Annotated in this window: 50 protein-coding genes (1 of these 50 cut by a window edge); 40 read left to right on the top strand and 10 right to left on the bottom strand. The window is 67.0% G+C overall.

Features of this window, described 5'->3' with window-relative positions; all coding sequences use genetic code 11:
* Positions 1 to 51 precede the first annotated feature (51 nt).
* The 8 genes from infB (at position 52) to RIT73_RS04840 (ending at position 11,204) form a co-directional block, all read left to right on the top strand.
* On the top strand, positions 52 to 3,165 hold the full coding sequence (gene infB, locus RIT73_RS04875) for a translation initiation factor IF-2 (RefSeq protein ID WP_309130931.1): 3,114 nt from the start codon (positions 52 to 54) through the stop codon (positions 3,163 to 3,165).
* A gap of 90 nt (positions 3,166 to 3,255) precedes the next feature.
* Entirely contained in the window at positions 3,256 to 3,684 is a 429-nt protein-coding gene (rbfA, locus tag RIT73_RS04870; RefSeq protein WP_309130930.1) for a 30S ribosome-binding factor RbfA, read from the top strand.
* Between the two features lie 270 nt (positions 3,685 to 3,954).
* Positions 3,955 to 4,860 (top strand): ligand-binding protein SH3, encoded by a 906-nt coding sequence (locus tag RIT73_RS04865; protein WP_309130929.1) that lies wholly within the window; start codon positions 3,955 to 3,957, stop codon positions 4,858 to 4,860.
* 14 nt (positions 4,861 to 4,874) lie between these two features.
* Positions 4,875 to 5,786 carry a tRNA pseudouridine(55) synthase TruB gene (gene truB, locus RIT73_RS04860; protein WP_309130928.1) on the top strand — a complete coding sequence of 304 codons (912 nt, stop codon included), beginning with the start codon at positions 4,875 to 4,877 and terminating at the stop codon, positions 5,784 to 5,786.
* Between the two features lie 155 nt (positions 5,787 to 5,941).
* Entirely contained in the window at positions 5,942 to 6,880 is a 939-nt protein-coding gene (locus RIT73_RS04855) for a bifunctional riboflavin kinase/FAD synthetase (RefSeq protein ID WP_309130927.1), read from the top strand.
* A gap of 92 nt (positions 6,881 to 6,972) precedes the next feature.
* Complete coding sequence (gene rpsO / locus RIT73_RS04850; protein ID WP_309130926.1) at positions 6,973 to 7,242, top strand: 30S ribosomal protein S15; 270 nt, start codon at positions 6,973 to 6,975, stop codon at positions 7,240 to 7,242.
* Positions 7,243 to 7,671: 429 nt separating this feature from the next.
* Positions 7,672 to 9,882 carry a polyribonucleotide nucleotidyltransferase gene (locus tag RIT73_RS04845; RefSeq protein WP_309130925.1) on the top strand — a complete coding sequence of 737 codons (2,211 nt, stop codon included), beginning with the start codon at positions 7,672 to 7,674 and terminating at the stop codon, positions 9,880 to 9,882.
* Between the two features lie 83 nt (positions 9,883 to 9,965).
* Complete coding sequence (locus tag RIT73_RS04840) at positions 9,966 to 11,204, top strand: M16 family metallopeptidase (RefSeq protein WP_375294974.1); 1,239 nt, start codon at positions 9,966 to 9,968, stop codon at positions 11,202 to 11,204.
* 128 nt (positions 11,205 to 11,332) lie between these two features.
* On the opposite strand, the gene RIT73_RS04835 is transcribed toward RIT73_RS04840, so the two are convergent.
* From RIT73_RS04835 to RIT73_RS04825, 3 genes are read right to left on the bottom strand one after another with little or no spacing between them, the layout of a single operon-like run.
* Positions 11,333 to 12,076 (bottom strand): amino acid ABC transporter ATP-binding protein, encoded by a 744-nt coding sequence (locus RIT73_RS04835; RefSeq protein ID WP_309130923.1) that lies wholly within the window; start codon positions 12,074 to 12,076, stop codon positions 11,333 to 11,335.
* Positions 12,076 to 13,170, bottom strand: coding sequence for an amino acid ABC transporter permease (locus tag RIT73_RS04830; RefSeq protein ID WP_309130922.1), 1,095 nt, complete (start codon positions 13,168 to 13,170; stop codon positions 12,076 to 12,078). Before RIT73_RS04830 ends, RIT73_RS04835 begins: the two co-directional genes overlap by 1 nt.
* 11 nt (positions 13,171 to 13,181) lie before the next feature.
* Positions 13,182 to 14,042: an ABC transporter substrate-binding protein gene (locus RIT73_RS04825; protein WP_309130921.1), complete on the bottom strand. Its 861-nt coding sequence runs from the start codon at positions 14,040 to 14,042 to the stop codon at positions 13,182 to 13,184.
* 161 nt (positions 14,043 to 14,203) lie between these two features.
* On the opposite strand from RIT73_RS04825, the gene RIT73_RS04820 reads away from it, so the two are divergent.
* The 8 genes from RIT73_RS04820 to RIT73_RS04785 all read left to right on the top strand — a co-directional run bounded on the left by RIT73_RS04820 (position 14,204) and on the right by RIT73_RS04785 (position 23,324).
* Complete coding sequence (locus tag RIT73_RS04820; RefSeq protein ID WP_309130920.1) at positions 14,204 to 14,800, top strand: TetR family transcriptional regulator C-terminal domain-containing protein; 597 nt, start codon at positions 14,204 to 14,206, stop codon at positions 14,798 to 14,800.
* 124 nt (positions 14,801 to 14,924) lie between these two features.
* A complete protein-coding gene (locus tag RIT73_RS04815; RefSeq protein ID WP_309130919.1) occupies positions 14,925 to 16,226 on the top strand; it encodes a Glu/Leu/Phe/Val dehydrogenase dimerization domain-containing protein in 1,302 nt (433 codons plus the stop codon).
* 4 nt (positions 16,227 to 16,230) lie between these two features.
* Positions 16,231 to 18,285, top strand: a complete 2,055-nt coding sequence (locus RIT73_RS04810) for an acetate--CoA ligase family protein (protein WP_309130918.1) — start codon at positions 16,231 to 16,233, stop codon at positions 18,283 to 18,285.
* Between the two features lie 2 nt (positions 18,286 to 18,287).
* Positions 18,288 to 19,928, top strand: coding sequence for a thiamine pyrophosphate-binding protein (locus RIT73_RS04805; protein WP_309130917.1), 1,641 nt, complete (start codon positions 18,288 to 18,290; stop codon positions 19,926 to 19,928).
* Between the two features lie 103 nt (positions 19,929 to 20,031).
* On the top strand, positions 20,032 to 21,198 hold the full coding sequence (locus RIT73_RS04800; protein WP_309130916.1) for an acyl-CoA dehydrogenase family protein: 1,167 nt from the start codon (positions 20,032 to 20,034) through the stop codon (positions 21,196 to 21,198).
* A gap of 128 nt (positions 21,199 to 21,326) precedes the next feature.
* Positions 21,327 to 21,953 (top strand): superoxide dismutase, encoded by a 627-nt coding sequence (locus RIT73_RS04795; protein ID WP_309130915.1) that lies wholly within the window; start codon positions 21,327 to 21,329, stop codon positions 21,951 to 21,953.
* A 175-nt stretch (positions 21,954 to 22,128) separates the two neighbouring features.
* On the top strand, positions 22,129 to 22,878 hold the full coding sequence (gene dapB, locus RIT73_RS04790) for a 4-hydroxy-tetrahydrodipicolinate reductase (protein WP_309130914.1): 750 nt from the start codon (positions 22,129 to 22,131) through the stop codon (positions 22,876 to 22,878).
* Entirely contained in the window at positions 22,878 to 23,324 is a 447-nt protein-coding gene (locus RIT73_RS04785) for a tetratricopeptide repeat protein (protein ID WP_309130913.1), read from the top strand. The genes dapB and RIT73_RS04785 overlap by 1 nt, the downstream gene beginning before the upstream one ends.
* 23 nt (positions 23,325 to 23,347) lie before the next feature.
* Here the strand turns inward: RIT73_RS04785 and RIT73_RS04780 are convergent, their stop codons facing one another.
* Positions 23,348 to 24,598, bottom strand: coding sequence for a heparan-alpha-glucosaminide N-acetyltransferase domain-containing protein (locus tag RIT73_RS04780; protein ID WP_309130912.1), 1,251 nt, complete (start codon positions 24,596 to 24,598; stop codon positions 23,348 to 23,350).
* Positions 24,599 to 24,648: 50 nt separating this feature from the next.
* Here RIT73_RS04780 and RIT73_RS04775 point away from each other — a divergent pair, with 50 nt between their 5' ends.
* From RIT73_RS04775 to RIT73_RS04765, 3 genes are all read left to right on the top strand, one after another.
* The gene (locus RIT73_RS04775) at positions 24,649 to 25,527 is read left to right on the top strand and encodes a neutral zinc metallopeptidase (protein WP_309130911.1); all 879 of its coding nucleotides are present in this window, start codon (positions 24,649 to 24,651) and stop codon (positions 25,525 to 25,527) included.
* A 97-nt stretch (positions 25,528 to 25,624) separates the two neighbouring features.
* Positions 25,625 to 27,592 carry an FAD-dependent oxidoreductase gene (locus tag RIT73_RS04770; RefSeq protein WP_309130910.1) on the top strand — a complete coding sequence of 656 codons (1,968 nt, stop codon included), beginning with the start codon at positions 25,625 to 25,627 and terminating at the stop codon, positions 27,590 to 27,592.
* On the top strand, positions 27,589 to 28,245 hold the full coding sequence (locus RIT73_RS04765) for a TetR/AcrR family transcriptional regulator (RefSeq protein ID WP_309130908.1): 657 nt from the start codon (positions 27,589 to 27,591) through the stop codon (positions 28,243 to 28,245). Before RIT73_RS04770 ends, RIT73_RS04765 begins: the two co-directional genes overlap by 4 nt.
* A gap of 28 nt (positions 28,246 to 28,273) precedes the next feature.
* Here the strand turns inward: RIT73_RS04765 and RIT73_RS04760 are convergent, their stop codons facing one another.
* On the bottom strand, positions 28,274 to 29,578 hold the full coding sequence (locus tag RIT73_RS04760; protein ID WP_309130907.1) for an AAA family ATPase: 1,305 nt from the start codon (positions 29,576 to 29,578) through the stop codon (positions 28,274 to 28,276).
* A 287-nt stretch (positions 29,579 to 29,865) separates the two neighbouring features.
* On the opposite strand from RIT73_RS04760, the gene dapA reads away from it, so the two are divergent.
* From dapA to RIT73_RS04745, 3 genes are read left to right on the top strand one after another with little or no spacing between them, the layout of a single operon-like run.
* Positions 29,866 to 30,789, top strand: a complete 924-nt coding sequence (gene dapA / locus RIT73_RS04755; protein ID WP_309130906.1) for a 4-hydroxy-tetrahydrodipicolinate synthase — start codon at positions 29,866 to 29,868, stop codon at positions 30,787 to 30,789.
* A 34-nt stretch (positions 30,790 to 30,823) separates the two neighbouring features.
* Positions 30,824 to 32,470: a ribonuclease J gene (locus RIT73_RS04750; protein ID WP_309131036.1), complete on the top strand. Its 1,647-nt coding sequence runs from the start codon at positions 30,824 to 30,826 to the stop codon at positions 32,468 to 32,470.
* Positions 32,471 to 32,525: 55 nt separating this feature from the next.
* On the top strand, positions 32,526 to 33,407 hold the full coding sequence (locus RIT73_RS04745) for a class I SAM-dependent methyltransferase (protein ID WP_309130905.1): 882 nt from the start codon (positions 32,526 to 32,528) through the stop codon (positions 33,405 to 33,407).
* A gap of 77 nt (positions 33,408 to 33,484) precedes the next feature.
* On the opposite strand, the gene RIT73_RS04740 is transcribed toward RIT73_RS04745, so the two are convergent.
* The 3 genes from RIT73_RS04740 to RIT73_RS04730 all read right to left on the bottom strand — a co-directional run bounded on the left by RIT73_RS04740 (position 33,485) and on the right by RIT73_RS04730 (position 37,036).
* Positions 33,485 to 34,321: a hypothetical protein gene (locus tag RIT73_RS04740; RefSeq protein WP_309130904.1), complete on the bottom strand. Its 837-nt coding sequence runs from the start codon at positions 34,319 to 34,321 to the stop codon at positions 33,485 to 33,487.
* 1 nt (position 34,322) lies between these two features.
* Entirely contained in the window at positions 34,323 to 34,916 is a 594-nt protein-coding gene (locus RIT73_RS04735) for a papain-like cysteine protease family protein (RefSeq protein WP_309130903.1), read from the bottom strand.
* 284 nt (positions 34,917 to 35,200) lie between these two features.
* Positions 35,201 to 37,036, bottom strand: coding sequence for an L-lactate permease (locus RIT73_RS04730; RefSeq protein ID WP_309130902.1), 1,836 nt, complete (start codon positions 37,034 to 37,036; stop codon positions 35,201 to 35,203).
* Positions 37,037 to 37,346: 310 nt separating this feature from the next.
* On the opposite strand from RIT73_RS04730, the gene aceB reads away from it, so the two are divergent.
* The 12 genes from aceB (at position 37,347) to dapF (ending at position 49,830) form a co-directional block, all read left to right on the top strand.
* Positions 37,347 to 38,951, top strand: a complete 1,605-nt coding sequence (gene aceB / locus RIT73_RS04725; protein ID WP_309130901.1) for a malate synthase A — start codon at positions 37,347 to 37,349, stop codon at positions 38,949 to 38,951.
* Positions 38,952 to 39,176: 225 nt separating this feature from the next.
* Positions 39,177 to 41,909: a DNA translocase FtsK gene (locus tag RIT73_RS04720; protein WP_309130900.1), complete on the top strand. Its 2,733-nt coding sequence runs from the start codon at positions 39,177 to 39,179 to the stop codon at positions 41,907 to 41,909.
* A 26-nt stretch (positions 41,910 to 41,935) separates the two neighbouring features.
* The gene (gene pgsA, locus RIT73_RS04715; RefSeq protein ID WP_309130899.1) at positions 41,936 to 42,559 is read left to right on the top strand and encodes a CDP-diacylglycerol--glycerol-3-phosphate 3-phosphatidyltransferase; all 624 of its coding nucleotides are present in this window, start codon (positions 41,936 to 41,938) and stop codon (positions 42,557 to 42,559) included.
* Positions 42,560 to 42,563: 4 nt separating this feature from the next.
* Positions 42,564 to 43,082: a CinA family protein gene (locus RIT73_RS04710; RefSeq protein ID WP_309130898.1), complete on the top strand. Its 519-nt coding sequence runs from the start codon at positions 42,564 to 42,566 to the stop codon at positions 43,080 to 43,082.
* A gap of 180 nt (positions 43,083 to 43,262) precedes the next feature.
* Positions 43,263 to 43,592, top strand: coding sequence for a helix-turn-helix transcriptional regulator (locus tag RIT73_RS04705; protein ID WP_309130897.1), 330 nt, complete (start codon positions 43,263 to 43,265; stop codon positions 43,590 to 43,592).
* A complete protein-coding gene (locus RIT73_RS04700) occupies positions 43,592 to 43,819 on the top strand; it encodes a DUF3046 domain-containing protein (RefSeq protein ID WP_309130896.1) in 228 nt (75 codons plus the stop codon). Before RIT73_RS04705 ends, RIT73_RS04700 begins: the two co-directional genes overlap by 1 nt.
* Before the next feature lie 210 nt (positions 43,820 to 44,029).
* On the top strand, positions 44,030 to 45,121 hold the full coding sequence (gene recA, locus RIT73_RS04695; protein WP_309130895.1) for a recombinase RecA: 1,092 nt from the start codon (positions 44,030 to 44,032) through the stop codon (positions 45,119 to 45,121).
* The gene (locus tag RIT73_RS04690; protein WP_309130894.1) at positions 45,102 to 45,773 is read left to right on the top strand and encodes a regulatory protein RecX; all 672 of its coding nucleotides are present in this window, start codon (positions 45,102 to 45,104) and stop codon (positions 45,771 to 45,773) included. The genes recA and RIT73_RS04690 overlap by 20 nt, the downstream gene beginning before the upstream one ends.
* A 26-nt stretch (positions 45,774 to 45,799) precedes the next feature.
* Complete coding sequence (gene miaB / locus RIT73_RS04685) at positions 45,800 to 47,305, top strand: tRNA (N6-isopentenyl adenosine(37)-C2)-methylthiotransferase MiaB (protein WP_309130893.1); 1,506 nt, start codon at positions 45,800 to 45,802, stop codon at positions 47,303 to 47,305.
* A 1-nt stretch (position 47,306) separates the two neighbouring features.
* Positions 47,307 to 47,972 (top strand): hypothetical protein, encoded by a 666-nt coding sequence (locus RIT73_RS04680; protein ID WP_309130892.1) that lies wholly within the window; start codon positions 47,307 to 47,309, stop codon positions 47,970 to 47,972.
* A 1-nt stretch (position 47,973) separates the two neighbouring features.
* Complete coding sequence (miaA, locus tag RIT73_RS04675) at positions 47,974 to 48,888, top strand: tRNA (adenosine(37)-N6)-dimethylallyltransferase MiaA (protein ID WP_309130891.1); 915 nt, start codon at positions 47,974 to 47,976, stop codon at positions 48,886 to 48,888.
* A gap of 9 nt (positions 48,889 to 48,897) precedes the next feature.
* The gene (dapF, locus tag RIT73_RS04670) at positions 48,898 to 49,830 is read left to right on the top strand and encodes a diaminopimelate epimerase (protein ID WP_309130890.1); all 933 of its coding nucleotides are present in this window, start codon (positions 48,898 to 48,900) and stop codon (positions 49,828 to 49,830) included.
* Positions 49,831 to 49,892: 62 nt separating this feature from the next.
* On the opposite strand, the gene RIT73_RS04665 is transcribed toward dapF, so the two are convergent.
* On the bottom strand, positions 49,893 to 50,519 hold the full coding sequence (locus RIT73_RS04665) for a methyltransferase (RefSeq protein ID WP_309130889.1): 627 nt from the start codon (positions 50,517 to 50,519) through the stop codon (positions 49,893 to 49,895).
* 101 nt (positions 50,520 to 50,620) lie between these two features.
* Between RIT73_RS04665 and hflX the strand changes: the two genes are divergently transcribed.
* Together hflX and RIT73_RS04655 are read left to right on the top strand one after the other, a co-directional pair.
* Positions 50,621 to 52,096 carry a GTPase HflX gene (gene hflX / locus RIT73_RS04660; RefSeq protein ID WP_309130888.1) on the top strand — a complete coding sequence of 492 codons (1,476 nt, stop codon included), beginning with the start codon at positions 50,621 to 50,623 and terminating at the stop codon, positions 52,094 to 52,096.
* Positions 52,093 to 54,060, top strand: a complete 1,968-nt coding sequence (locus tag RIT73_RS04655; RefSeq protein WP_309130887.1) for an ATP-dependent DNA helicase — start codon at positions 52,093 to 52,095, stop codon at positions 54,058 to 54,060. Before hflX ends, RIT73_RS04655 begins: the two co-directional genes overlap by 4 nt.
* A gap of 6 nt (positions 54,061 to 54,066) precedes the next feature.
* On the opposite strand, the gene lexA is transcribed toward RIT73_RS04655, so the two are convergent.
* Positions 54,067 to 54,822, bottom strand: a complete 756-nt coding sequence (gene lexA / locus RIT73_RS04650) for a transcriptional repressor LexA (RefSeq protein WP_309130886.1) — start codon at positions 54,820 to 54,822, stop codon at positions 54,067 to 54,069.
* A gap of 232 nt (positions 54,823 to 55,054) precedes the next feature.
* Between lexA and RIT73_RS04645 the strand changes: the two genes are divergently transcribed.
* The 4 genes from RIT73_RS04645 to RIT73_RS04630 form a co-directional block, all read left to right on the top strand.
* Entirely contained in the window at positions 55,055 to 55,402 is a 348-nt protein-coding gene (locus RIT73_RS04645) for a LysM peptidoglycan-binding domain-containing protein (RefSeq protein ID WP_309130885.1), read from the top strand.
* Positions 55,403 to 55,411: 9 nt separating this feature from the next.
* Positions 55,412 to 56,575: a histidinol-phosphate transaminase gene (locus RIT73_RS04640; RefSeq protein ID WP_309130884.1), complete on the top strand. Its 1,164-nt coding sequence runs from the start codon at positions 55,412 to 55,414 to the stop codon at positions 56,573 to 56,575.
* Positions 56,576 to 56,647: 72 nt separating this feature from the next.
* A complete protein-coding gene (gene hisB / locus RIT73_RS04635) occupies positions 56,648 to 57,244 on the top strand; it encodes an imidazoleglycerol-phosphate dehydratase HisB (RefSeq protein ID WP_309130883.1) in 597 nt (198 codons plus the stop codon).
* Between the two features lie 42 nt (positions 57,245 to 57,286).
* Positions 57,287 to 57,671: the start of a formate/nitrite transporter family protein gene (locus RIT73_RS04630; RefSeq protein ID WP_309130882.1), read on the top strand. Its footprint extends 458 nt past the window's final position; only the first 385 of its 843 coding nucleotides appear in the window; its start codon is at positions 57,287 to 57,289; its stop codon lies beyond the right edge, outside the window.

Raw genomic sequence — 57,671 nt, 5'->3', positions numbered from 1 at the left:
TTCATTGATGAGGTTCTTTCCTGACCGGGAAGGAACCCGGACAGGAGAACTGTGGCAAAGCCCCGTGTCCATGAGCTCGCAAAAGAGCTCGGCACAACAAGTAAGATCGTCCTCGAGAAGCTCCAGGATATGGGCGAATTCGTTCGCTCCGCCTCCTCGACACTCGAAGCCCCCGTCGTTCGACGGGTGAAGGAAGCCTTCGCCGATTCGGCGAACTCGACAGGTCAGAAGACCGGTGCGAAGCCGGCCAAGCCGGGTGCGCAGAACGCTGCGAAGCCCGGTGCCCCCAAGCCCGGCGCGAAGAGCGCCGCCAAGCCCGGCAAGGCCGCTCCCGCAAAATCGGAGTCCACCGCCTCGAAGCCCGCCCCGGCCAAGCCGGCGGCGGCGGCGGACAAGCCTGCAGCCGAGAAGTCGGCCGCCGGCAAGCCCGGCGCCCCCCGACCCGCTGCCCCGGCCAAGCCCGGTGCAGCTCAGTCGGCCCCCGCCGAGCGGGCTCCCGCAGCCGAACAAGCCCCTGCGGCTGAAACGGCTCCCGCAGCCGAACAGGCCCCTGCGGCTGAGCAGACCCCTGCGGCTGAGCAGACCCCCGCGGCCGAGCAGGCTCCTGCTGCCGAGCAGGCTCCTGCGGCAGAACGCACGGAGTCCAAGCCTGCGCGCCCCGGTGCGCCCAAGCCCGGTGCCAAGCCGGCAGCTGCTGCGAAGCCTGCAGCCGCCAAGCCCGGCGCTGCCCCGAAGCCCGCAGGCGGAGCGAAGCCAGGTGCGCGTCAGCCCTCGGCTCGCCCCGGCAACAACCCCTTCGCTCCCTCCCAGGGGATGCCGAAGCCCGGTGGTCGCTCAGGCGGTCCGAAGCCCGGCTCCCGCTCCGGCGCTCCCGGTGGATCCGGTGGCCCGGGTGCACGCCCCGGCAACAACCCGTTCGCTCCCTCGCAGGGGATGCCGAAGCCGGGACAGAAGCCTCCTCGCCCCGCTGCAGGTGAAGGTGCAGGAGCAGGAGCAGCCGGACCACGTCCGGCACCCCGTCCGGGTGCTCCGCGCCCGAACCCGTCGATGATGAAGAACTCTGCCCTGAACAAGCCCGCTCCGGGCCGTGGCAAGGGCGGCGGTCGTGGCAGTGCTCCGGCCGCTGGACCAGGCGGCGCCCCCGGTGCTCCCGGCGCACCCGCCGGACGCCGTTCACCCGGCGGCGGCCCAGGTGGTCCGGCTCGCGGTTCCGGCCGTGGTCGCGGCAGCACCCAGGGTGCCTTCGGTCGTGGCGGCGGACCCCGTCAGAAGGGACGCAAGTCCAAGCGGGCCAAGCGCGCCGAGCTCGAGCAGATGCAGGCGCCGTCGATCGGTGGCGTCAGCGTTCCGCGCGGCGACGGCAACACCCCGCTGCGCCTGCGTCGCGGCTCGTCTCTGGCCGACTTCGCCGAGAAGATCAACACCGACCCGACGAACCTTGTCACGGTGCTCTTCCACCTCGGTGAGATGGCGACCATCACGCAGTCCCTCGACGAAGGCACCTTCCAGGTGCTCGGTGAAGAGCTCGGCTACAAGGTCGAGATCGTCTCGCCGGAGGACGAGGACCGTGAGCTGCTTGAGACCTTTGACATCGACCTCGACGCGGAAGCCGCCGAGGAGGACGACGAGGATCTCGCCGCCCGTCCGCCGGTCGTCACCGTCATGGGTCACGTCGACCACGGTAAGACCAAGCTGCTCGACGCGATCCGTTCGGCCAATGTGGCCGGCCGTGAGGCCGGTGGCATCACCCAGCACATCGGCGCCTACCAGGCCGAGGTCGATCACGAGGGCGAATCGCGCAGGATCACGTTCCTCGACACCCCGGGTCACGAGGCGTTCACCGCCATGCGTGCCCGTGGTGCGAAGTCGACCGACCTCGCGATCCTCGTGGTCGCCGCCGACGACGGTGTGATGCCGCAGACCATCGAAGCGCTCAACCACGCGCAGGCTGCCAACGTCCCCATCGTGGTCGCGGTCAACAAGATCGACAAGGAGGGTGCGAACCCTGCCAAGGTGATGCAGCAGCTGACCGAGTACAACCTCGTCGCCGAAGAGTACGGAGGCGACACGATGTTCGTGCCGATCTCCGCGCTCAAGCGCGAGGGCATCGAGGAGCTGCTCGAATCGGTGCTGCTGACGACCGATGCGGCACTGGATCTGCGGGCCAACCCGAACAAGGCCGCCCGCGGCATCGCGATCGAAGCGAAGCTGGACAAGGGCCGTGGCGCGGTTGCGACCGTGCTCGTCGAGTCAGGCACCCTGCGTGCCGGCGACGCTATCGTCTGCGGCACCGCCTTCGGCCGTGTCCGTGCGATGTTCGATGAGAACGGCAACAGCGTCACCGAGGCGGGCCCGTCCCGCCCCGTGCAGGTGCTGGGTCTGTCGACCGTCCCGCGTGCAGGTGACACGTTCATCTCCACCGGCGACGATCGCACGGCGCGCCAGATCGCGGAGAAGCGCGACGCCATCGAGCGCAATGCCGCTCAAGCTCGCGGTCGCAAGCGGATCAGCCTCGAGGACTTCACCAAGGCACTGGCCGAGGGCAAGGTCGACATGCTCAACCTCATCCTCAAGGGCGACGTGTCCGGTGCTGTCGAAGCGCTGGAGGACTCGCTGCTCAAGATCGATGTGGGCGACGAAGTCGATCTGCGCATCATCCACCGCGGCGTCGGTGCGATCACCGAGAACGACATCAACCTGGCGACCGTCGACAACGCGATCGTCATCGGCTTCAACGTCCGTCCGGAAGCGAAGGCTCGCGACCTGGCGGAGCGCGAAGGCGTGGATGTGCGCTACTACTCGGTCATCTACCAGGCGATCGACGACATCGAGAGCTCGCTCAAGGGCATGCTCAAGCCCGAGTTCGAAGAGGCTCAGACCGGCACCGCCGAGATCCGCGAGGTCTTCCGGTCCTCGAAGTTCGGCAACATCGCCGGTACGATCGTCCGCTCCGGCACCATCACCAGGAACTCGGCAGCCCGAGTCACCCGCGATGGAGTCGTCATCGGGGACAACCTCAAGATCGAGTCCCTGCGTCGCTTCAAGGATGACGCCACCGAGGTGCGCGAAGGGTTCGAGTGCGGTATCGGACTCGGCAGCTTCAACGACCTGCGGACAGGCGATATCATCGAGACCTTCGAGATGCGCGAGAAGCCTCGCGACTGATCGGATCCGATCGATGAGACTGCGGCCGGTGCATCTGCACCGGCCGCAGTCGGTACCACCAGACTTCAATTCCTCAGCAAAGGAAACACCATGGCAGATGCAACTCGGGCCCGGAAGATCGCCGACCAGATCAAGGTCATCGTCGCGTCCACGATCGAACGCAGGCTCAAGGACCCCCGGCTCGGATTCGTGACGGTCACCGACGTCCGCGTCACCGGCGACCTGCAGCATGCCTCGATCTTCTACACGGTCTACGGGGACGGCCAGGATCTCGAATCGACTGGGAAGGCATTGGAGTCCGCGAAGGGCTTCATCCGCTCCGAGGTCGGCAAGGGGCTGACCATCCGGTTGACCCCGAGCATCGAGTTCATCGCCGACTCCGTCCCCGAAGCCGCCGCCCACCTCGACGGGCTCCTGGCGAAGGCGGCGGCGGAGGACGCCCGGATCCGGGACCTGGCGAAGGACGCCCGTCCCGCCGGTGACGAGGATCCCTACCGGAAGCCCGAAGACGAGGACTGAGCCCTCTGATCGTTGCCCGGGCGTGCCCAGATCACGCCCGGGCAACGATCTCATTCACTCTGCGCGGCGCGGCTCGACCCGCCCGCAGGGGCCGCAATCCCGGGCAGTGGCCAAGGTCACTCGCCTCTGCGAAGCGCTCTCACCAGGCGCGTCATCACAGTCTCACGAGGACGTCAGAAAAATCTTCGTAACAGTTTTGTTATCTTTCCCGTGTGGTCTAGACTTTTCAAGGTAACGAAATGATCACGAGTCTGTTAAGGGATTTCTGCATTGGGTAAGCACTCCTCGCCAAAGCCTGGCTTTGCAAAGCAACTGGTCCAGGACCTCGCTTCGACGTCCAAGCGGGCCGCTTCCAAGCGTTCCGGCGGTCGGCACTCCGCCGATTCCCCCTCGACGGCCACCTCGGTGCTGGCGACGGTGAGGCAGCGCCCCGTCGTCGCCGCGATCGCAGTCCCGGCCGCCGCGACCGCCGCAGTCGTCGGATCGACCGTCGTCATGGGACCCCCCGACACGGGCAACGTCACCACCGAGGCCGCCTCCACCTCACAGCAGCAGCCGGAGACGACGCCGTCGTCCGTGAGTGAGGACGAGCTCAAGGCCGAGCGCGAGAAGGCGTCGAAGGAATACCTCGAGGACGTCAAGAACGACCCCAAGTACAAGAACAAGACCGAGAAGACGACGCTCAACGTCAAGACCCCCAAGCCCGAGCCGAAGACCGAGAAGGCCTCGACGAGCTCGTCCGACTCGAAGGACGCGTCCGGTTCGAAGGGCTCGAAGGACTCCTCGGAGGCCAAGGGCGGAAGCGACACTCCCTCGGGAGTGTCCAACGAGCCCTGCAGCGTATCCGCGTCGATCGAATCCGGTCTGCTGCCCAACGCCGTCAACGGCTACCGCGCCGTGTGCGCGAAGTTCCCCGAGGTCAAGTCCTACGGCGGACGCCGCCAGGGTTCGGGCACCTCGGACCACTACACCGGCGAAGCCGTCGACATCATGATCAGCGGATCGACCGGCGACGCCATCGCCGACTACCTGATCAAGAACCAGAAGACCCTCAACGTGAAGTACGTGATCTGGGAACAGCGCATCTGGATGCCGGGCAGCGGATGGAAGGGCATGTCCGACCGTGGATCGGCGACCGCCAACCACTTCGATCACGTCCACGTCTCCTTCAACTGATCCCAGACGTCCCCGTGAGCGACTCTTCCCCGCAGGGCATCCTCGTCTGCGACAAACCGCAGGGCATCACCTCCCACGGCGTCGTCTCTCGCATCCGGCGCTGGTTCGGCACCCGCAAGGTCGGCCACGCCGGCACGCTGGACCCGATGGCGACCGGTGTGCTGGTCCTCGGTCTCGGCCGGGGCACGAAGCTGCTCCCGTACATCACCGGCGTCTCGAAGACCTACCTCGCGACCATCCGGCTCGGCTCGGCCACTCCCACCGACGACGCCGACTCCACGCCTGACCTCTTCGCCGACCCCGCGGACCTGGCTGCGGTCACAGCCGAGCGCATCTGCGCCGGCATCGAGTCGCTGCGCGGCACCATCGACCAGGTGCCCAGCGCAGTCTCCGCGATCAAGGTCGACGGTGTCCGCTCCTACGCGCGCGTGCGCAAGGGCGAGGACGTCACGCTCAAGGCCCGCCAAGTCGAGGTCTCCCGCTTCGACGTCCATGACATCCGCTTCGCAGCCGAGGAGGGGCACATCGACGTCGACGTCGAAGTCGACTGCTCCTCCGGCACCTACGTCCGGGCACTGGCCCGCGACCTCGGGACCCACCTCGGCGTGCATGGGCATCTCACCGCGCTGCGGCGCACCCGTGTCGGCGCCTTCGGACTCGAGGAGGCGGTCCAGATCCCGACCGACCTCGACTCGCCTGCGCCTCGACTGATGACCCTCGCCGAGGCGGCCCGCACCCTGCTCCCGAGCGTCGACGTCGACGCCGGTCAGGCCAAGGCGCTCATGCAGGGGAAGACTGTGGCGGTGACAGATGCGCCCGCCGCGGGCGAGATCGCCGTTCTCTGCGGCGCTGAACTCGTCTCGATCGCCGAGGTGCGACCCGGGGGACTGAAGTCCCTGACCGCCTTCGCCATCGACCTCGCCTGAGCCCACAAACGTTTCTTCTGTATTTCGAGAATACAAACGTAACGGTTGTGTCCCTCGCGTGAGCGAACAGCCGTCACGGGTGGATCGAACCTGGTTCGCTCATGCGAACTTCTCTGAGATACCCTGAGTCGGTGCATGGAAGGAGCGAGCGTCGAGTGGAGATCTATCACGGACTGAAAGAGGTCCCGGCCGATGGTGTCGGCACCGTCGTCACCTTGGGCAACTTCGATGGAGTCCACCGGGGACATCAGACCGTGCTCACCGCTGTTGCCGCACTCGCGCACGAGCGAGGCCTGCGCTCGGTGGCCATGACCTTCGACCCGCATCCGCGTACGGTGCACCGTCCGTTGGAGCCGACGTTCCTCATCACGACGACCGAGCAGAAGGCCGCCTTGATCGCCCGGACCGGCATCGACGCCCTGCTCGTCCAGTCCTACGACCTCGAGTTCGCGGCTCAGTCCGCCGAGGAATTCGTGCGCCGGTACTTCGTCGAGGGGCTGCGAGCCCAGGTTGTCGTCGTCGGTGAGGACGTCCGCTTCGGCCGCGACAACGAAGGATCGCTGGAGACCCTGCGCCGCCTCGGCGAGAAGTACGGGTTCGACACGGTCACGATCGACGAGGTCGGCCGCGGGGGACGGTATTCGTCCTCGCGGATCCGGGAGCAGATCATCGCCGGAGACCTCGCCGAGGCAGCCGACCAGCTCGGTCGCTTCCACTTCGTGTCCGGCACGGTCGTCCACGGCGATGCCCGCGGCCGCGATCTGGGGTTCCCCACCGCGAATCTCAGCCAGGACGCGGCGGGGCTCGTGCCCGCCGACGGCGTCTACGCCGGCCGGGCGATCTTCGACGGCGAACCGGAATCGTACCCGGCGGCGATCTCGGTCGGCACGAACCCGACTTTCGACGGCAGCGTCCGCCGCGTCGAGGCCTACGTGCTCGACAAGGAGTTCGGTGAGTTCGACGTCTACGACCGGCACATGACATTGGAGTTCGTGTCCCGGATCAGGGGACAGGTCACCTTCACCGGGATGGACGAACTCATCGTGCAGATGCACGAGGATATCGCCGATGTGCGCGAGGTGCTCCACACCTGATAAACTGATCGTTGCCGTTTTCACCGGCCGCGGTTCGATAGGGCTGAGACAGACAGGTCCCGGCGCCGCGCAACGAACAAGAAGGAGAATCCATGGCTCTCGATACTGCCACGAAGCAAGAGATCATCAAGGAATACGGAACTCACGAGGGCGACACCGGTTCTCCCGAAGTTCAGGTTGCCCTGCTGACCCGCCGGATCGTCGATCTCACCGAGCACTTCAAGGACCACAAGCACGACCACCACTCGCGTCGTGGACTGCTGCTGCTCGTCGGTCAGCGCCGCCGGATGCTCAAGTACCTCGCGAAGGTCGACATCGAGCGTTACCGCTCGCTCATCAAGCGCCTCGGCCTGCGCCGCTGATCACCTGGGGAGTCGCCTCGGCGGTCCCCGCTGATCATCGCTCACGACTATGGTCGTGACCGGTCGGAACAACGAAGTGCCCCACGCCATGTGGGGCACTTCGTGCATTCATCGTCCCGCCTTCTCCAGCACGCCTCGCCCCGCCCCGCTTCGGCCCGCGTCGGTGAGGCTGATGCCCTTCGCGGCGTGTCTGGTGTCTCACCTTGGTCGCGGACCCATCTGCGGTAGACTGGGACGTGGACAGCCACGCCATGGACGCTTCGGTCCTCGGTAGTGGCCTCCGGAGGGACGCGCTCGGCGCAGCTTCCGTGGGCCCCGATCGATGACCGGCTTGGATCCATGGGTTGTCCAGGTCACCATCCACCGGCGGGACGCGGGTTTCGAACCCTTCACGGGTGCCCGGACGCCGGTTACGAACAAGGAGAATACGTGGGAATCAACCCAGAATCCGCCGTCGCGCATATTGACAATGGCCGCTTCGGCACACATACCATCCGCTTCGAAACGGGCCGTCTGGCCCAGCAGGCCGCCGGCTCCGCCGTGGCCTACCTCGACGACGAGACGATGCTGCTCTCGGCCACGACCGTGGGCAAGAACCCCCGCGAGGGCTTCGACTTCTTCCCCCTGACCGTCGACGTCGAAGAGCGCATGTACGCCGCCGGCCGCATCCCCGGCTCGTTCTTCCGCCGCGAGGGACGCCCGACCACCGATGCGATCCTCACCTGCCGACTCATCGACCGTCCGCTGCGCCCGTCCTTCACCAAGGGCATCCGCAACGAGGTCCAGGTCGTCGTCACCGTGATGTCGATCCACCCTGACCACATCTACGACGCGCTGGCCATCAACGCCGCCTCGATGTCGACCCAGCTCTCGGGTCTGCCCTTCTCCGGACCGATCGGTGGTGTGCGCATCGCACTCATCGACGGCCAGTGGGTGGCCTTCCCCAACTTCTCGCAGATGCCCGACGCCGTCTTCGACATGGTCGTCGCCGGCCGTGTCGTCGGTGACGATGTCGCCATCATGATGGTCGAGGCCGAAGCCACCGAGAACGCGATCGACCAGATCAAGTCCGGTGCCTCTGCTCCGACCGAGGAGATCGTGGCCGAAGGTCTGGAAGCGGCCAAGCCGTTCATCCGCGAACTCTGCCGCGCCCAGGCCGAGCTCGCAGAGTCCGCCGCGAAGCCCGTCGCTGAGATCCCGGTCTTCCGCGACTACCAGGACGACGTCTACGAGGCCGTGCGTGAGCTCGCCGAAGAGAAGCAGACGAAGAACTTCCAGATCGCTGACAAGCAGGAACGCGAAGCCGCAGGCGAAGCCCTGCTGGCGGAGCTCTTCGAGCAGCTGGGCGAGCGCTTCGCCGGCCGCGAGAAGGAGATCGCCTCGGCGCTCAACTCCCTGACCAAGCAGGTCGTGCGCAAGCGCATCCTCACCGACCAGGTCCGCATCGACGGTCGTGGACTCAAGGACATCCGTCCCCTCACGGCTGAGGTGGGCGTCGTCCCCCGGGCCCACGGTTCGGCCATCTTCGAGCGCGGAGAGACTCAGATCCTCGGCGTCACCACGCTGAACATGCTCAAGCTCGAGCAGCAGATCGACTCGCTCTCGCCGGTGACCTCGAAGCGCTACATCCACCACTACAACTTCCCGCCCTACTCGACCGGTGAGACCGGCCGTGTGGGCAGCCCGAAGCGCCGCGAGATCGGTCACGGCGCCCTGGCCGAACGTGCCCTGGTGCCGGTTCTGCCCTCCCGCGAGGACTTCCCGTACGCGATCCGTGAGGTCTCCGAGGCCCTCGGCTCGAACGGTTCGACCTCGATGGGCTCGGTCTGTGCCTCGACCCTGGCGATGTTCTCGGCCGGTGTGCCGCTGCGCGCCCCGGTTGCCGGCATCGCGATGGGACTCGTCTCCGACGTCATCGACACCGACCAGGGTCAGCAGACCGCCTACGCGGCGCTGACCGACATCCTCGGCGCCGAAGACGCCTTCGGTGACATGGACTTCAAGGTCGCCGGAACCCGTGACTTCATCACCGCGATCCAGCTCGACACCAAGCTCGACGGCATTCCCGCCTCGGTGCTGGCCGCCGCGCTCAAGCAGGCCCGCGAAGCCCGCATGGTCATCCTCGACGTCATCGAGGACGCCATCGACGCTCCGGCGGAGATGGCAGCGACTGCACCGCGCATCATCTCGGTCAACATCCCGGTCGACAAGATCGGTGAGGTCATCGGCCCCAAGGGCAAGATGATCAACCAGATCCAGGAGGACACCGGCGCCGACATCAGCATCGAGGATGACGGAACCGTCCTCATCGGTGCCACCGAAGGCTCCGCCGCCGAGGCTGCGCGCTCGATGATCAACGCGATCGCCAACCCGCAGGTCCCCGAGGTCGGCGAACGCTACCTCGGCACCGTGGTCAAGACGATGAGCTTCGGCGCATTCGTGTCGCTGACCCCGGGCAAGGACGGCCTCCTGCACATCTCCGAGCTGCGCAAGCTCAACGAGGGCAAGCGCGTCGAGGACGTCGAGGACGTCGTCGGAGTGGGCCAGAAGGTCCAGGTCGAGATCACCAAGATCGACGACCGCGGCAAGCTGTCCCTGGCTCCCGTCACCGAGGGTGACGACGAAGGGTCGGAGAACTGATTCCCACGCATTCGCACATCGGGGAGGACAGCCGCATCGCGCGGTCTGTCCTCCCCGGTGGTTTGACGGTCACCAGCGAACACATGCCCGGCCTGGCCTCCGAGACGATCGGGATCTGGGTCGCGGCGGGCTCCCGCGACGAGTCCGCGGACACCGCCGGCTCCACCCACTTCCTCGAGCACATGCTCTTCAAGGGCACCGCGACGAAGGATGCGAAGACGATCGCCGCCGCCTTCGACCGTACGGGCGGGGACTCCAACGCCATCACGGCCAAGGAACTCACCTGCTACTACTCAAGGTGCCTGGTCGCCGACCTGCCCTCGATCACGGCGCTGCTCATCGACATGGTCTCGAACTCGCTGCTCGATGAAGGCGAGTTCGAACGTGAGCGCGGAGTCATCATCGAAGAGCTCGCGATGTCGGCGGACGATCCCGGCGACGTCCTCTTCGACGACTTCGACGCCCTCGTCTTCGGCGATCATCCGCTGGCCCGTCCGGTCGGTGCGACCAAGGAGCAGATCCGCATCCTCGAGCACCGGACGCTGCTCGATCACTACTCCTCGACCTATGTGCCGCCCCGTCTGGTGGTCGCCGCCGCCGGTGGCGCCACTCACGACGAAGTGGTGCGGATGGTCGAGGATGCGCTGACCGGGGCATGGGCCGACCGTGAACTCGAGGATAAGCCCGCCGACGGTGCCGGCAGTTCCGTCGCTGCGCCGGAGTCCCAGCTGATCCGTGAGGTGCCGACGTTCCACCCGGGGCGTTCGCACACGGTCAAGGACATCGAACAGCTCGGCATCCTGCTCGGGACCGAAGGCCTCGAAGAGGGACATCCCGACCGGTTCGTCTACTCGGTCCTGCTCACGCTCCTCGGCGGGGGAATGTCCTCGCGGTTGTTCCAGAGCGTGCGCGAAGAACGCGGACTCGCCTACGCCGTCAACTGTGTGGCCAGCCAGTTCACTGACTTCGGGACCTTCGGCGTCTACGCCGGCTGCGCCCCGGAGAACGGTCAGGCGGTCGTCGACCTCATCCTGCAGCAGTGGGATCGACTGGCGCAGACTCCGCCCAACCGGTCCGAGCTCGACGAGATCGTGTCCCAGCTGTCCGGCTCGATGGTGCTCGGCCTCGAGTCCTCCGCGACTAGAATGAACCGTCTGGCACGGTCGGAGATCTTCGGGATTCCCCTCGAGGCACCCGCCGACCTCATCGAACGCATCCGCTCCGTCAGCGCCGAGCAGGTCAGCACCATGGCCGGCGAGCTGCTGGCCGGGCCGAAGGCGATCGCGCTCGTCGGTCCACCTGCGAGCGTCGACCTCCCCTGAGGCAGTCAGACAGAAGCCGCAGGCATTTGCCTGCGGCTTCTGTCATGCCCGCACCCGGCCTCAGAGTCAGCCGGGCTCCGGAGACAGCCCGGCTTCACAGGCGGCCCCGCGTCAGAGACGGCCCAGTCTCAGAGACGGCCTGAGGCCAGCACCCGGTGGAGGAACTGCTGGGTCCGCTCCTCCTGAGGATCGGTGAAGATCTGCTCAGCGGTGCCGCGCTCGAGGATCTGACCCTGATGGAGGAAGCAGACCTGGGAGGCGACCTCTCTGGCGAATCCCATCTCATGGGTGGCCAGCAGCATCGTCATCCCGTCCGCGGCCAGGTCGCGGACGATCTCCAGGACATCACCGACGAGTTCGGGGTCGAGTGCCGCGGTGATCTCATCGAGGAGGAGGGCCTGCGGCTTCATCGCCATTGCCCGGACGATGGCGACACGCTGTTGCTGGCCACCGGACAGGCTGTCCGGGTGGGCTGTGGCCTTCGCGTCCATTCCGACCTGCCCCAGCAGTTCGATCGCGTGCGCCTCGGCGGCCTCCTTCGCCACGCCGCCCACGAGGATCGGGGCCAGCGTGATGTTCTCCAGGACGGACATGTGCGGGAACAGGTTGTAGGACTGGAACACCATGCCGACGTTGCGTCGGAGACGATTGACGTCGACGCCGACCCCGGTGATCGGATCCCCGTCGAGGACGATCTCACCGGAGTCGATCGGCTCCAGCGCGTTGATGCATTTGAGCAGCGTCGACTTCCCCGAGCCGGACGCGCCGATCAGGCACACCACCTCGTGAGCCTCGACGTCGATGGTGATCCCCTTGAGGACCGGGTTCGTCCCGTATGACTTGTGGACATCATGGATCTCGAGGAACGGCATCAGAGCGCACCTGCTTTCATCTTGGCGGCGTCCTTGGCCATCAGCCTGTCGACGAACCGGGCCTGGGGGATCGTGGCGATGATGAAGACCACCGCGACGACCAGTACGGGCGAGAGATTGAACACCGAGGACGAGATGAGCCGCGCCTGCATGAACGAATCGACGACGCCCATGATGCTGATCAGGGCGGTGTCCTTCTGCAGCCCGATGAAGTCATTGAGCAGCGGCGGAACCATCCTGCGGGTGGCCTGCGGAACGATGACCTTGCGCAGGGTCTGCCCGTAGGACAGTCCCAGTGAACGGGCAGCCGACCACTGGGAGGGGTGGATGGACTCGAGGCCTGCGCGGTACACCTCGGCGACATAACCGGTGTATGTCAGGGCCAGGGCGATGATCGCGAGCATCGTCGGGCTCAGGTCGCTGACGATCGGCACTTTCGCGATCGTCAGCCCGAAGCCGACCAGGTAGAGGACGATGATCGAGGGAATGGCCCGGAACACGTCGACGTATGCGGTGGCGAGCCAGCGCAGCGGTCGGCCCGGGCGCCCCGGCAGCATCCGCATGATCGCGATGCCGAGCCCGGCGACGAGCACGATGATCTCGGCGCCGATCGCCACCTGGATGTTGATCCAGAAGCCCTCGGCGACCTTCGACCAGGATTGGGCGATGAAGTCGGCGCGCAGGAACGTCTTCGTCACGGCGGCGTCGTTGGTGGTGACGAAGTGGAGGAGTGCGGCGATGAGCAGGAAGCCGGTCGAGAAGCCCAAAGAGGTCAGTGCTTCATCGCGTCCGCTGGAGGCGCTGGCTCGTGCTCCGCGCAGATCGGAGGCCGCCAGTGCCCGGGTCCGGCGGGCATTGAGTCCCAGTGACCGTGCCCAGGGCAGCAGCGGGTAGAGCATCGTCAGTCCGATGATGCCGATGATGATCGGCATCATCGGCGTCTTGGCCTGATTGATGAGATAGACCTGGTAGAGCCCGGTCCAGAAGAAGAATGCGGTCAGCGCCCACACGCCGACGGCGACGACGCTGAGTCCGAAGACCCGCCGCGGCGGTGTCGGGGTGCCGGCCTTGGCCATGCGTGTCGAGATCGACATCCGAGCGCCTCTCAGAATTCGGGAATGGTGTTGGGATCGGTGCCGAACGCCTCGGCCAGCCACGCCGAGGAGAGCTGGTCGAAGGTGCCGTCGTCGTGCATCGCCGTGATCGCCTTGTCCATCTCCCCGATGTTGGCCGAGCCCTGCGGGTAGATCGCGCCGTACTCCTCACCCGAGTCGTACTGGCCCACGACCTTCAGCGCGCCGCCGGATTGCTGGGCGAAGCCGAGCACGATCGCGGTGTCCTGGAGCGCCGCGTCGATCTGCCCGGACTGGACCGCGGTGATCATGCCCTCGGTGTCCTGGAACGTGCGCGCATCCTTCTTCGGCGACACGTTCTTCGGCACGAAGTCGACGGCCGTGGTCCCGATCTGGACGCCGAGCTGCTTGTCGGTGATGTTCTCAGGCGTCAGTCCGCTGTCGGCCTGGGTGAGCACGCCGATCTTCGAGGAGTAGTAGGGCTCGGAGAAGTCGACGACCTTGTCCCGCTCTGCGGTGATCGAGACCTGGGCCAGGGCGATGTCGAAGTCCTTGACCTGTCCTGCGACCAGCCCGTCGAAGCTGACGTTCTTCACCGTGACGGACTTGAGACCGGCCCGGTGGGCGATGTTCGCGGCCATGCAGTACTCGTAGCCGCCGGTGATGTCCTCGGGGGAGAGGCCCTTCCACCAGGCGGGTGAGGGCAGGTTCGTGGCGACGGTGAGCGTGTCGGCGGCGACGGGCTCGAGCGTGATCGAACCAGCCTCTCCGGTGACTTCGCACTCGCCGAAGGCGGAATCGCCGGCCTCGGCTTCCGGTGAGCCGGAGGAGCAGGCGGAGAGGAAGAGGGCTGAGACGGCGGCGACGGCGATCATGGTGGTTGAGGTGCGCATGTGAACTCCATTGTTCGGAACGGTTTATTTTGAACGGCGGTTGAGTTAAGAGTAATTGATACACGTGATCCAGGCCACCGGTCAACCGATCTGGATAGAATCGTTATGCAACTACAGGCAGATGGCACCCGGCCTCTGCACCCCGGCGAGAAGGTGGAGACATGAGCAGGAAGCGAGCGTCGGTGCGGCGCGAGGAGATCCTGGCCGCCACGATCGAGGAGATCGAGTCCTCGGGCCTGCGGACCCTGCGGGTCGCCGACGTCGCCAGGCGACTGGGGCTGAGCCCGAGCCTCGTCATCTATCACTTCGTGACGAAGGAGGCCCTCGTCGCCGCGGCCTTCGCGCATGCCGGCGAGAACGACCTCTACCGGGCACGCAGGATCGCTGCGACCGGTCGGTCCGCCCGGGAGAAGCTCGACGAGGTGATCGCCTGGTACATGCCGACCGGATCGACGCGGAGCTGGAAGATCTGGATCGACGGGTGGTCCGCGGGCCTCTTCGATGCCGAGCTGAGGGCGACCTTCGCCGCACTCGACAAGGAGTGGAAGGCGATCCTCGCCAGCCTCATCGACGCCGGACGGGAGGCCGGTGAATTCACGCAGGGCGCCGACTCCGCCCAGACGATCGCCACCCGGATCCTGGCCTACCTCGACGGGCTCGCGATCCAGGCGATGTTCCACACTGATGCCGTCACCCGAGAACTGATGATCGAGTGGGTGAGCGCGTTCGTCGCCCACGAGCTCGAGCCGCCCTCCTGACGGCGTCCCCGTGGGCCCGCCCGGGAGGGAGAGGCGGTCGGCCTTGACTTGCCATGCAGTCGCGGTCCAGACTGGACCTCAACACCACTACTGAATCACGGTTCAGTTAAAACTTGGAGGCTCCATGTTCATGGACATCACTTGGCAGGACCCCGTGACCGGCACCCACGGGTTCGTCGTCATCGACACCCTCGTGCGCGGAACGGCGTCGGGGGGACTGCGCATGCGCGCCGGCTGCACGCTCGAAGAGGTGCGGGGGCTGGCCCAGGGCATGACCCGCAAAGAGGCGATCCACCTGCGTCCCGGGCGCCGTTACATTCCCGTCGGTGGAGCCAAGGGCGGAATCGACTTCGATCCGCGCGCTCCCGGAGCCGCCGAAGTCCTCGAGAGGTTCCTCGTCGCCGTCAATCCGATCATGCACTCGTACTGGGCGCTCGGGGAGGACCTCGGGGTCCGGCAGGACGTCATCGACGAGATCCTCGCACGGCGCAGCCTCGGCAGCGGACTGAGCGCCGTCGAGAAGCTCGTCGACGATCCGCTCGCCATGGAGGTCCGGGCGCAGACGGCGTTCGGCACCATCGTCGACGGCGTCTCCCAGGACGAACTCGTCGGCGGTCTCGGGGTGGCCACCTCGGTGTTCGCCGCCCTCGACGCCGATGGGCTCGACCGCGGTGCGGCGACCGCGGTGATCCAGGGCTTCGGCTCGATGGGCGGAGCCACGGCCCGCTTCCTCGCCGAGGCGGGGGTGAGGATCGTCGGCATCGCCGACGCCGACGGTTTCGTCTCGAACCCGGACGGGCTCGACATCGAAACGCTTCTGGCCACTCGCGATCCCTTCGGAGGCATCGACCGCTCCGCGCTGCGCCCGGCCGACAGGGTCAACGACCGTGACGACTGGCTCGCCGCCGACGTCGACGTGCTCGTCCCCGCTGCCGTCAGCTATGCCATCACTCCCGCCAACTGTGAGCTAATCACGGCCCGCTACATCGTCGAGGCCGCGAACATGCCCGTGCTGCCCGCGGCCGAAGCCGCACTCGCGGCCCGCGGGGTCACGGTGGTCCCGGACTTCCTCGCCAATTCCGCCACCAACGCCTGGTGGTGGTGGGTGACCTTCGGAGACGTCGACGGCACCTGGGAGCAGAGCCGCGCGCTCATCGACGGCACCCTCTACGAACTCACGAGTGAAGTCCTCACCGAGGCGCAGGCGCAGGGGATCAGCCCCCGCGCTGCGGCGCAGGCGAAGGTGGATGCGAACCTCGAGCAGCTCCGCTCGGCAGAGTCGTCTCAGACGGAGCCGGCACCCGCCGAAGCGCAGGCGGCCTCAGCCGAAGCGGAGCCGGCACCTGCCGAAGCGGAGGCGGCCTCAGCCGAACCCGGGCCGGCAGACGCCGCGCCCGAACTGTCCGCTGCGAGCGCGGAACGGTAACGACGTGGATCAGTTCTTCGACCCCGGCAGCGTCGCCGTCATCGGAGCGTCGAACGACCCCGCGAAGTGGGGCTTCTGGCTGGCCGCCGGGGCGCTGCGCGGGGCCTCGCGACGACAGGTCTTCCTCATCAACTCCCGGGCCGCCTCGATCCAGGGCGAGCCCACCTACTCCAGCCTCGGCGACCTGCCTGTCGTGCCCGAGCTGCTGGTGATCTCCATTCCCGGGCCCGCCGTCGGCGCCGTCGTCGACGAGGCGCTGGCCGCGGGAGTGCGGGCGTTCCTCATCATCTCCGCCCGGGTCCCGCACGCGGGCGACCTCGCCGCCCGGATCACTGCGGCAGGCGCCCGGCTGATCGGCCCGTCCTCGCTGGGACTCGTCGACTCGGGCAACGAGCTGCTGCTGGCCTGGGGCCATTTCACGCCGGGCTCGCTGGCCGTCGTGACCCAGAGCGGACAGCTGGGAACGGAGATCGCGACCCTGTCGGCGCGCAGTGGACTCGGGATCTCCCGCTTCGCCTCGATCGGCGGTCAGTCCGACGTGCGGGCCGCGGAGATCCTCGAGACCCTGGTCGACGACGCCGACACCGCGCAGGTCGTCCTCTATCTCGAATCCTTCACCGGCGGGCCCGCGCTCGTGCAGGCGATGAAGCGGCTGCGGGCGGCGGGCAAACCGGTGATGATCCTCACGACCGGGATGTCGAGCGCGGGGCAGCGACTGGCGAAGTCGCACACCGGGGCGCTCACCTCGGCGATCGACACCGTCGACGCGGCCTGCCGGGCGGCAGGGGCGCTGCGTCTGTCGACCCCGAGCGAAGTCGTCGAACTCGCCGGTTTCTTCGCCACCTCCTGGCTGCCGAAGGCCCGGAGCATCGCGATCATCTCCGATTCCGGGGGACAGGGCGCGATCGCGGCCGACATGGCCGAACAGCATGGGCTGCGGGTCGAGGTCCTCGATCCCGCCACCCGCACCCGGGTCGAGCACCACCTGCCCGATGCCGGGCACATCGACAATCCGATCGACCTCGACGGCGCCGGTGAGGCCGACCTGTCCGTCTACGCCTCGGTCGTCAAGGAGCTGCTCGCCGACTCTGGCGTAGACGCCGTCGTCCTCAGCGGCTACTTCGGCTGCTACGGCGAGGACGTCCCCGACCTCGTCGAGGCGGAGCTCGCCGAGGTGGAGGAGCTGGGGCGGGCGGTAGCCGCGCACCGCAAACCTCTCGTCGTCCACTCGATGAGCGCCGACTCGCGCGCGGTCGCAGCCCTGTGGGAGCAGTCCATCCCCAGCTACACCTCGATCGACGCGGCTATGCGGGTGCTCGCCCGGGCCGGCTTCTACGCCGCGCACTCCGGCCGCATCACCCCCAGCCTCGAGGACTCCGGTCCCGTCACCCCGTGGGGGACCGGTTACGCCGCGGCCCGCAGCACGATCATGGCCGCCGGGGTCCCCGTGCCCGACGCCGTCACCGTCACCCGCAGCGAAGACCTCGCCGAGGTGCTCGACACGTCCGGACTCACGCCTCCGTTCGTGCTCAAGGCCGGATGGCCGGCGCACAAGACCGAGGTCGGAGGCATCGCCCTCGGCCTGCCCGACCGTGCGGCGCTGGAAGCAGCGCACACGGACATGGTCACCCGCCTCGGCGAGGGGGAGTACATCGTCGAGGAGATGGACCGGCGCGAGCACGTCGTCGAGATCCTCGTCGGCGGGCGGCGGGATGAGAACTTCGGACCGATCGTCATGGTGGGCGTCGGCGGGACGGAGACCGAGCTCTACGGCGACACCTGGCTGGAACTGGCCCCCGTGTCGCAGGCCGAGGCGCTCGACATGCTCTCCCGGCTCAAGTGCTTCTCGCTGCTCACCGGGTGGCGGGGTCGGCCCGCGGCCGACGTCGAGGAGCTGGCCGACGTCGTCGTCGCCGTGTCCCGGCTGATCGCGGCCGGAAACGACATCGACGAGATCGAGATCAACCCCGTCCGGGTCTCCCCGGAGGGCGCAATGGCCGTCGACGCACTGGTCATCACCAGTGACAGGGCAGAGGCCGACAAGGACGACGAGGAGTGAACGTGGAACAGACAGAACTCACCGGGGGCGCACATCTCGCCCGCGCGCTGCAGGCCGAGGGCATCACGCGCGTGTTCGGCATCCCCGGCACCCACAATCTCGAGATCTTCGCGCAGCTGAGCGCACACGGCATCGAGATCGTCTCCCCGCGCCATGAGCAGGGAGCCGGCTTCATGGCCGACGGCGCGGCACGGGTCACCGGCGACGTCCAGGTCGTCGTCACCACCACCGGCCCGGCCGTGCTCAACGCGCTCACCGCGCTCCTGCAGTCCTACACCGATTCCGTGCCGGTGCTGCTCATCAGCCCGGGCATGCCGCTGCGCCATCCCGGCCGCGGCAACGGACTCCTCCACGAAGTGCGCAACCAGGCCCAGGCGATCGAGGCCGTGCTCGGCGACAGCCACCGGGTCACGACCGCCGGGGAGGTGTCGCTGGCCGTCGGGCAGGCTCTGTCCCTGATGCGCTCGGGCAGGTCCCGGCCAGCCCACATCGAGATCCCGCTCGACATCATCGAGGCCACCGGCCCCGGGACGCTCCACCCGTCCGTCACCCGTCCGGCCCCGGTGCCGGACCCGGCAGCGATCAGGTCCGCCGCCGAGGCGCTCACCGGCTCCCGGCGTCCGCTGCTCATCGTTGGCGCCGGGGCCCACGGCTGCGCGGAGGAGATCGAGGAACTGTCCGTGGCGCTCGGGGCGGGGATCATCGTGTCCTCCAACGCCAAGGGCGCGATCGATGAGAGCCACGAGAACAGCCTCGGCGCGATCGGGTTCCTGCCCGAGCTGCCCGAACTCCTCGCCGACGCCGATGCGATCGTCGCGATCGGCACCGAACTCGCCCCCAGCGACTTCTGGCCCGAACCGCTCGTCCTGCCCGAGACCGTCGTCCGCATCGACATCGACGAAGTCCAGATGCTCACCAACGCCCGTGCCAGCCACCCGATCCTCGCCGGCGCCGCGGATTCGGCGGCGGCGCTGGCGCTGCGGCTGCGTGAGACCCGGGAGGACAGCGATACGCAGCTGGCCGAGGACTGGGTGCGCGGGCGGCAGGAGTTCATCGCTGCCGCCACCGCCCGGGAAGGCGGGCCGTGGGCGGAGCTGAGTCAGGCGCTGAACACGTTCACCGGACAGGACCCGTCCCCGGTCGTCGTGGCCGCCGATTCCACGATGTGCTGCTACTACGGTGTCCAGACTGGGTGGAGGGCCCGCCGAGGCGACCGCTTCCTCTACCCGGCGGGCGCGGGAACGCTCGGCTACGGCCTGCCCGCCGGCATCGGCGCGAAGCTCGCGGCGCCCGACGCTCGGGTCGTGGCGATCGAAGGCGATGGGGGATCGATGTTCACGATCCCCGAACTCGCCGCCGCCGTCCAGGCACAGGTGAGCCTGTCGCTGATCATCGTCGACAACGGCGGGTACGGCGAGATCCGCAACGAGATGGCCGATCGCGGCGACACCCCCTCGGGGGTGGCTCTGACCGGACCGGACTTCCCGGCGCTGGCCCAGTCGTTGGGAGCCCGCGGGGTCCACGTCGAGAGCGCGGACGAACTGGTCACGGCGCTCACCGACGCCGAATCGCAACCCGGCCCGACGCTCATCCACATCACCGAGGACTCCCGCGCCGCCAAGGACATGCTCGCCGGTCGCTGAGCGCGTCCGGCCTCGCCCACAGCACCCACTCGCTCATCGCATACCCACTTGCTCAACCCACACCCACTCGCTCACCGCAGAGCGCAGAGAAGAAGGAACTCCTATGAGCTACACACCGTGGCCCCTCTCCGAGGAGCAGGCCGCCATCATCGACCTGTGCCGCACGTTCGCGACCGAGAAGGTCAGGCCCGCCGGTCGCCTCGTCGACGAAGCCGACACCGAATCGCCGGTCGACCTGTTCGCTCAGGCCGCGAAGGTCGGGATCACCGACTTCATGATCCCGGAGGAGTTCGGCGGCGGCGGGTTCACCGACGTCTTCACCCAGTGCCTGGTCCAGGAGCAGCTGTGCTGGGGCGATCCCGGCATCGGCAACTTCCTGTGCTCGAACGGCTTCTTCGCCGACCCGATCCTGGCGCTCGGCACCGACGAGCAGAAGGAGCAATGGCTGCGGCCCCTGACCGGCACCTCGCCGAAATTCACATCACTGGCGACCACGGAACCGGGATCGGGATCCGACTCCGCGTCGATCATCACCAGGGCCGACAAGGTCGAAGGCGGGTACCGGCTGGGCGGGCAGAAGGCCTGGATCTCGAACGCAGGCCTCGCCGACTTCTATGTCGTGTTCGCCAAGACCGACACCTCCCAGCGCTCGAAGGGGGTCAGCGCATTCCTGCTCGAGAAGGACACCCCGGGAATGGAGTTCGGGGCGCCGATGAAGAAGATGGGGCAGCGCGCCATCGTGTGCCGGGAGGTCTTCTTCTCCGATGCCTTCGTCCCCGCGGCCAACCTCCTCGGTGCCGAGGGGCAGGGCTTCTACGGGCTCATGCGCACCTTCGACATCTCGCGCGTCGTCCTCGGTGCGGCGGCACTGGGCACCGCTCGGGCCGCCTACGAGTACGCCCGTGACTATGCGAGGGAGCGGACCCAGTTCGGGAAGGCGATCATCGACCACCAGGCGGTCGCCTTCAGACTGGCCGACATGTCGGCCCGCATCGACGCCGCCTGGCTGCAGGTGCTGAATACGGCACGGATGATCGACGCAGGGGATGAGGTGCCGCGCGAACGGGTGACCGCCTCGGCGGCCATGGCAAAGCTCAACGCCTCGGAGACGGCGATGTTCTGCACGTGGGCGGCGGTCCAGACCCTCGGGGGCTGGGGCTACTCGCGCGAACATCCGGTGGAGCAGTGGATGCGCGATGCCAAGCTCGAGGAGATCGAGGAGGGCACCTCCGACATCATGCGCCTGCTCATCTCGCGGAATCTGCCCTGAGGCACCGTCATCTGCTGTCATCTGGAATAGGCCGGCGAGAGACCGTGTTGTCCGAGATGAGGCCCTGTTATAGGGTCGAAACGAAGCCACCGCAACGGTGGGGATCAATTCTCTTCAGGAGGAATCTCATGGCTGAGCAGTACACTCTGCCGGAACTGCCCTACGACTACTCCGCACTCGAGCCGCACATCTCGGCTCGCATCATGGAGCTGCACCACGACAAGCACCACGCAACCTACGTCAAGGGTGCCAACACCGCCATCGAGCAACTGGCGGAAGCCCGTGAAAGCGGAAACCTGGCCGTGGTGCCGAAGCTGACCCGGGACCTCGCGTTCAACCTGGGCGGACACGTCAACCACTCCATCTTCTGGAACAACATGTCCCCGGACGGTGGCGACAAGCCGGTCGGCGAGCTCGCCGCAGCGATCGACGATCAGTTCGGTTCGTTCGACAAGTTCCGTGAGCACTTCACGACTGCCGCCACGACGATCCAGGGCTCCGGTTGGGCCGTACTCGTCTACGACCAGCTCGGTGGAAACCTGTTCATCGAGCAGCTCAAGGACCAGCAGTCGGACATCCAGCTCGGCGGAACCCCGATCCTCCAGCTCGACATGTGGGAGCACGCCTTCTACCTCGACTACCAGAACGTCAAACCTGACTACGTCAAGGCCTGGTGGAACATCGTCAACTGGGCCGACGCCGGCGCTCGCTTCGACCGCGCAGTCACCCAGACCAAGGGACTCCTGCTCGGCTGATCCAGCCCCAGCAGCACCCTGACGGCGGTCCGGGCACCTCACGAGGTGACCGGGCCGCCGTTGCGTGGTCCTGGCGTCCGACGTGGACCGGGCGCCCGACACGGACGCGGTGGGAGCGCCCCGGCGGGCAGTCGCTAGACTGGCCTGCGACGAATCGAGCAAGGAGTTTGAGCACATGAACCCAATCCGGGTAGCAGTCATCGGTGCGCAGGGGCGCATGGGAACACAAGCCGTCGACGCCGTCAACGAGGCCGAGGGCCTCGAACTCGTCGCCGCGCTCGGCCGCGGTGACTCCCTCGAGAGCCTCCTCGAGCAGAAGGTCGACGTCGCCGTCGAACTCACCGTCCCCGCCTCGACCGAGGACAACGTCCGCTTCCTCGTCGAGAACGACATCGACACCGTCGTCGGCACCACCGGGTGGAGTGCCGAGCGCCTCGAGAACCTGCTCGGACTTCTGTCCGAGCACCCCGGAACCGGCGTCCTCATCGCCCCGAACTTCTCCATCGGCGCCGTCCTCGCAATGCACTTCGCCGAGGTGGCCGCCAAATACTTCGACTCCGCCGAGGTGGTGGAGATCCATCACCCCCGCAAGCTCGACGCCCCCTCCGGGACCGCGGTGCACACCGCGCAGCGGATCGCCGCCGCGCGCACGGCGGCCGGACTGCCTCCCGTCCCCGACGCCACCGAGCTCGATCCCGACGGCGCCAGGGGAGCGGTCATCGACGGCATCCACGTCCACGCGATCCGGCAGCTGGGAATGACCGCCTCCGAGGAGATCCACTTCGGCACCAGCGGCGAAGCCCTGACGATCCGCACGGACTCGTTCTCCACCTCGGCGTTCATGCCGGGAATCATCACAGCGGTGCGCGCGATGGCGGACACCGAGGGACTTGTCCACGGCCTCAAGAATCTGCTCGACCTCTGATGTCGAAGGCCAAGGTCGGAGCCGTCATCGTCTCCGTGCTGCTCGTCTTCTACTTCATCCTCATGGGGCAGCGGGCCTTCATCCTGCTCCGTGAACCCGAGCTCGTCCCGAAGCTCATCGGCGTCGCCCTCATCGTCCTGCCGATCCTCGGCGCCTGGGCGCTGGTGATGGAACTCCTGTTCGGCACCAGGATGGAGCGCCTCGCCAGGATCCTCGAGACCGAGGGCGGTCTGCCCGTCGACGACCTTCCCCGCACCCCCGGTGGGCGGATCGTGCAGTCGGCGGCAGATGAGGCGTTCGGGCAGTACCAGCAGGAGGCCGACGCGGCCCCTGAGGATTGGCGATCCTGGTTCCGGCTCTCGTGCGCCTATGACGCCAGCGGCGACCGGAAGCGGGCCCGCGCCACGATGCGCAAGGCCATCGGGATGTACCGCGCCGGTTCCTGATCGGGTCAGCGCTCGAGTACGGGTCAGCGCCCGGGTTCGGGACCTTCCCCGGCTTCAGCGGCATCCTGCGTCACCTCGGGCACCGGCGCGGCCGAGCGGATGATCGCCGCGACGCCCGCTTCGAGCGGCCCGTGCGCGCCGACTGTCAGCTTCCAGCCGACCGCGAGCACCGCGAAGCCGGCGGCATGGACGCCGAATTCCGTCGGCTCACCGAAGACAGGACTGTCGCGGACCACGGGATGGGTGATCTGGAGCAGGACGACGTGCGCGCTGTACACACTCAGGGGCATCGACCCCGGGGCGCTCAGCGGCGCCAGCGCCCACGCGAAGCGACCGAGCAGGACGACCAGCGCCTGGCACAGCGCGATCGCGGCGACCGAAGTCCCACCGGTGAGCAGCAGGTCGAACGGCGTGCCCGAATGCGGCCCGGAGATCGCCAGCCACCACCACGTCGTCGTCTCGGTCACTCCGAAGCTGCCCGTGAACAGGGCGGCCGTCAGGTCGGTCCCGGAGAGCTCGGCCTGGTCGGCCAGAACTGCCCCGCCGCCGGCGAGGGTGAGCAGCGCCCAGGAAGCTCCCTTGCCGATGAGGGCCATCGCGACCCCAGCAGCGAAGAGCGCGACGATATGCCGGCGGATGCCGAGCTTCGCGCAGGCCATGCCGAGCAGGATGTAGGACATCCACTGCAGAATCGGGTAGTAGCCGGTGAGCGTGAGATCCGTGAGCATCGTCAGGGGAGACGCGAGATCGAACCACGACATCGGCAGATAGCTCGGCGACAGCCCCAGCTCGCGGCGGAGGAACATCGACACCACCGGGCTGATCACCATCCAGGCCAGTGCCACCACGAACAGCGTCCGGGCGCGCAGCCTCAGGAAGAGCAGAGCGAGGGCGAACATGATCCCGTAGTTGACGAGGATCACCGCCAGATACGTCGAGACGGTGCCCAGGCACAGGCCGATGACGGTGATCGCCGCAGCGCGGATGAGCACGCTCGACGCGACGTCGCGCAGCCGCGCCCCCGGCCGGTCCAGACGGCTGCGGGTCGAGAGCACGAGGGAGCAGCCGGCGAGCACTGCGAACAGTGCCGAGGCCTTGCCCGAGAACACCGCCGCCCACGTCGGATCACCCGCGCCGTCCGACAACGCGAAGATGTGGGTGACCATCATCGCGAACAGGGCGAGGCCCCGCGCGACATCGAGGCCGACGATCCGACCGGGCGGGTTGAGCCGTTCGAGGACCGTCGCCGAGGCGGGGGTCGAATGCGATGACATGCACCGATTCTCACACGTGAGATGAGCCCGCGGGTCGGTATCTTAAGACTATGACTTTCAATCCCGACGCCGACATCAGCGGCCACTCGACCAGCCGGCGCGGACGCAACATCGGCATCGCCGGGGGAGGCGTGGGCGTCGTCGGACTCCTCGTCTTCCTCGTCGGGCCCCTGCTCGGCATCGACCTCACCGGCGTGATGGGCGACGGGATGCTCGAGGGCGAATCCGGGGCGGACTCGTCGAACCAGTCGTCGTTGAGCCGATGCGACACCGGCGAGGACGCCAACCGGTCCATCGACTGCCGGATGGCGGGATCCCAGGTCGTCCTCGACGACTACTGGGCGCAGCATGTCGAGGGGTACCAGGCACCGGCGATGACCATCGTGGACGGACAGACGTCGACCGGCTGCGGAACGGCCTCCAACGCCGTCGGTCCCTTCTACTGCCCACCCGACCAGGGTGTCTACATCGATCCGAGCTTCTTCGACGTGATGCGCGAACGCTTCGGCGCCTCGGCGGGAGAGCTCGCCCAGCTCTACATCGTCGGCCACGAATGGGGCCACCACATCCAGAACATCACCGGCACGATGGACGCGCACCCGAACAACGGCACCGGGCCCACCAGCAACGGGGTGAGGATGGAGCTGCAGGCCGACTGCTACGCCGGGGCGTGGCTCGGAGACGTCACGACCCTGACCGACGACAACGGCGAGCCCTACCTCGAAACGCCCACAGATGCGCAGCTGCGGGATGCGCTCAACGCGGCGTTCGTCGTCGGCGACGACCACATCCAGTCCCAATCGGGCTTCGTCAATCCCGAGAGCTTCACTCACGGCACGAGCGAACAGCGGCAGAAGTGGTTCAGCAAGGGCTACCAGGAAGGGCTCGGCTCCTGCGACTCGTTCGCCGCCCGCGGCAGCGAACTCTGAGGTTCACCCGGTAACGCCTGTGGGTCCTGTTCCCTTGTTTTCAATATCATGATATGAATAACGGGTCAGGTCTCACCCGCATGGATCAAGGACGATCGTGTCTCAACTTTTCCCGCACCTCTTCGCACCCATCACGCTGGGCTCGACGACCATCCGCAACCGCATCGTGTCCTCGGGTCACGACACGGTCCTCGACGACCACGGGATGATCGGCGACGACCTCGTCGCCTACCACGAGGCCCGGGCCAAGGGCGGCTGCGGTCTCATCGTCCTCCAGGTCTCCGGCGTCCACGAGACGGCGCGCTACACCAGCCATGTCCTCATGGCCACCGATGATTCGTCCATCCCCGGGTACCGGGCCGTCGCCGAAGCGGTCCACCGTCACGGGGCCACCGTCATCGCCCAGCTCTTCCACCCGGGACGCGAGGTGATGGACGGCGAGCGCGGGATGGCCCCGCGGGCGGTCGCCCCCAGCGATGAGCCGCAGGAGCGCTTCAAGGTCGTGCCTGAGACCCTGAGCACCGAGGTGGTGAAAGAGATCGTCGCCGGCTACGGCAGCGCCGCCGCGCGGATCGTGTCCAGCGGCATCGACGGTGTCGAGATCGTCGCCAGCCACGGCTACCTGCCCATCCAGTTCTTCAACCCCCGGATCAACACCCGCACCGACGAGTACGGCGGCAGCGCGGAGAACCGTTGCCGCTTCCTCACCGAGGTGGTCACCGGGGTCCGTGCCGCCGTCGGCCCTGACGTCGTGGTCGGGATCCGGCTGTCGGGGGAGGAGAAGACGGAGGAGGGCCTCGTCGCCGCGGAGATCCTCGACCTCGTCAAGCACCTCGACGAGCTCGAGTGCCTCGACTACTACTCGATCACGGCCGGCGACTCCTCCACTCTGCAGGGCGCGGTGCACATCGTGCCGTCGATGCAGATTGAGCCCGCCTATGCCGCGAACCTGTCCGCCCAGGTCAAGAAGGTCACCGACAGACCGGTCATGGTCGCCGGCCGGATCAACCAGCCGCACGAGGCGGAACTCGCGATCGCCGAGGGCCGGACCGACATGGCGGTGATGACCCGGGCGATGATCTGCGACCCGGACATGGCAGGCAAGGCCGAGCGCGACGCCGTCGAGGAGATCCGCGCCTGCATCGGCTGCAACCAGGCCTGCATCGGCCACTTCCAGATGGGCGTGGGTATCTCGTGCATCCAGTTCCCCGAATCCGGGCGCGAACTGACCTTCCTGCCGCGTCCCCGCGTGCGCACCCGCCGGAAGGTCCTCGTCATCGGGGGAGGGCCGGGAGGACTCAAAGCCGCCGCCGTCGCCGCCGAGCAGGGCGATGACGTCGTGCTGTGCGAGGCGCACTCCCGCCTCGGCGGCATGGTCCTGCTGGCGGAGAAGCTGCCGTACCGCTCCGAGTTCGGTGGGGCGGCCACGAACCTGAGCGCCGAGGCGATGCGCGCCGGCGTGGACATCCGGACGTCGACGCCGGTGACCCAGGAGGTCCTCGACGACATTGCCCCGGACCACGTCATCGTGGCCACCGGCGCCGCCGAGAGGATGCCGCACCTCGAGGTTGCCGACGAGGCCCTTGTCATCGGAGCCCGCGAGTACCTGAGCACGGACCCTGCGCTGCCGAAGGGCCGGGTCCTCGTCACCGACTGGAAGGGTGACTGGATCGGGCTGGGCATCGCCCTGCGCCTGGCCGAGAGGAAGGTGCCCGTCACTCTGGCCACCGCGGCGAACTTCGCGGGCGCGGGAATGCAGCAGTACACGCGCACCCTGCTCGTCTCCCAAGCTCTGCGCGCCAGTGTCGATTTCGTCAATGACGCGCGCCTCGTCGGCGTCGACTCCGATACGGGATACCTCCAGTCGACGCTGTGCGAAATCGTGCACGTCGTCGACGGAGTGGCCGCGACGATCGTCTCGGCAGCGCCGCGCTCGGTGGTCCCGGACCTCGACTTCGGGACGGCGAGTGTGCGGCGGATCGGCGATGCGGTGGCACCGCGGACGGTGGAAGAGGCGGTCTACGAAGGACTGACGGCCGCGACGGCGCTCGCGAACACGGCATGAGCCCCCGACCGCAGCTGCCCGCGGAGGAGATCGAGGCGCGGAGGACGGCGATCCTCGAGTCCACGGTCGACGAGATCGCCGGGACCGGGCTGGAGAACGTCCGGATGAAGGACGTCGCCGCGGGTGCGGGGATGTCGGTCGGGACGATCCAGTACTACTTCCAATCCCGCGACGAGCTCCTCGTGCAGGCGCTGTCCATGCATTCGTCCCGGGTCGTCGCCGCCATCGCCGCCCTGTCCGCCGCCGAGGGCAGCGCCTGGGAGAAGCTCCAGCTCTCCTTCCGGGCCGTGCCGGCCGTCGACGACTACCCGAAGCGCGCCCGGGTCTGGGTCGAGCTGGTCTCGGCGGCGCGCAGGAGACCGTTCCTCCAGGACGCGGTCACCGAGGTCTTCGCACGGTGGACCGACCATTTCGAGCGAATAGTCTCCGCCGGAATCGGGGACGGCAGCTTCCGCCCGCAGGCGGAGGTGTCACTGATCGTCGAGACGATCGTCGCCCAGATTGACGGATTCGATCTGGCAGTGGCCTCCGGCCGGCCGGTGCCTCCGGCCGAACGGATCAGCCGATCCCTCGAGCTCACCGCCGCCGCCCTCCTCGGCGTCCCGCTCGACCATGAGCGACCACCAGAAGAGTCGGCGAGGGGAGCCGACTGACCCGACTGACCAATCCCACCGCCCCGGCTCAGAGGCGGGCGATGGTCTGGACGTCTTCGCGGAACTCGCGGGCAGTCTCCTCGGAGACCGTGGCGCGAGTCGCCCGCAGAGCTTCGAGATAGTCGTCGGTGGTCAGCGCCTCGGAGCGGGAATCGATCGACACGTAGTCCTTGCCCAGCGCCCGCCCGAGCGCCTCCTGCGAGGCGCGCCTGGCGGCGTATTCGATGTCAGCGGGAGTCAGCCCGCCGCTCGCGGCGACCAACTGGTCGAGGTCGACCAGGTCGAGCATCTGATCCGGGATGTACCTCGTCCAGATGGCCTTGCGCGCGGTGTCATCGGGCAGCCCGATGGGGATGACGTAGTCGAAGCGGCCATGCCGGAGGAACGCCGCGTCCAGGGCCCGGATGAAGTTCGTCGCACAGATGAGCAGACGGCCCTCCCGGTCACGGAACTCCGCGACCTGTTTGAGCAGCTCGTTCGTCACGCCCTGGGTCGGCGACGGCGGCTCGCCACCGCGCTTCGAGGCGATCTCCTCCACCTCGTCGATGAACACCACCGCATGTTCGAGCTCACCGATCTGCTCGAACGAGGTGCGCAGCCCTGCCGCCACGCCACCCGGCTCACCGGAGAGGCGGGAGGGGAAGAGCTCGACGAACGGCCAGTCCAGACGTGAGGCCACAGCTTTCGCGAACGTCGTCTTGCCGGTCCCGGGAGGACCGAACAGCATCACGGCCCGGGGCGGGACGACGCCGAAGTGGTCAGCGAGGTCCGGCTCGGCCAGGGGCACGACGAGGCGGTCCTCGAGCATGTCCTTCTCCTGCTGCATGCCGCTGACGCCGTCCCACAGGTGACGGGGCAGGATCCGCCCGCCGACCGCCTTGAGCAGATCGAGCTCCCGGCGCTGCACGGGCATCTGCCGTTCGAGGTAGCGCAGGTGCGAGCGGACCTCGAAGCCGTTGTTCTCCAATCCGGAGAAGGCGGAGGAGTGCTCGGGCACGATCATCGACAGCTTGCCCAGACCCAGCGGCATCAGCCGGCGCTCAAGCGCATCGACCAGAGCGGACTCGGCATGCTGCCGTTCCTCCCCGTCACCCTCGCCCTCGACGACATGGAAGAAGACGATCCATCCCTGGGCATGCGCGGCACGGCCGACGGCCGCCCCCACCACCTCGTCGTCCCGCACGGCGACGACCGCATGGTCCTTCTGGCAGGAGGCGATGACCTCGGGCAGGGAGTAGACGGGGGCGGTCGGGCTGGCCATGGCGGCCTCCCAGAGACGGATGATTCCGTCGAGGTCGTCGTCGTGGAATTCGCGAACGCGGGTGCGGCTCATCTCAGGAAGCTCCTCGGATGCAGTGGGCGTGGGTCCGAGGTACACACTAAGTGATCTGCATCTCAGCCTGCCATGCCGCCCCCGGCGGTGAGAGAGATCTCGCCCTCACGGGGTGGGAGAGATCCCGCCCCCTGCTGAGGGGAGATCTCGGCCCCTGCTGAGGGAGATCTCGGCCCCGCGGCGAGGAGATCGTGGCCCCGCAGCAGGGGAGTCCGTCCGTTCGCGACGGCTCGCCACGCGAACCGCCCGCTGTCACGTCCGCAACTCGTCGGCGGTATCCTTGAGTCATGGCGATTCTCGGGGACAGTGCAGCGACTGCTGCGATTGATGCGTTCGGTACCGTCGGCACGGCAATGGTGACGCCGTTCAAGGATGACGGCAGCATCGACTACCCGGCCGTCGAGAAGGTCGCCACCCACCTCGTCGATCTCGGCAACGACATGCTCGTCGTGTCGGGAACCACGGGCGAATCGCCCACCACCACCGATGACGAGAAGATCGAGCTCCTCCGTGTTGTCCGCGGCGTCGTCGGGGACCGGGCGAAGATCATCGCCGGCACCGGCAACAACGTCACCGCCCACACCTTGGAGCTGAGTCGACGCTCCGCCGAGGCGGGAGCCGACGGCATCCTCGTCGTCACCCCGTACTACTCGAAGCCGACCCAGCCGGCGATCGCCGCTCACATGCGCGCGGCCGCGGACTCCGTCGACCTGCCCGTCATGCTCTACGACATTCCCGGCCGGTCCGGTGTGCCGATCCACACGGAGACCCTGATCGATCTGGGCGATCATCCGAACATCCTCGCCGTCAAGGACGCGAAGGGCGACCTGTTCGCCACCTCGCGCGTGATGAGTGAATCCTCGCTGGCGTACTACTCCGGCGAGGACGCACTCAACCTCCCATTGCTCTCCATCGGCGCCCTGGGCGTCGTGTCGGTCGCAGGCCACGTCTGCTCCGACAAACTCGCACTGATGGTCAAAGCCGTCTTCGACAATGACCTCAACGCTGCGCGCCAGATCAGCATGGAGACCACCGGTGTGGTCGACGCGCTCATGAACCATATGCCGGGTGTGATCTCGGCGAAGGCCGCTCTGCAGGCCCAAGGTGTACTTGAAAATCGCGGCACCCGCATGCCGCTGCTCCCGGCAGACGAGGAGCAGATGGCATTCGTGTCCGCCCAATTGACCAGGAGTGGTTACCTCAGTGAATAACTCATTGACCCAAGAGCTTTCTCTGCCCCCGAAGATGGACCCGGAAGCGGTCCGCATCGTCGCCCTCGGCGGCCTCGGTGAGGTGGGACGGAACATGACCGTGTTCGAGTATCACGGCAAACTTCTCATCGTCGACTGCGGCGTGCTCTTCCCCGAGGAGGACCAGCCCGGAGTCGACCTCATCCTGCCTGACTTCGCCTACCTCGACGACCGCCTCGACGACATCGTCGGCCTCGTCCTCACCCACGGGCACGAAGACCACATCGGCGCCGTCCCCTACCTGCTGCGCCGCAAGGCCGACATTCCCATCATCGGTTCGAAGCTGACGATCGCCCTCATCGAGGCGAAGCTCAAGGAGCACCGGATCCGGCCTATCACCCGGGTGGTCAAGGAAGACGACCTCGATCAGCTCGGTCCCTTCGACCTCGAGTTCGTCGCCGTCAACCACTCGATCCCCGACGCCCTGGCCGTGTTCATCCGCACCGGCGCCGGAAACATCCTCCACACCGGCGACTTCAAGATGGACCAGCTGCCCCTCGACGGGCGCATCACGGACCTGCGCGCCTTCGCCCGCCTCGGCGAGGAGGGCGTGGACCTGTTCATGACCGACTCCACCAACGCCGAGGTCCCCGGGTTCACCGCCCTGGAGAAGGACATCGGGCCGGTGCTGGAGAACCTGTTCGGCCAGGCCGAGCGTCGGGTCATCGTCGCCTCGTTCTCCTCCCACGTCCACCGCGTCCAGCAGGTGCTCAACGCCGCCGACGCCCATGGTCGCAAGGTCGCCCTCGTCGGACGCTCAATGGTGCGCAACATGAAGATCGCCGCCGAGCTCGGGTTCCTCGACGTGCCCAAGGGTGCGCTCATCGACATCAAGGAAGTCGATCAGCTGCCCGATGACCAGGTCGTGCTCATGTGCACCGGCTCGCAGGGCGAGCCGATGGCCGCGCTCTCGCGCATGGCCAACCGCTCCCACCGCGTCGAGGTGGGCGACGGAGACACCGTCATCCTCGCGTCCTCGCTCATCCCCGGCAACGAGAACTCCGTGTTCAAGGTCATCAACGGCCTGATGAAGCTCGGCGCCAACGTGATCTCCAAGGCCGACGCGAAGGTCCACGTCTCCGGCCACGCCTCCGGCGGAGAGCTCCTCTACTGCTACAACATCGTCCGCCCCCGCGGCGTCATGCCCGTCCACGGAGAATGGCGGCACATGCTCGCCAATGCCCGCCACGCCGAGGCGACCGGGGTCGACCCGCACAACATCGTCCTCGCCGACGACGGATGGGTCGTCGACCTCAAGGACGGCCACGCCGAGGTGGTCGGAGCGGTCGACTGCAACTACATCTTCGTCGACGGCTCCTCGGTCGGTGAGATCACCGAGGCCGACCTCAAGGACCGCCTCGTCCTCTCCGGCGAGGGCTTCGTGACGATCTTCATGGCGATCAACAGCCAGACCAAGACGCTCATCGCCGGACCCGAGATCCACGCCCGCGGAGTCGCCGAGTCCGATCACGTCTTCGACGCGATCATGCCCAAGGTGACCAAGGCCGTCGAGGACGCCCTGCGCGACGGCACCACCGACCAGTACCAACTGCAGCAGGTCGTGCGCCGCACCGTCGGCCGCTGGGTCTCGTCGAAGCTGCGCCGCAAGCCGATGATCGTGCCCATGGTCGTCATGGTCTGAGCAGATGCGCTGAGATGAGATCTGAGCGGATGCGCCGAGATGCGGACAAGCTGACATGAATGAGGTCAGCGGCACCGATTTCGGTGCGGCCGCATCCGAATACCAACGAGGCCGACCGGGCTACCCAGCCCGGTCGGCCTCGTGGCTTCTCGGATCCGCCGAGGTCGTCGCCGGCTCCGCGGGGGACGGCGCGGATTCCGCAGTGGATGCGGCCGTTGTGGTCGCCGACGTCGGCGCCGGAACCGGGAAGCTCACGCAGTCCCTGGTGGGTGCCCACCGCCGCGTCATCGCCGTCGACCCCGACGAGCGGATGCTCGCTGCCTTGTCGGTGCAGCTGCGGGGCGTCGAGACCCGGCCCGGCACGGGGGAGTCCCTGCCTCTCGAGGATTCGAGCGTCGATCTGATCACCTACGGCCAGTCCTGGCACTGGGTCGATCCGGAACGCGCCTGTGCGGAGGCGGCGCGCGTGCTCTGTCCCGGAGGAGTGCTCGGCCTGATCTGGAACATCCGCGACGAGAGCGTCGACTGGGTGGCCGAACTGACCGAGATCATCACCCCCAGCACCGCCGAGGTCTATGTCGCCTCACTGCTCAAGGACTCACTGCTCAAGGACTCACTGCTCAAGGACTCACTGCTCAAGGAGCAGGGTCCCGGCTGCCGGGGAAGTGCAGATGGCGACATGGGCACCGAGGTGAGCTTTCTGACCGCGGACTTCGCCGCACCCGCCTATCACTGCGAGGCGTGGGCGCGCACTCTCAGTGTCGACGAGCTTGTCGACATGGTCGCCTCCCGCAGCCACACGATCGTCGCGGCCCCGAACGAGCGGCAGTCCATGCTGTCTCGTGTGCGGGCCCTCGGTGAACGCGTGCGTGATGCCGACGGTTCGGTCCGTCTGCCCTACGTCACGCACGCGTTCCGCGCTGTCGTTGCCGGCTGAGCCCTGCCGCGCGGTCTGAGCCCTGCCGCGCGGTCTGAACCCTGCCGCGCGGTCTGAACCTTGCCGGAACGGCGCTCTCAGCGGTTCTTGCGCCGATGGAGGAGCCATCCCAGGCCGAGTGCTGCGAGAGCCACAGCACCCGCGCCCGCCCACACGCCAAAGAGCGGCGGAGCGAGCGTGCCGGCCGTCTCCGCGACGGGACTGTGCGCGGCGCCCGTATCGGGCTGCGGGGTGACCGACCCTGCCGGCGATGGCGCCCCGGCGCCGAATCCACCGGCTTTGCCGCTCTTGGCGTAGGAGGAGCCGGGCAGCTTCGACCCGTAGGCGCTGCTCACGTGCTGCCGGTAGTCTGCGACCGGGACAGGACCGGAGCTGCCGATGGCCTTGACTGCCGCGTCGTTGAGAGGTTCGACCTCACCGTCCTTGAGCCCGTACCAGGCCGAGACCTGGGGTTCGACGAGGAGACGCGAATCGGCCGGCGCGTCTTTCACATAGTCGGCCTCCTGGTGCCCGGTCGCCACATTCACCGCCGACCACCGGCCGGCGTCGTCCTGTGCGGCGAAGATCGTGAAGTCCTCCGCGTTGTGGGTGGCCGGATAGGCGATGTACCACAGCTCGGCTGGGTCCTTGGAGTGTCCGGAGACGAAGTCCGGGTTGAGGGCGTAGACGGGGATGCCGTCAGCGGCGACCTTCTGTTGTGTCGATGTCTGCGGGGCCAATGCGCCGGGGGAGGGTTTCGGGGCACCGGCGGCCGATCTCAGCAAGCTGAGACCGTCCGGGGCGTGCACCGCACTCGCTGCCTCGCGCAGGTCCTGGTCGCTGGGGCCCGTGGCGGCGAATGCTGCCCCTGGGGTGGCGCAGATGGCGATGGCCACGCCCGAAGCGACTGCCAGGGAGAGGTTCTTCAGACGCATCTCAGGCTCCGATCCTGTAGAGGGTGTGGGTCCACGAGAACTGAGGATTCTTCACGTACCACGCGTAGGTGGAGGTGTTGACTCGCTGAGAGTCGGGCCAGGGGTCGTGGTACCGGACGGTGGAATTGCCCCTGTCGTAGCCGATGAGATTCATCATGTGCCCACCGCCGGAACTCCACAGGATGCGCGTCATCACCGGACGGTCGTGGGAGATCTCATCGGAGACCGTGTCATAGGAGATGGTGGCGCTGATGTAACTGCCCGGGGCGATGCCGATCTCACGGAAGGCCCGTTGGTCGTTGCCGAGGTCGGCCTGATCATTCGGGCAGCTCGAGTTGAGCGCCCGACCGAACGCCATATTGCAGAACTGATTCTGCGAGTATTCGCGCCCGAAGTAATCGGCCACGGCGTTGCCGGTCGCCGCCCAGCACCAGTTGGACCGCTCCTGGGCCGGCGTCTCGATGGGGAGATACCGGGAGGTTTCGGTCGCGTGGGCGACCGAGGACTGACCGCCGAGGGCCAGAAGGGCGGCGAATGAGATGAGCAGAGCTGAGAGGATGAGGTATTTCAGTCGGTGTGAGGACCAACGCAGCATAGATGTCTCCTGAGCGGTCAAGCGACTCCTTCAGTCACTTGAAACTGATGCGACAGAGACAGTCTGACAAGTGAGTTCTCTCACGTCTACCGTTTGGGCTACCAGACTGGGGGAGTTCGACCAGTATTCACCTGGCAGGGGTCTGGGCGGGGCAGCCCGGAAACACGACTGCCCTCGGCCTTCGCTCAAGTTCCAGTTCCCTCCGGTGACGACAATTCGGGCTTCCAATCCGCTTCCTTTGGGGGAGCTGGATCGGAAGCCCGAATCGTGGGCCGCCGGAACTGCTAGGCGGGATCCTCGGCCGTGGTCGGACGACTGGCAACCGGAGCGAGCTCGCGTCCGGGCGACCTGCGGATCAGCACGAATGCGACGATCAGCCCGACGAGGACGGTCGAGAGAACCACCGTGCCCGCATTGGCCCCGAGCCCGTTGATGCCGATGAACGCAAGCGCGCCGGCGGTCAGGGAGTAGACGAGCATCGGCACCGAGGTGCGACGGATGATCTCGCCCTCGCGCCCGACCAGACCCACCGTCGCCGAGGCCGCCACGACGTTGTGGACGGCCACCATGTTTCCGGCCGCTCCGCCCACGGCCTGCGCGGCGACCACCGTCTCCGGGCTCGTCGCGCCGATGGCGACGCCGGTGGAGAACTGGAACTGGGAGAACATGATGTTCGACACCGTGTTCGAGCCGGCGACGAACGCGCCGAGCGCGCCGATGAACGGGGCGAACAGGGGCCAGGCGTCACCGACGGAGCTGGCGGCCGCCTCGGCGAGGGTGACGGGCATGGAGTCGAGACCGGCGTTGTTGTAGTCCGATCCCGAGTTGATGAAGACGCGGACCAGCGGCAGCGAGCACAGGAGTGCGACCGCGGCACTGGCGATCTGCCCGCCGGCGAGTTTCCACGAGGACCCGATCTGCCCGCCGCTCATTCGGTGGATGAGGTAGGTCAGCCCGCAAGCGAGGACGAAGATCGCCCCAGGTGACCACAGCAGGTCCATGTTCTGGTTGATCGCGGTGCCGAAGATCCCCTCGACCTTGATCACGGCGGGACCGGTGAGGAACTCCTTGATCGGTGCGACGTTGCGGGTGAGGAGGAGCAGGAGGACGACGATGAGGTACGGGGACCAGGCGCGGAGCAGGGACATCCGCTTCTGCAGCTGGGCGGCCTCGTCGGCGGGGTCGACGGTGCCCATCCAATGGGCCGGCCAGTTCTCGCGCGGCGCGAAGTCCCAGGTCTTCTTCGGCATGAGGAAGCCCATCCTGCTCGTCGTGACGACGATCGCCAGTCCGATGAGGCCGCCGAGCAGGGAGGGGAACTCGGGGCCGAGGAGATTGGCCACGAGCAGGTAGGGCACGATCATCGCGAGCGCCGAGTAGACGGCGAACGGGGCGACGGCGAGGCCATCGGCGAAGCGCTTGCGCTGACCGAAGAATCCGGTCAGCATGCACGCGAGCAGCAGGGGGATGAGGATTCCGCAGATGCCATGGATGAGCGCGACCTGGGTGGCGGTGTGGGCGACGAACTCGCTCTGGCCCAGGCCGAGCTCGGCGGCACGGGCCGCGACGTCACTCGACATGGTCCCGTCCTCCTTGGACAGGCCGGTGCCGATTCCCACGACCATGGGCGTGCCGACGGCGCCGAAGCTGACCGGCGTCGACTGGATGATCAGCCCGGCGAGCACGGCGGCGATCGCCGGGAACCCGAGGGCCAGCAGGAGCGGGGCGACGACGGCGGCCGGGGTGCCGAAACCGGCGGCGCCTTCGATGAACGAGCCGAAGAGCCACGCGATGATGATGACCTGGACGCGGCGGTCGGGGGAGATCGAGATGAATCCGGCTCGGATCGTCTGGATCGCGCCCGAGCGGGTGACCGTGGCGAGGAGGAGCAGTGCGCCGAAGACGATCCACAGCAGACCGATCGCCACGAGCACGCCTTGGACGATGGAGGCGCCGATCGTCACCCATTCGATGCGCCAGGCGAAGTTGGCGACGAGCGCCGCGGCGACGAGGCCGATGGGCATCGCATATTTGGCGGGCCACCGGAATCCGATGAGGAGAATTCCCGCGAGAAGGATGGGAGTCAGGGCCAGGAGGGCGGCGAGAGCGAGGTTGTCCATCGTGCATCCGATCTGCGGCAGCGTTGCCGCGTGGTCATGCAGTGTCGAGTGGCCGTGATGGAGACGAGCCGATGAATTGGCTGGTCATCGCCGGTTTCCCGACGTCACTGCGAACTCGGTCCTTGTCGTTATCGTTCACTGTCGATGTGGCTCCGTCAAGAGGTTCCTCACAATTGACTGAGACTGGGGTCACACAATAGCCTTTCGCTAAGCGAGGTCCGCGTTTCGCGATGCGGAATTTCGCTTCAGGCCACAACCCCGTTGCCCAAGGACGCCCATGGCACCAGTCGGTGCACGAGGAGGACCACTCATGACTGCCCAGAACCAGACTTTGGACATCCCTGCCGGACTGGAGATCACCGGCGATCTGCCCGAAGGCGCGGAGCGGGTGCTCACCCCGCGCGCGCTCGAACTCATCGTCGAGCTCCACCGTAAGTTCAACCCGGTTCGGCTCGAGAGGTTGGAGGCCCGGAAGGAGCGCCAGGCCGAGATCGCCCGCGGCGCCGACCTCGACTTCCTGCCCGAGACCGCCTCGATCCGCGAGGACCCGGATTGGCAGGTCGCGCCGCCCGCCCCCGGTCTCGAGGACCGCCGCGTCGAGGTGACCGGTCCGACCTATAAGAAGATGACGATCAACGCTCTGAACTCGGGCGCCAAGGTGTGGCTGGCCGACCAGGAGGATGCGAACACCCCGCAGTGGGATTCCGTCATCGGCGGCCAGATCAACCTGCTCGACGCCCTGTCCCGGACGATCGACTTCACCTCCCCGGAGGGCAAGTCCTACACCCTGGCTCCCGACGAGGAGCTGCCGACGATCGTCGTGCGCCCCCGCGGCTGGCACATGCCGGAGAAGCACATCCTCGTCGACGGTGAGGAGACCTCCGGATCCCTCGTCGACTTCGCGCTCTACTTCGCCACGGCCGGGCAGCTCCAGCTCGAGAAGGGGAAGGGGCCGTACTTCTACCTGGCGAAGATGGAGTCACATCTGGAAGCGCGGCTGTGGAACCAGGTCTTCGACCTTGCCGAGGACTCCTTCGGCCTGCCGCGCGGCACCATCCGCGCCACCGTGCTCATCGAGACCTACCCCGCGGCCTTCGAGATGGAGGAGATCCTCTACGAGCTGCGTGAGCACTCCGCCGGACTCAACGCCGGCCGCTGGGACTACATCTTCTCCGTCATCAAGTACTACCGCACCCGCGGTTCCGAGTTCCTGCTGCCCGACCGGTCGGACGTGACGATGACCGTGCCGTTCATGCGCGCCTACACCGAACTGCTCGTGCGCACCTGCCACAAGCGCGGCGCGCACGCGATCGGCGGAATGAGCGCATTCGTGCCGGCCAAGGACCCGGAGGCGAACGAAGCGGCCTTCGCGAAGGTGCGCGAGGACAAGTCCCGCGAGGCGCGCAACGGCTTCGACGGCTCCTGGGTCGCCCACCCGGGCATGGTCGACCTGTGCAGGGAGGTCTTCACCGAGACCCTGGGGGAGAGGCCGAACCAGATCGACAACAAGCGTGAGGACGTCAGCGTCACCGCCGCCGACCTCCTCGATGTGAAGTCGACGCCGGGCTCCATTACCGAGGAGGGGCTGCGGACCAATGTCAACGTCGGCATCCAGTACCTGCGGGCCTGGCTCGAGGGCAACGGCGCCGTGGCCATCCACGGGCTGATGGAAGACGCGGCGACCGCCGAGATCTCCCGCTCGCAGGTCTGGCAGTGGGTCGATGCGGGCGTGCAGCTCGACACCAGCGTCACCGTCACCGAGGATCTGGTCCGCCAGATCGTCGCCGAGGAGGTCGCCAAGCTGCCGGGGGAGGAGTCCGACTGGAAGGACGCCACCGACCTGTTCCTGTCCGTGGCCATCGCCCCCGACTACGTCGACTTCCTCACCCTGCCCGCCTACGCGCAGATGAGCTGACGACCGCCCCCTTCACGCGCCGGCGTGGCGCGCCGAATCCTGCGGATTTGCTGGGATGCGGGCCGGTCTCCACCTAAGATTGGGACCATGGCGACCAGAACGACTTCCCCCGCTTCTGGCACCGGTAAACGTCAAGCGCGCAAAACTGCTGGCCAGACCGGTCAAGCGGGGGCTGAGAACCCCGGGACAAACGTTGTCACCGGTGCGTGGAGGGGAGTGGCCCACATGGCCGGAAACCGTGCGCGGAAGATCCTCAGTGACGAACCGACCGACAGCCCGACGAAGAGGGACGGCACAGCCTTCTTCCTCATCGGGCTCTCGATCGTCATTGCGGCCTTCGAATGGTGGAACATCCCCGGGGCGTTCGGAGCCGGCGTCCGCGCCGTCGTCGAAGGCACCTTCGGCCGCGTGGCCCTGGCCCTGCCGGTCATCTTCACCGGCTACGCGATCCGCCTCTTCCTCCGCGGAGACGACAACAGGGGCAACAACCGGATCCTCATCGGCATCATCCTGCTCCTGCTCGCGGCTTCGGGCCTCGCCCACATCGCCGCCGGCAACCCCAGCTTCGTCAACTCGCGCGCAGCCATGGCCAACGGCGGCGGAGCGCTCGGCTTCGTCATCTCCTCGCCGCTCGTCGTGGCCACCACCGTCTACGTGGCGGTGCCGCTGCTCGTGCTTCTCGGCCTCTTCTCCTTCCTCGTCATCACGGCGACCCCGGTGCGCTCGATCCCCGAACGTCTGACCGCCCTCTACCTGCGGCTCACCGGTGGACCCCGTGAGGAGCAGAGCGACGACTCCGAGGTTCCGAACTCGACCGATCTCGTCGCCGACAACTCCCACACCTCCAGCCTCAAACCGGTCATGGGCGCCAAGCGCCGGAGCCGGAAGAAGAAGACGGAGCTGCCGGAGCTCGACGAACCCCGATCCGTCGACGACGACATCGCGGAGAAGGCCTACGACAAGGCCTACATCCACGAGAACGAGGTCAGCGACGAAGAGGCCGACACCACGGTCATCGACACCCCGCAGTTCAAGCCGGGCGAACGCCGCCCGACCAAGGCGGAGCGCGAGACCGCGGCGCTGAAGAAGGTCATCGGCATGACCGAGGACGCACCGACCGTTGCGCACAGCGCGAAGCCCGCGGACGCCTCGGCGCCGGTGCCCGCCACGAACACCCCCGCCCCGCCGCCCACCGAGCAGCTGCCCGAGCGCGTCGAGCAGCTCACCTTGGCCGGCGACGTCACCTACACCCTGCCGAATTCCGACTACCTCGTGCCCGGCCCCCCGGCCAAGGAGCGCTCCGAGGCCAACGACCGGGTCGTCGAGGCCCTGCGCGACGTGCTCGATCAGTTCAAGATCGACGCCCAGGTCACCGGCTTCTCCCGCGGACCGACGGTGACCCGCTACGAGGTCGAGCTCGGCGCCGGCACCAAGGTGGAGAAGGTCACCGCGCTGAGCAAGAACATCTCCTACGCGGTCGCCAGCGCCGATGTCCGGATCCTCTCGCCGATCCCCGGCAAGAAGGCGATCGGCATCGAGATCCCGAACTCCGACCGCGAGAACGTCTCCCTCGGCGACGTGCTCCGCTCGAAGGCCGCCCGCAAGACCGAGCACCCCATGGTCATGGGCGTGGGCAAGGACGTCGAGGGCGGATTCGTCGTCGCCGACCTGTCGAAGATGCCCCACCTGCTCGTCGCCGGTGCGACCGGCGCCGGTAAGTCGAGCTTCGTCAACTCGATGATCACCTCGATCATGATGCGGGCCACCCCCGACGAGGTCCGCATGATCCTCGTCGACCCCAAGCGCGTCGAGCTGACGATCTACGAGGGCATCCCGCACCTGATCACCCCGATCATCACCAATCCCAAGAAGGCCGCCGAGGCGCTGGAATGGGTCGTGCGCGAAATGGACGCCCGCTACGACGACCTCGCGAACTTCGGGTTCAAGCACATCAAGGAGTTCAACAAGGCCGTCCGGGAGGGTCGCGTCCAGGTGCCCGCGGGCTCCGAGCGCGTGATCCAGCCCTACCCGTATCTGCTGGTCGTCGTCGACGAGCTCGCCGACCTGATGATGGTCGCCCCGCGCGACGTCGAAGCCTCGATCCAGCGCATCACCCAGCTTGCCCGTGCCGCCGGCATCCACCTGGTGCTCGCCACCCAGCGCCCCAGCGTCGACGTCGTCACCGGTCTGATCAAGGCCAACGTGCCCTCGCGGCTCGCCTTCGCGACCTCCTCACTGGCCGACTCCCGAGTCGTGCTCGACCAGCCGGGTGCTGAGAAGCTCATCGGTCAGGGTGACGCGCTGTTCCTGCCGATGGGCGCGGCCAAGCCGATGCGCGTCCAGGGCGCCTGGGTCAACGAATCCGAGATCGAGAAGGTCGTCGAACACGTCAAGGGCCAGCTGCAGCCGAACTACCGCGACGACGTCGCGGTGGAGGCGCCGAAGAAGCAGATCGACGAGGAGATCGGCGACGACCTCGACCTGCTGCTCCAGGCGGCCGAGCTCGTCGTCACCACCCAGTTCGGATCGACCTCGATGCTCCAGCGCAAGCTGCGCGTCGGCTTCGCGAAGGCCGGTCGCCTCATGGACCTGATGGAGTCGCGCGGCATCGTCGGACCCTCCGAGGGTTCCAAGGCCCGCGACGTGCTCGTGCGTCCCGAGGACCTGCCCGGAACCCTTGCCGTGATCAAGGGGGAGACACCGCCCGCCGGAGGTGCGTCCGCCGAGGCGGGTGGCGGGCAGCCATCGGCCGCGGCCGACTACGACGAGGAGTTCGACGACGACTACGGCGACGGGCCGACGTCCGCTTCCTCCCGTGGGGGAGGGGCCGGTGCCTATGGGGGAGCGGGCTCGCTCACCCACGGCGAGGACCTGAGGGTCGGAGACGTCGATCCCGACACCGGTCTCGAGGTCGTCGAAGCCAGTGGTGACGACGCGTGGGAGCTGACCGGGCGCTGAGGCCGACTCTCCGCTAGGGTTGAAGCGTGATAGATCGCGCAGAACCTCACCCCGCATCAGCCGAGCCGAGCCCCTGGAACATCGCCAACGCACTGACGGTCCTGCGGATCCTGCTCGTTCCCGTGTTCCTCATCCTCCTTCTCCAGGACGGCGGTGAGGATCTGACGGCGAGGTGGTGGGCGCTGGCCGTGTTCCTGCTGGCGATGCTCACGGACAAGATCGATGGGGATCTGGCCCGCAAGTACAACCTCATCACCGACTTCGGCAAGATCGCCGACCCGATCGCCGACAAATCCCTCATGGCCGCGGCGCTCATCGGCCTGGCGATGATCGCCGAGCTCCCATGGTGGGTTCCGGTCGTCATCCTCGTCCGTGAGCTCGGCATCACGGTGCTCCGGTTCTTCATGATCCGCACCGCAGTGATGCCCGCCTCCCGCGGCGGCAAGATCAAGACGGTGCTCCAGACGGTTGCCATCGGACTGTTCCTCCTGCTGTTCCCACTGGCCGCCGTGATTCCCGCCGCGGCCGCATCCGTCCTCCTCGTCGTAGCCTGGGTGGTCCTCATCGCCGCGATCGTCGTCACTGTCGTCACCGGCATCGACTACTGCCTGCAGGCGGCGCGGCTCGCCAAGGACCAGAACCGGGACTGAGCCCATGACCGACAGCCCGGAGCACAGCGACCGGTTCTCGCGCACTCGACAGTTGATCGCCACGTGCACGGAGATGGGTCTCTCGGTCGCCTCGGCGGAATCACTGACCGGGGGCCGGTTCGTCGCCTCCCTCGTCGACGTTCCCGGGGCGTCCGCCGTCGTCCGCGGCGGTCTCGTCACCTACGCCACCGACCTCAAGTCGAGCCTGGCCGGGGTCGATGCCGACCACCTCGAGGAGGTCGGACCCGTCGACCCGATCGTCGCCGCCCAGATGGCAGCCGGTGCGGCACGCAAATGCGTGGCCGACATCGGCGTCGCCTGCACGGGTGTGGCGGGCCCGGACCCGCAGGACGGCAAAGACGTCGGACTCGTCTACACGGCGATCGCCTTCGGCTCGCAGGCCAAGGTCAGCGAACACCATTTCGACGGGGACCGGGAGGCGATCCGCAGTCGCACGGTCGAGGCCATGGTGACGACGCTCACCGATTTCGTGTCCCAGCTGGCGTTCGGACCGGCCGGATAGGAATAACATCGGCTCCCGCGTCGTTGTCCCACTGATGACGAATGGAAGCACACCTGCCGGTTTCTCTGAATGGACTGGCAATACCATCAGCCCCTCAAGCAAGGTTGGCGCATATCGAGCGCCGGGCTGTAAAGTTGAGAGTATCCAGTCGATACGCGTGAACTGAGGAAGGGGCGCACCATGTTACTGAGAGTCGAAATCGGCGACGCATTGCGCTCCGCTCGCCGTCGTCAGGGACGCACCCTTCGTGATGTGTCCATGGGCGCGAGCGTATCGCTGGGTTACCTGAGCGAAATCGAACGCGGGCAGAAGGAAGCCTCCTCGGAGCTCCTCTCCGCGATCTGCGAAGCCCTCGAACTGCCGGTGTCGGCGTTGTTGAGCGAAGTCTCCGATCGTTTCGCCCTCGAAGAGGGCGTTCAGATCCCGGACACCATTCCGCAGGAGCTCTCCGACAAGGTCCTGGGACGCCCAGGCGGTTACGGCGCACCACGTTTGGCAGCCAAACCCTGATGCGCCACACCCTTTACTGGGTCCTGATGAACGAAGAGTTCGGCGAGGCGCGCGCGGCATCCCTGCACACCGATCTGGCGCTGAGCACGCTCGACTCGCGCACCGCCGAACAGGCATTCGAAGCGGGATTCGATCCGCGCGACATCTGGCTCGCGGTCTGCGACGCGATGAGCGTCCCCGAATCCCGTCGTCTCGGCCGCGAGAAGCCGCGGTCACGACCGTTCTGAGCCCGTCGGCAACGGTCTGCTGCGAGTGATTGCGACACACCTCGACATATATAGAACACGTGTTCCCATGTGAGCTATGCTGGTGAGTAATCGCGGGACCTGTGACCACGAGTGGCCGGTTGTCCACAGGGGATGAGCCTCCTCTGTTGTCATGTCAGTGCCATCTCCTAGCCTTGGTCTCAAAGGAAGAACGAACGTTGAGGAGACGTCATGGCACGTACACCGAAGAACCTGCAGATCCCGACCGGCAATGACCGTGCGAAGGCGCTCGAAGCCGCGATGGGGCAGATCGACCGCAACTACGGCAAGGGCGCGATCATGCGTCTGGGCGAAGGGGTCCGCGAACCCATCGAGGCGATTCCGACCGGATCGATCGCCCTCGACATCGCGCTGGGAATCGGCGGTCTGCCGCGTGGCCGCGTGGTCGAGATCTACGGCCCGGAATCCTCGGGTAAGACTACTGTGGCCCTCCATGCCGTGGCCAACGCGCAGAAGGCCGGAGGAATCGCCGGCTTCATCGATGCCGAGCACGCCCTCGATCCCGAGTACGCGAAGAAGCTCGGCGTCGACACCGATCAGCTCCTGGTCTCGCAGCCGGACACCGGTGAGCAGGCACTGGAGATCGCCGACATGCTGATCCGTTCCGGCGCGCTCGACGTCATCGTCATCGACTCCGTCGCGGCCCTGGTGCCCAAGGCTGAGATCGAGGGCGAGATGGGCGACAGTCACGTCGGACTGCAGGCCCGTCTGATGTCGCAGGCACTGCGCAAGATCACCGGCGCACTGGCTCAGTCGAAGACCACCGCGATCTTCATCAACCAGCTGCGTGAGAAGGTCGGCGTCTTCTTCGGATCCCCGGAGACGACCTCGGGCGGAAAGGCGCTGAAGTTCTACGCCTCCGTGCGCATCGACGTCCGCCGGATCGAAACGCTCAAGGAAGGTCAGGACGCGGTCGGCAACCGGACCCGCGCCAAGATCGTCAAGAACAAGGTGGCTCCGCCGTTCAAGCAGGCCGAGTTCGACATTCTGTACGGCCACGGCATCTCCCGCGAAGGCAGCCTCATCGATATGGGCGTCGACAATGGGATCATCCGCAAGTCCGGCTCCTGGTTCACCTACGACGGTGATCAGCTGGGACAGGGCAAGGAGAACGTCCGCAACTTCCTGCGCGACAACCCCGGCCTGGCCGAGGAGATCGAACTGAAGATCAAACACAAGCTCGGCATGATCAAGGTCGATGAGGCCGATGAGCCGGAAGACGCTCCCGCAGAGACCTCGGCCGATGACGTCGAGATCTCCTGAGCGAACGAGCCACGCCTCTCCCGAACCGAGCGCTGCCGGCGGCGGTTCGGGGAGGTCGGCTGCGACTGCAGACCAGCTGGAGGCGCTGAAGTCGGCGATCACCGAGATCGACCAGCGGCATGCGGAGGGCGAATCGCTCTTCCTCGCCGACAGTTCGCCAGACGACGACGAACTCGACGACTCCGACTTCGAGGCCGCCTATGCGAAGGCCAAGAAGACGGCGATGAACATGCTCGCGATGCGCGATCACTCCTGTGCCGAGCTGCGCGAGAAGCTGGGGAAGCGGGAGATCCCGGCACCGGTGATCGACGAACTCATCGCGAAGCTGGAGAAGTCGCGCCTGCTCGACGACGCAGAGTTCGCACAGCGCTACGTTCGCGCGCACCGAGAACGGCGCAAGCTCTCACGCACCGCGCTCAAACGCGAACTCAACAAGAAGGGGATCTCGCCCGACATCATCGCGGGAGTCGTCGAAGACGTCGACGGTGAGGAGGAGCTCGCGAGGCAGGTTGCCGAGAAGAAGGCCGCCTCCAGTCGCGGACTCGACTACGACGTGCGGCAGCGCAGGATCCTGGGCATGCTCGCCCGCCGAGGGTTCTCCTCGACCGTCTGCCTCAAGGTCACCCGCGAAGTCCTCGCCGACGACGAGTGAGCGAGAACAGCTAGAATAGTGGGGCCATGACTGAACTCATTGACTCACCCGCCCCCGAGACGTCGACCGCCGAGGCGCCGCGCAGCTACGAGGTGAAGACCTACGGCTGTCAGATGAACGTCCACGACTCCGAACGGCTCTCTGGCCTCCTCGACGACGCCGGGTACGTGCCCGCGGACACCGGGGACCAGGCCGACGTCGTCGTGTTCAACACGTGCGCTGTGCGTGAGAACGCCGACAACCGCCTCTATGGCAACCTCGGACGGCTCGCTCAGGTCAAGGAGAGGCGCCCCGATCTGCAGATCGCAGTGGGCGGGTGCATGGCACAGAAGGACCGCGACACGATCGTGAAGAAGGCCCCATGGGTCGACGTGGTCTTCGGAACCCACAACATGGGATCGCTGCCGGCTCTGCTCGAACGCGCACGGCACAACCAGGAAGCCCAGGTCGAGATCCTCGAGAGCCTCGATGTGTTCCCCTCCACCCTCCCGACGAGGCGTGAGTCCCAGCACTCGGGGTGGGTCTCCATCTCCGTCGGCTGCAACAACACATGCACCTTCTGCATCGTGCCCAGCCTTCGCGGCAAGGAGAAGGACCGGCGGCCCGGCGACATCCTCGCCGAGGTCGAGGCGCTCGTCGCCGACGGCGTCGTCGAAGTCACCCTGCTCGGCCAGAACGTCAACTCCTACGGCGCCGAGTTCCGCGACAAGGGCGCGTTCGCCAAGCTGTTGCGAGCAGTGGGCAATGTCGAGGGAATCGAACGAGTCCGCTTCACCAGCCCGCACCCCGCCGCTTTCTCCGACGACGTCATCGACGCGATGGCGGAGACGCCGACCGTCATGCCTCAGTTGCACATGCCGCTGCAGTCCGGCTCTGACACCATCCTCAAATCCATGCGACGGTCGTATCGGACCAGCCGCTTCATGCGCATCCTCGACAGCGTCCGGGAGCGCATCCCACACGCCGCAATCACCACCGACATCATCGTCGGATTCCCCGGAGAGACTGAAGAGGACTTCCAGGGCACGATGGACATCGTCCGCCGCGCCCGCTTCTCCCAGGCTTTCACCTTCCAGTACTCGATCCGCCCGGGCACCCCTGCCGCGACCATGCCGGATCAGATTCCCAAAGAGGTCGTGCAGGAACGCTTCGAGCGCCTCATCGCCCTCCAGGACGAGATCGCCTGGGACGAGAACAAGGCGCAGATCGGTCGCGAGGTCGAAGTCCTCGTCACCGCTCTGCCCCACGGGGATTCCCCACGGCTGAGCGGACGGGCCGCGGACAACCGGCTGGTCCACGTGGGAATCCCGGACGGCGCCGAGGTGGCCCGTCCCGGTGACTTCGTCACGGCCACCGTCACCGACGCGAAACCCTACTTCCTGCTGGCCGACTCCGGATACAGCCTCCGACGCTCCCGCGCCGGTGACGCCTACGACAGGGCGCAAGCCGAGAGCTGCGGGGCGCCCACACCGGGCCAGAGCAAGGCAGGAGCCACGAACCTGGGAATGCCGACGATCCGCGTCGGCAACTGAGATGGCCCGGTTCGCCCTCATCCCCGCCGCACCCATCCTGCTCGAGAACATCGATCTGCTCGAATCGGCCCGCACCGCCGCCCTGCGAGCTGAGGTGGAAGGCGTGCTGAGCAGCCGCGAGGTGTGGTCACTGCCCGTGGACACGCTGCCCCCGCTGGCCGGCCTCGGCGGTCTGGGGATCGACCGCGGCATCGACACCCGGACCGGTCAGCTGCTGTCCGGAGAGGACTGGGTCGAGGCTGTGAGGGCACTGTCCCCCGAGGAGCGGGCAGCCTGCGAATCCGCGCACCCCGGCGTCGCCGTGGCCCTGATGCACGCGCATTCCGCCGGAGTCAGGCTCGGGCCTCTCGGCGCCGCTGACGACCTGGTGGTGCCGCTCGACCTGTCCGTGGCCGCCTCGCCGGATGCGCCCCTGGCTCCCACAGCAGGGGCAGCCGCATTCGATGACGCGCTCGTCGCCGCGCTCACCGCGGGCGAGGTGCCGGCACTGCTCGCCCTCACCCCAGGAGCGGCCTCTGCACATGCCGACATCGAGCTGCTCACGGCCGCCTTGGCCCATCTGGCAGAACGATCTCAGGGGTCGACTCCGTCACTCACCCTCGACAGGACGGTCTTCGACGCGGACGTCCACGACGTCAGATCCCTGTGCGCAACGGGAAGCTGCTGAGATGAGCGTCGACGAACCCATCATCGTCATCGTCGGTGCCACCGCCACCGGCAAATCGGACCTCGCCCTCGACCTGGCCGAGCACCTCGGCGGGGAGATCATCAACACCGATTCGATGCAGTTCTACCGCGGAATGGACATCGGCACGGCGAAGCTGCCGGCGGTCGAACGACGGGGCATCGACCACCACCTCATCGACATCCTCGACGTGACCGAGGAAGCCAACGTCCAGACCTTCCAGACGCAGGCGCGCACCGCCATCGCCGAGATCCGGTCCCGCGGCAGACGCCCGATCCTCGTCGGAGGATCCGGTCTGTATGTGCGCGCGGTCATCGACCGGATGGGCTTTCCCGGCACCGACCCTCAGGTGAGGGCGCGAATCGAAGCCGAAGTCGACGCGGACCGGTGGGGACAGCACCGCCGGCTGGCTGCCATCGACCCCGAGGCCGCCGTGAAGATCACCCCCAACGACGTCCGCCGGATCGTGCGGGCGCTCGAAGTCATCGAACTGACCGGCGAGCCGTTCAGCGCCCAGCTGCCCGATTACCAGGAGATCGAGCCGACCGTGCAGATCGGCTTGCACGTCGACCGGGAGATCCTCCACTCCCGCATCGCCTCCCGAGTGCACGCGATGTGGGAGCAGGGGTGGGTCGACGAAGTCGTCGACCTGCTGGGTCGCGGACTTGCCCGCGGGAAGACCGCGTCCCGCGCCATCGGCTACGCCCAGATCCAGGCGCATCTGGCGGAAGAGCTGAATCGCGCCGAGGCGCAGGAACAGACGATCGTCAAGACCCGACAGTTCGCCCGCCGGCAGGACACGTGGTTCCGCCGCGACCCACGGATTAAGTGGATCGACGCCGGCGCCGGTGACCCGCAGGCGAATCTCGCCCGCAGCCTCGAGCTGCTCACCGAATAGGATGGAACCATGAACTTCCCGGACTCGCCCTTCGCCGACATCTCCGGCACCGTCTTCTACAAAGGCCACGGCACGCAGAACGACTTCGTGTTCCTGGCCGATGACGATGGTCAGCTGACCCTGCGCACCGACACCATCGCCGCGCTGGCCGACAGGCGAGTCGGGTTGGGCGCCGACGGCATCATCCGCGTTGTCCGGTCCGAGGTCAGCGGGATCCCGGGAGCCCTCGACCAGGCGCAGGCCGGAGCCGAGTGGTACATGGACTACTACAACCACGACGGCAGCGTGTCCGAGATGTGCGGCAACGGGGTGCGCGCCTTCGCCCACACCCTCATCGAGACCGGCCGGGTCCCCGCCGAGGCCGACGAGATCCGGGTGGCCACCCGGGACGGAATCAAGACCGTGCGCCGCGTCACGAACCCGACCGAAACCGCCGACTCCTGGTACGAGATCGACATGGGTACCTGGTCACTCGACGACGACCCCGTGCTCGTGACCACCGCCGGAATCGACGTGGCCCGCCCGGGCCTGAGCGTCGAGACCGGCAACCCGCACACCGTGGTCGCCCTCGCCGAATTCGCCGAGCTCGAATCCGCCGACCTCCGCGATGCCCCCGCGCTCGACCCGGTGCCCGCCAACGGGTCCAACATCGAATACATCGTCATGGAACCCGCGCGCAGCGACATCGCCGGGGGAGAGGGCGCGCTGAAGATGCGCGTCTTCGAACGCGGAGTCGGTGAGACCCGCTCCTGCGGGACGGGCGCGTGCGCGGCGGCGATCGCCGCTCACCACTGGGCAGGAGCCCAGTCACCGGTGCAGTGGCGCGTCGACGTTCCCGGCGGTCAGCTGCGGATCGGCATCACGATCGCCGAGGCGGAGAACCGGGGCACGGTCACCCTCGCCGGCCCGGCGGTCATCGTCGCCACCGGCGCGATCGGCTGAGCGAACGCGTTACTGGCTGAGGTGACCGCGTTCCTGCGCGCACAGCTTCAGCCCGCGGCCGATCAGGCTGACGACTGCGCGCGGTGGATCGTGAGGACGCGATACCCCTTCGATGAACCCGTCCGCTTCACGGTGAAGGTCTCGCCGAGGGTCTCGCTCAGCCACCGGTGCAGCGAATCGGCGCCGAGGTTCTTGGACACGACGAGGTCGGCGCGACCGCCGGGAGCCAGCCGCGGGATCCAGGTGCTGAGCAGGTCGTGGAGGGCGTCCTTGCCGACGCGGATCGGGGGATTCGAACGGATAGCGGTGAACTGGAGGTCCGCGGGGATCTGCTCGGCGGTGACCGCCTTGATCGAGTCCAGACCCAGACGCTTCGCATTCGCAGCGGTCGACTCGAGTGACCGGGAGTTGACGTCGAGGGCCCACACGGTGACATCCACCTCGGCGTCCTTGGCGTTCAGCGCCGCATCGAGGGCGATCGGACCCCAACCGCACCCCAGATCCAGGAGATTCCCCGGCTCCGGTGCGGGCAGATGACGCAGGAGCACCGACGTTCCCAGGTCGAGGCGGGTGGGGGAGAACGTCCCGCCGACGGTGGTGACGGTGACCTCGTGACCGCCCAGTTCGAGATTCAGCTCACGCTGCTTGGCATCGCTGCTGGGGGATTCGGTGAAATAGTGCTCTGACACCGTTACAGTCTAGTGGCCTGTGGGATAATTGATGGACACCTGAATACGCACCACCGGCTCCGGGCGCAGACCGCCCGCCGCCACAGAGAACAAAGGAATGAATGACGCCCACTGACAAAGAGCGCCGGGACGCAATGCTTGACCGTGTGCTCTCGCGAGGCGCTCAGGCGCTCGGCAACCACGAATCGGACGTCGACGAGGATTCGCAGTTCGACCTCGCCGAACGCGCCGCGCTCAAACGAGTCGCCGGCCTCTCGACCGAACTCGAGGACATCACCGAGGTCGAATACCGACAGATCCGCCTCGAGCGGGTCGTGCTGGCAGGCCTCTGGAACACCACCCTGGCTGAAGCCGAGAACTCGATCCGGGAACTGGCGGCTCTCGCCGAGACCGCAGGCTCGATGGTCCTCGACGCCGTCATCCAGCGCCGCGAGAAGCCGGACCCGGGCACGTACCTGGGCCGAGGCAAAGCCGCTGAGCTCGCCGAGATCGTCGCCTCTGTCGGCGCCGACACCGTCATCGTCGACTCCGAACTCGCCCCCAGCCAACGGCGCGGGCTCGAGGACGTCATCAAGGTCAAGGTCGTCGACCGCGTCGCCCTGATCCTCGACATCTTCGCCCAGCATGCGAAGTCCCGCGAGGGCAAGGCCCAGGTCGAACTCGCCCAGCTCGAATACCTCCTGCCCAGGCTGCGCGGTTGGGGTGAGTCCCTGTCCCGCCAGGCCGGTGGACGTGTCGCCGGCGGTGCCGGGATCGGCTCGCGCGGTCCCGGTGAGACGAAGATCGAACTCGACCGGCGCCGGATCCGGGCCCGGATGTCGAAGCTGCGCAAGGAGATCGCGGCGATGGCCCCGGCCAGGGAGACGAAGCGGAAGAATCGCACCCGCAATCACATCCCCTCGGTCGCGATCGTCGGATACACGAACGCCGGGAAATCCTCGCTGCTCAACCGGCTCACCGACGCCGAGGTGATGGTGCAGAACGCACTGTTCGCCACCCTTGATCCCACGGTCAGGCAGTCGCAGACCTCCGAGGGGATCACGTTCACGTTCACCGACACCGTCGGTTTCGTCCGCAACCTCCCGCACCAGCTGGTCGAGGCCTTCCGGTCGACCCTCGAGGAGGCCGCCGACTCCGATCTGCTCCTCCACGTCGTCGACGCCTCGCACCCGGATCCGCACGGGCAGATCAGTGCGGTGCGTGATGTGCTCAAGGACGTCGAGACGCGTGACATCGCCGAGCTCATCGTCTTCAACAAGGCCGACATCGCCGAGGAGACGGTGTTGACGGGGCTGCGCGCGGAGTACCCACACGCGCGGTTCGTCTCGGCTGCGACGGGGGAGGGCATTCCCGAACTCGTCGAAACCATCGAGGAGAAGCTGCCCTCGCCGAATGTCGAGGTCTCGGTCCTCATCCCGTACGAGCGCGGTGACCTTGTGTCGAAGATCTATGCCCTGGGCTCCGTCGAACGCGAAGAGCACACCACGGGCGGCACCGCCCTGCATGCGAAGGTGCCTCAGGAGCTGGCCGCAGAGCTCGACGACTTCCGACGTCCGGACATGGTCATCGGCGAGTGAGCACTGTCGAACAACTGCTCGAGTCTGCCGTTGCGGCCATCGGCGGATCGCCCAGGCAGGGACAGTCGGACATGGCCCAGGCGGTCGGATCGGCGCTCGACAACGGCGTCCATCTGCTCGTCCAAGCGGGAACCGGCACGGGAAAGTCCCTGGCGTACCTGGTCCCCGCCGCCGAGTTCGCCAGCCGCACCGGCAGCAAGGTCATCGTCTCCACGGCGACCCTGGCGCTGCAGACGCAGATCATCCACCGTGATCTGCCGCGCCTGTTCAAAGCGGTGAAGAAGGACCTCAGCCCACTGCCACGCGCCGCCCTGCTCAAGGGCCGACGCAACTATGTGTGCAAGCACAAGCTTGCCGGCGGCTACCCGGACGAGGGCGAGGGAATGCTCTTCGACCTCGGCGCCGATGCCGCCGCCGGTCGCACCCCCTCCGAGCGCAGCGGGTTGGGCGAGGAGATCCAGCGGATCCGCAGCTGGGAGAAGATCACCGACACCGGTGACCGGGACGACCTCATGCCCGGCGTCAGCGACCGCGCCTGGGCTCAGGTCTCGGTCAACGCCTTCGACTGCCTGGGCTCGAACTGCCCCCTGTACACCGAGTGCTTCGCCGAGATCGCGCGCAACACCGCCGCCGAGGCGGACATCGTCGTGACCAATCATGCGCTGTTGGCCATCGACGCCTTCGGGGAGAACACCGTCCTGCCCGAACACGACGTCATCATCATCGACGAGGCGCACGAGCTCAAGGACCGGGTGACCAGCGCCCTGTCGGGACAGCTGAATGCGAGCATGCTCCAGGCCGCGACGAGTTCCGTGCGCAAGCACACCGCCGTCCAGGATGGCGTCGTCGCCCTCCTCGACTCCGCCGCCGCGGCTCTGGAGCGGGCGATGGGCCACGTGAGCGAGGGACTCATCAATACGATGAGTGAGTCTTTGGCGCTGGCCCTGGCCCAGGTCCGTGATTCGGCCCGGCAGATCATCAACGACATCGGCGGCAAGAGCGAGGACGCGGATGCGGGCCGGCAGATGGCCAAGGCCCGCTGCCAGGAGATCTTCGAACTCGCCGAGCGCTTCTGCGACCCCGGGAAGAACGACGTCGTGTGGCTCTCGCGCAGCACCTTCCGGGAGAAGGAGACGACGAACCTCGTCGTCGCACCGCTGAGCGTGGCCGGGACCATGCGTTCGGGGATCTTCGAGGAATCGACCGTGGTCGCCACCTCGGCGACGCTGTCCCTGGGTGGGAACTTCGACGCGGTCGCTGCCTCACTGGGACTCTTCGGACCCGATGCGCCGAGGTGGGACTCTCTCGACGTCGGCTCGCCGTTCGACTATGGCAAGCAGGGCATCCTCTATGTCGCCTCGCACCTGCCGAAGCCGGGCCGGAGCGGGCTCAGCGAAATGGCCCTCAACGAGCTCGAGGAGCTGGTCACGGCTTCGAACGGGGGAGCGCTGGGACTGTTCTCCTCGCGGGCGGCCGCGAATGCCGCCGCCGAGTACCTGCGCGCGAAGTTCAACCTGCCGATCCTGCTCCAGGGCGATGATGGTCTGCCGTCCCTGGTCTCGCAGTTCGCCGCCGACGACACCGCGTGCCTGTTCGGGACGATGTCACTGTGGCAGGGAGTCGACGTCCCCGGGCGCACGAACCGGCTGGTCATCATCGACCGGCTGCCGTTCCCCAGGCCAGACGACCCGCTCATGCAGGCCCGGTCGAAGGACGCAGACAGCAGGGGCGTCAACGGATTCATGGCCGTCAGCGCCACGCATGCCGCGCTGCGTCTGGCTCAGGGCGCCGGGCGTCTGATCCGCTCGACCTCGGACAAAGGGGTTGTGGCGGTCCTCGATTCCCGGCTGCGCTCCGCCCGTTACGGCGGCTACCTCGTCAACTCGATGCCGGACATGTGGCCGACGACGAACGCGGCCGTGGTGAAGAAGAGCCTCCAACGACTTTCGCAGGCGCCGAGCTGACAGACTTCAGAGACGGCGGATGACCGCGACGACCAGCCCCATGATCTGGGCGTAGGTTCCGTCGATCGGTTCGTAGTCCTTGTTCTGCGGCAGCAGCCACTGCTGGCCGGCCTTGCGCTTGAGCGTCTTCACCGTCGCCTCGCCGTCGAGGAGCGCGGCGACGATCTGGCCGTTGTCGGCCGTGTGCTGCTTGCGCACGACCACCCAGTCGTCGTGGCAGATGGCCGCTTCGATCATCGAATCGCCGACGACCTTGAGCAGGAACATCTCACCGGAGCCGACGACCTGGGTCGGCAGGGAGAAGATGTCGTCGATCTCCTGCTCGGCGAGGATCGGCCCGCCGGCGGCGATCCGTCCGACGACGGGGACCTGCACGGTGTTGTGCGACAGCTGCTCGAACTTCTCCCGTTCGGCCTCTTCCTCTTCGAAGGGATTGACGACCTCGATGGCACGGGGACGCTTGGGGTCGCGCCGGACGTAGCCGAGCCGTTCGAGTTGGGACAGCTGGTGCGCAACGCTCGAGAGCGAGGCCAGACCAGCTGCCTTCCCGATCTCCCGCATGCTCGGCGGATACCCGTTGGCGACCACGGCGCGTTCGATGGTCTCGAGCACCAGGCGCTGGCGCGGTGTCAGCCGGTAGTCGCCCTCTCCGGTCGAGCCTTCCGGAATGGCGACGTCTTCGTCTTCGTTGCGGGCTGCCGCGATCTCGCTGGCAACGTCTTCGTTGCGCGGGCGGCCTCTGCCCCTCTTGCCCTGAACCATTGCTCGTTCCCCTTCGTTCTAATCCCCGCGTCACCGCTGGATTCCCGCCGCTGCGAAGTCTCGTGTCAGTGCCGCCTGAGATGGTTCCTTCAGACCAATCAACAACGCTGGTTCCTCCTCATTGTCGCATAGATGTTCGAGTTGGACTGGACATTTGTTCGATTGGCATGTTGAATAGAACAGACGTTCTACCTATTGCTGGTGGAATCGTACGAATGAAAGAGGTAAAGCGATGTCTGCACAGATCCTGCCGGCGCTGGCCCCGGAACTGCACGTCACTGCCCGCGGCCGTCGAGCACTCCGCCTGCTCCGGACCATCATCTTCGCCCTCGTGATCGTCGGCGGAGCGTTCTTCGTCGCCACCCAGTCCTCCACCGCCGAGGCGGTCTCCGGATCCGCAGCCGTCGGCATCGACGCCGAGTCCGTCATCGTCGAAGAGGGACAGTCCCTGTGGGAGGTGGCAGTCGGTCTCGATCTCGACCGCGACCCTCGTGATGTCGTCGCCGACATCGTCGAGATCAACCACCTGTCCTCGCCCGTGGTGCACCCGGGGCAGACCCTGGACGTGCCGCGCCGCTAGACTTATCGGGTGGGAAACATCGAATCTCTGCCCGTGCGTTCGGACCTCGAGGGCCTCAAGCCCTACGGCGCTCCGCACCTCAACGTCCCAGTGCAGCTGAATGTCAATGAGAACGCCTATCCGATCCCCGAGATCGTCGTGGACTCGATGCGGGCGGCCGCCGACAGCCACTTCGCCGGGCTCAACCGCTACCCGGACCGTGAGTTCGACGATCTGCGTGACCACCTCGTCGATTATCTGAATGGCGTCAACGACAGGGCCGGTACGCAGGTCGCATTGAGCCCGGACATGATCTGGGCGGGCAACGGCTCGAATGAGGTCCTCTCGCACATCGTCCAGGCGTTCGGAGGACCGGGACGCACCGCACTCGGCTTCACCCCCTCCTACTCCATGCACCCGCTGATCACCACCGGCACCGGAGCGACCTGGCAGGCAGCGGCGCGGGACGAGGAGTTCGACCTCTCCGCCGAGTTCGTCGCCGCCGAGGTGGCCCGGGTCGATCCCGACATCGTCTTCCTCTGCACCCCGAACAACCCAACGGGAACCTCGATCGGCCTCGACGTCATCGAAGCCGCCTATGACAACTGCTCGGGGATCGTCATCGTCGATGAGGCCTATGCCGAGTTCTCCCGACCCGCGAAGCCATCGGCGATGACCCTGCTCGAGGGGCGTCCGCGCCTCGTCGTGTCCCGCACGATGAGCAAGGCCTTCGCCTGTGCGGGCCTGCGGCTCGGCTACGCGATCGCCGCCCCCGAACTCATCGACACACTGCGCCTGGTGCGTCTGCCCTACCACCTGTCGTCGATCACCCAAGCCCTGGCCTGCGCCGCGCTCGAACACGCCGATCTTCTGCTCGACAACGTCGACCGTCTCATCGACTCGCGCAACCGCATCGCCGAGCACCTGGCACGCGTCGGATTCCGGGTCTACCCGAGCGACTCCAACTTCGTCCTCTTCGGCAACGTCGCCTCGCCACCCGCACTGTGGCAGCAGCTGCTCGACCGGGGGATCCTCATCCGCGACATCGGCATCCCGCACCACGCGCGGGTCAACGCCGGCACCGACGAGGAGACCACCGCGTTCCTGGCAGCCGTTGATGAGATCCTCGCTGCAGACCCACAGGTGCTCGCCGATTCGCACCCCGGCGCGGATCAGCAGCTGACCGAAGCGTGAGCACTGAGAACTTCCGCATCGGATCCAGGTGACAATGGAGTCCGATCGCCCCACACCAACGAAAGGCTCCTCATGAGGCAGGCCCAGCGCTCTCGCGAGACCTCCGAATCCTCGGTCTCCGTCTCCATCGACCTCGACGGAACCGGTCAGTCGGAGATCTCGACCAGCGTGCCCTTCTTCGACCACATGCTCACCGCCCTGTCCAAGCACTCGCTCATCGACATGGAGATCAAGGCCGAAGGCGATACGCACATCGACGTCCACCACACCGTCGAGGACACCTCGATCGTGCTCGGCCAGGCACTGGGCGAGGCGCTGGGGGACAAGGCGGGGATCCGCCGTTACGGTCACGCCGCGGTGCCCCTGGACGAATCCCTGGCCCGCTGCGTCATCGACGTCTCCGGTCGGCCCTACTTCGTCCACGTCGGCGAGCCGGAGGGGCAGCAGTACCACCTCATCGGCGGCCACTTCACCGGTTCGATGACCTCCCACGCCTTGGAGTCCCTGGCATTCCATGCGGGGCTGACCGTTCACCTCGACCTGCTGCGCGGGCGGGACCCGCACCACATCGTCGAAGCACAGTTCAAGGCCTTCGCCCGAGCGCTGCGCGAAGCGATCGAGTTCGACGCTCGCAACAGCACCGTGCCGAGCACCAAGGGAGTTCTGTGAGCACCACTGTGTGCTTCGAATAGAGTCCCCTATACTCGGCCAATGACTGAGAAGCAGCAGCGCAAACGGTTGGGCAAGAATGATTTCGACCTCGAAGACGCCCTTGTCACGGAGGCCGCCACGACCGTCGTCGAAGGTGCCAATCGACTGAATCGGAAATGGCCTGAACTTCTCGTCACTGGCGTCTTCGGAGGCGTCGACGTGGGTCTGGGAATCTTGGCGATGATTCTCGTCAAGCAGGCAACCGGATCTGAGATCCTCGCCGGCATGGCCTTCGGCATCGGCCTGCTCGCGTTGAAGCTTGCCCACTCGGAACTCTTCACCGAAGAATTCCTCCTGCCTCTCAACGCCGTCGTCGCCGGCCAAGCCACCGTGATCCAGATTCTTCGTCTCTGGTCGGTGACTCTGATCACCAACCTGCTGGGAG

The organism is Brevibacterium sp. (genome assembly GCF_031179145.1).
GTDB lineage: Bacteria > Actinomycetota > Actinomycetes > Actinomycetales > Brevibacteriaceae > Brevibacterium.
The sequence above is the reverse complement of the archived record's forward strand: the minus strand, read 5'-3'. Positions and strand labels throughout refer to the sequence as shown.

Bases quoted from the DNA above. Each gene is read 5' to 3' on its own strand.
- rbfA (WP_309130930.1), top strand. From the start codon at position 3,256: ATGGCAGATGCAACTCGGGCCCGGAAGATCGCCGACCAGATCAAGGTC.
- rpsO (WP_309130926.1), top strand. From the start codon at position 6,973: ATGGCTCTCGATACTGCCACGAAGCAAGAGATCATCAAGGAATACGGA.
- RIT73_RS04840 (WP_375294974.1), top strand. From the start codon at position 9,966: ATGCCCGGCCTGGCCTCCGAGACGATCGGGATCTGGGTCGCGGCGGGC.
- RIT73_RS04835 (WP_309130923.1), bottom strand. From the start codon at position 12,076: ATGCCGTTCCTCGAGATCCATGATGTCCACAAGTCATACGGGACGAAC.
- RIT73_RS04830 (WP_309130922.1), bottom strand. From the start codon at position 13,170: ATGTCGATCTCGACACGCATGGCCAAGGCCGGCACCCCGACACCGCCG.
- RIT73_RS04825 (WP_309130921.1), bottom strand. From the start codon at position 14,042: ATGCGCACCTCAACCACCATGATCGCCGTCGCCGCCGTCTCAGCCCTC.
- RIT73_RS04820 (WP_309130920.1), top strand. From the start codon at position 14,204: ATGAGCAGGAAGCGAGCGTCGGTGCGGCGCGAGGAGATCCTGGCCGCC.
- RIT73_RS04815 (WP_309130919.1), top strand. From the start codon at position 14,925: ATGTTCATGGACATCACTTGGCAGGACCCCGTGACCGGCACCCACGGG.
- RIT73_RS04800 (WP_309130916.1), top strand. From the start codon at position 20,032: ATGAGCTACACACCGTGGCCCCTCTCCGAGGAGCAGGCCGCCATCATC.
- RIT73_RS04795 (WP_309130915.1), top strand. From the start codon at position 21,327: ATGGCTGAGCAGTACACTCTGCCGGAACTGCCCTACGACTACTCCGCA.
- dapB (WP_309130914.1), top strand. From the start codon at position 22,129: ATGAACCCAATCCGGGTAGCAGTCATCGGTGCGCAGGGGCGCATGGGA.
- RIT73_RS04785 (WP_309130913.1), top strand. From the start codon at position 22,878: ATGTCGAAGGCCAAGGTCGGAGCCGTCATCGTCTCCGTGCTGCTCGTC.
- RIT73_RS04780 (WP_309130912.1), bottom strand. From the start codon at position 24,598: ATGTCATCGCATTCGACCCCCGCCTCGGCGACGGTCCTCGAACGGCTC.
- RIT73_RS04775 (WP_309130911.1), top strand. From the start codon at position 24,649: ATGACTTTCAATCCCGACGCCGACATCAGCGGCCACTCGACCAGCCGG.
- RIT73_RS04765 (WP_309130908.1), top strand. From the start codon at position 27,589: ATGAGCCCCCGACCGCAGCTGCCCGCGGAGGAGATCGAGGCGCGGAGG.
- RIT73_RS04760 (WP_309130907.1), bottom strand. From the start codon at position 29,578: ATGAGCCGCACCCGCGTTCGCGAATTCCACGACGACGACCTCGACGGA.
- dapA (WP_309130906.1), top strand. From the start codon at position 29,866: ATGGCGATTCTCGGGGACAGTGCAGCGACTGCTGCGATTGATGCGTTC.
- RIT73_RS04750 (WP_309131036.1), top strand. From the start codon at position 30,824: ATGGACCCGGAAGCGGTCCGCATCGTCGCCCTCGGCGGCCTCGGTGAG.
- RIT73_RS04745 (WP_309130905.1), top strand. From the start codon at position 32,526: ATGAATGAGGTCAGCGGCACCGATTTCGGTGCGGCCGCATCCGAATAC.
- RIT73_RS04740 (WP_309130904.1), bottom strand. From the start codon at position 34,321: ATGCGTCTGAAGAACCTCTCCCTGGCAGTCGCTTCGGGCGTGGCCATC.
- RIT73_RS04735 (WP_309130903.1), bottom strand. From the start codon at position 34,916: ATGCTGCGTTGGTCCTCACACCGACTGAAATACCTCATCCTCTCAGCT.
- RIT73_RS04730 (WP_309130902.1), bottom strand. From the start codon at position 37,036: ATGGACAACCTCGCTCTCGCCGCCCTCCTGGCCCTGACTCCCATCCTT.
- aceB (WP_309130901.1), top strand. From the start codon at position 37,347: ATGACTGCCCAGAACCAGACTTTGGACATCCCTGCCGGACTGGAGATC.
- RIT73_RS04720 (WP_309130900.1), top strand. From the start codon at position 39,177: ATGGCCGGAAACCGTGCGCGGAAGATCCTCAGTGACGAACCGACCGAC.
- RIT73_RS04710 (WP_309130898.1), top strand. From the start codon at position 42,564: ATGACCGACAGCCCGGAGCACAGCGACCGGTTCTCGCGCACTCGACAG.
- RIT73_RS04705 (WP_309130897.1), top strand. From the start codon at position 43,263: ATGTTACTGAGAGTCGAAATCGGCGACGCATTGCGCTCCGCTCGCCGT.
- RIT73_RS04700 (WP_309130896.1), top strand. From the start codon at position 43,592: ATGCGCCACACCCTTTACTGGGTCCTGATGAACGAAGAGTTCGGCGAG.
- recA (WP_309130895.1), top strand. From the start codon at position 44,030: ATGGCACGTACACCGAAGAACCTGCAGATCCCGACCGGCAATGACCGT.
- RIT73_RS04690 (WP_309130894.1), top strand. From the start codon at position 45,102: ATGACGTCGAGATCTCCTGAGCGAACGAGCCACGCCTCTCCCGAACCG.
- miaB (WP_309130893.1), top strand. From the start codon at position 45,800: ATGACTGAACTCATTGACTCACCCGCCCCCGAGACGTCGACCGCCGAG.
- RIT73_RS04680 (WP_309130892.1), top strand. From the start codon at position 47,307: ATGGCCCGGTTCGCCCTCATCCCCGCCGCACCCATCCTGCTCGAGAAC.
- miaA (WP_309130891.1), top strand. From the start codon at position 47,974: ATGAGCGTCGACGAACCCATCATCGTCATCGTCGGTGCCACCGCCACC.
- dapF (WP_309130890.1), top strand. From the start codon at position 48,898: ATGAACTTCCCGGACTCGCCCTTCGCCGACATCTCCGGCACCGTCTTC.
- hflX (WP_309130888.1), top strand. From the start codon at position 50,621: ATGACGCCCACTGACAAAGAGCGCCGGGACGCAATGCTTGACCGTGTG.
- lexA (WP_309130886.1), bottom strand. From the start codon at position 54,822: ATGGTTCAGGGCAAGAGGGGCAGAGGCCGCCCGCGCAACGAAGACGTT.
- RIT73_RS04645 (WP_309130885.1), top strand. From the start codon at position 55,055: ATGTCTGCACAGATCCTGCCGGCGCTGGCCCCGGAACTGCACGTCACT.
- hisB (WP_309130883.1), top strand. From the start codon at position 56,648: ATGAGGCAGGCCCAGCGCTCTCGCGAGACCTCCGAATCCTCGGTCTCC.